This window comes from Ruminococcus sp. J1101004sp1_RTP21198st1_B9_RTP21198_201120, from assembly GCF_040924245.1.
Taxonomy (GTDB): domain Bacteria; phylum Bacillota; class Clostridia; order Lachnospirales; family Lachnospiraceae; genus Blautia_A; species Blautia_A faecis.
This window is the reverse complement of sequence record NZ_JBCOMI010000002.1, coordinates 173015-228162: the sequence shown is the minus strand read 5'-3', so window position 1 is coordinate 228162 and position 55148 is coordinate 173015. Positions and strand designations below refer to the sequence as shown.

General features: G+C 43.9%; 69 protein-coding genes (1 of these 69 cut by a window edge). 34 read left to right on the top strand and 35 right to left on the bottom strand.

What is annotated here, in order from left to right; genetic code table 11:
- The 3 genes in view from AB5618_RS02400 to AB5618_RS02390 are tightly spaced (at most 32 nt apart) and all read left to right on the top strand, a layout consistent with a single transcriptional unit that may run on beyond the window.
- Window positions 1-149, top strand: partial view of a CHC2 zinc finger domain-containing protein gene (locus AB5618_RS02400; protein ID WP_005333381.1) — the end only. The gene continues 1072 nt to the left of window position 1, outside the view; the window shows 149 of its 1221 coding nt (coding positions 1073-1221); its start codon lies off the left edge, out of view; the stop codon is at window positions 147-149.
- The gene (gene srtB, locus AB5618_RS02395) at window positions 146-928 is read left to right on the top strand and encodes a class B sortase (RefSeq protein WP_005333383.1); all 783 of its coding nucleotides are present in this window, start codon (window positions 146-148) and stop codon (window positions 926-928) included. Before AB5618_RS02400 ends, srtB begins: the two co-directional genes overlap by 4 nt.
- Window positions 929-960: 32 nt before the next feature.
- A complete protein-coding gene (locus AB5618_RS02390) occupies window positions 961-1407 on the top strand; it encodes a hypothetical protein (protein ID WP_005333384.1) in 447 nt (148 codons plus the stop codon).
- A 577-nt stretch (window positions 1408-1984) separates the two neighbouring features.
- Here AB5618_RS02390 and AB5618_RS02385 read toward each other — a convergent pair.
- From AB5618_RS02385 to AB5618_RS02375, 3 genes are all read right to left on the bottom strand, one after another.
- Window positions 1985-2791 carry a hypothetical protein gene (locus AB5618_RS02385; RefSeq protein ID WP_005333388.1) on the bottom strand — a complete coding sequence of 269 codons (807 nt, stop codon included), beginning with the start codon at window positions 2789-2791 and terminating at the stop codon, window positions 1985-1987.
- On the bottom strand, window positions 2763-3356 hold the full coding sequence (locus AB5618_RS02380) for an RNA polymerase sigma factor (protein ID WP_173769169.1): 594 nt from the start codon (window positions 3354-3356) through the stop codon (window positions 2763-2765). The genes AB5618_RS02385 and AB5618_RS02380 overlap by 29 nt, the downstream gene beginning before the upstream one ends.
- A 149-nt stretch (window positions 3357-3505) precedes the next feature.
- Window positions 3506-4006 carry a hypothetical protein gene (locus AB5618_RS02375; protein WP_021650057.1) on the bottom strand — a complete coding sequence of 167 codons (501 nt, stop codon included), beginning with the start codon at window positions 4004-4006 and terminating at the stop codon, window positions 3506-3508.
- A 217-nt stretch (window positions 4007-4223) separates the two neighbouring features.
- On the opposite strand from AB5618_RS02375, the gene AB5618_RS02370 reads away from it, so the two are divergent.
- Window positions 4224-5162: a ParM/StbA family protein gene (locus tag AB5618_RS02370; protein ID WP_020436706.1), complete on the top strand. Its 939-nt coding sequence runs from the start codon at window positions 4224-4226 to the stop codon at window positions 5160-5162.
- Between the two features lie 4 nt (window positions 5163-5166).
- A complete protein-coding gene (locus AB5618_RS02365) occupies window positions 5167-5538 on the top strand; it encodes a hypothetical protein (RefSeq protein WP_005333400.1) in 372 nt (123 codons plus the stop codon).
- 150 nt (window positions 5539-5688) lie between these two features.
- Here AB5618_RS02365 and AB5618_RS02360 read toward each other — a convergent pair whose 3' ends face one another.
- Entirely contained in the window at window positions 5689-6018 is a 330-nt protein-coding gene (locus AB5618_RS02360) for a helix-turn-helix transcriptional regulator (protein ID WP_005333402.1), read from the bottom strand.
- Between the two features lie 413 nt (window positions 6019-6431).
- Between AB5618_RS02360 and AB5618_RS02355 the strand changes: the two genes are divergently transcribed.
- Window positions 6432-6872, top strand: coding sequence for a sigma factor-like helix-turn-helix DNA-binding protein (locus AB5618_RS02355; RefSeq protein ID WP_023921559.1), 441 nt, complete (start codon window positions 6432-6434; stop codon window positions 6870-6872).
- Window positions 6872-7060: a helix-turn-helix domain-containing protein gene (locus AB5618_RS02350; RefSeq protein ID WP_005333406.1), complete on the top strand. Its 189-nt coding sequence runs from the start codon at window positions 6872-6874 to the stop codon at window positions 7058-7060. Before AB5618_RS02355 ends, AB5618_RS02350 begins: the two co-directional genes overlap by 1 nt.
- 130 nt (window positions 7061-7190) lie before the next feature.
- On the opposite strand, the gene AB5618_RS02345 is transcribed toward AB5618_RS02350, so the two are convergent.
- Window positions 7191-8546 (bottom strand): MATE family efflux transporter, encoded by a 1356-nt coding sequence (locus AB5618_RS02345; RefSeq protein ID WP_148462115.1) that lies wholly within the window; start codon window positions 8544-8546, stop codon window positions 7191-7193.
- Window positions 8547-8756: 210 nt separating this feature from the next.
- Here AB5618_RS02345 and AB5618_RS02340 point away from each other — a divergent pair, with 210 nt between their 5' ends.
- A complete protein-coding gene (locus AB5618_RS02340) occupies window positions 8757-9281 on the top strand; it encodes a PadR family transcriptional regulator (RefSeq protein WP_005333410.1) in 525 nt (174 codons plus the stop codon).
- A gap of 153 nt (window positions 9282-9434) precedes the next feature.
- On the opposite strand, the gene AB5618_RS02335 is transcribed toward AB5618_RS02340, so the two are convergent.
- Window positions 9435-9737, bottom strand: coding sequence for a helix-turn-helix domain-containing protein (locus tag AB5618_RS02335; protein ID WP_226861513.1), 303 nt, complete (start codon window positions 9735-9737; stop codon window positions 9435-9437).
- Between the two features lie 292 nt (window positions 9738-10029).
- On the opposite strand from AB5618_RS02335, the gene AB5618_RS02330 reads away from it, so the two are divergent.
- From AB5618_RS02330 to AB5618_RS02305, 6 genes are all read left to right on the top strand, one after another.
- Window positions 10030-10341, top strand: coding sequence for a winged helix-turn-helix domain-containing protein (locus AB5618_RS02330; protein WP_023921561.1), 312 nt, complete (start codon window positions 10030-10032; stop codon window positions 10339-10341).
- Between the two features lie 205 nt (window positions 10342-10546).
- Window positions 10547-11206, top strand: coding sequence for a recombinase family protein (locus tag AB5618_RS02325; RefSeq protein WP_040015506.1), 660 nt, complete (start codon window positions 10547-10549; stop codon window positions 11204-11206).
- A 46-nt stretch (window positions 11207-11252) separates the two neighbouring features.
- Window positions 11253-11474, top strand: coding sequence for a DUF5348 domain-containing protein (locus AB5618_RS02320; RefSeq protein ID WP_005333419.1), 222 nt, complete (start codon window positions 11253-11255; stop codon window positions 11472-11474).
- 9 nt (window positions 11475-11483) lie between these two features.
- The gene (locus AB5618_RS02315) at window positions 11484-11840 is read left to right on the top strand and encodes a hypothetical protein (protein WP_005333420.1); all 357 of its coding nucleotides are present in this window, start codon (window positions 11484-11486) and stop codon (window positions 11838-11840) included.
- A gap of 2 nt (window positions 11841-11842) precedes the next feature.
- Complete coding sequence (locus AB5618_RS02310) at window positions 11843-12100, top strand: type II toxin-antitoxin system HicA family toxin (RefSeq protein WP_005333422.1); 258 nt, start codon at window positions 11843-11845, stop codon at window positions 12098-12100.
- Complete coding sequence (locus tag AB5618_RS02305; protein ID WP_005333424.1) at window positions 12084-12446, top strand: type II toxin-antitoxin system HicB family antitoxin; 363 nt, start codon at window positions 12084-12086, stop codon at window positions 12444-12446. The genes AB5618_RS02310 and AB5618_RS02305 overlap by 17 nt, the downstream gene beginning before the upstream one ends.
- Window positions 12447-12509: 63 nt before the next feature.
- On the opposite strand, the gene AB5618_RS02300 is transcribed toward AB5618_RS02305, so the two are convergent.
- The 4 genes from AB5618_RS02300 to ligA all read right to left on the bottom strand — a co-directional run bounded on the left by AB5618_RS02300 (window position 12510) and on the right by ligA (window position 17034).
- Window positions 12510-13874: an ATP-binding protein gene (locus AB5618_RS02300; protein WP_005333425.1), complete on the bottom strand. Its 1365-nt coding sequence runs from the start codon at window positions 13872-13874 to the stop codon at window positions 12510-12512.
- Window positions 13875-13963: 89 nt separating this feature from the next.
- Entirely contained in the window at window positions 13964-14437 is a 474-nt protein-coding gene (locus AB5618_RS02295; protein WP_005333427.1) for an LPD11 domain-containing protein, read from the bottom strand.
- 21 nt (window positions 14438-14458) lie between these two features.
- Window positions 14459-14962: an NADAR family protein gene (locus tag AB5618_RS02290; RefSeq protein WP_023921566.1), complete on the bottom strand. Its 504-nt coding sequence runs from the start codon at window positions 14960-14962 to the stop codon at window positions 14459-14461.
- A gap of 77 nt (window positions 14963-15039) precedes the next feature.
- Entirely contained in the window at window positions 15040-17034 is a 1995-nt protein-coding gene (gene ligA / locus AB5618_RS02285; protein ID WP_040015507.1) for an NAD-dependent DNA ligase LigA, read from the bottom strand.
- A 277-nt stretch (window positions 17035-17311) separates the two neighbouring features.
- Between ligA and AB5618_RS02280 the strand changes: the two genes are divergently transcribed.
- The 8 genes from AB5618_RS02280 (at window position 17312) to AB5618_RS02245 (ending at window position 22976) form a co-directional block, all read left to right on the top strand.
- Window positions 17312-17566, top strand: a complete 255-nt coding sequence (locus AB5618_RS02280; protein WP_005333435.1) for a hypothetical protein — start codon at window positions 17312-17314, stop codon at window positions 17564-17566.
- Window positions 17567-17639: 73 nt separating this feature from the next.
- Window positions 17640-17888 (top strand): winged helix-turn-helix domain-containing protein, encoded by a 249-nt coding sequence (locus AB5618_RS02275; protein ID WP_005333437.1) that lies wholly within the window; start codon window positions 17640-17642, stop codon window positions 17886-17888.
- A gap of 94 nt (window positions 17889-17982) precedes the next feature.
- Window positions 17983-18657, top strand: a complete 675-nt coding sequence (locus tag AB5618_RS02270) for a response regulator transcription factor (protein ID WP_023921570.1) — start codon at window positions 17983-17985, stop codon at window positions 18655-18657.
- Window positions 18645-19847: a HAMP domain-containing sensor histidine kinase gene (locus AB5618_RS02265; RefSeq protein WP_173736255.1), complete on the top strand. Its 1203-nt coding sequence runs from the start codon at window positions 18645-18647 to the stop codon at window positions 19845-19847. Before AB5618_RS02270 ends, AB5618_RS02265 begins: the two co-directional genes overlap by 13 nt.
- A gap of 70 nt (window positions 19848-19917) precedes the next feature.
- Complete coding sequence (locus AB5618_RS02260; RefSeq protein WP_005333443.1) at window positions 19918-20982, top strand: ABC transporter permease; 1065 nt, start codon at window positions 19918-19920, stop codon at window positions 20980-20982.
- On the top strand, window positions 20979-21635 hold the full coding sequence (locus AB5618_RS02255; RefSeq protein ID WP_022415113.1) for a hypothetical protein: 657 nt from the start codon (window positions 20979-20981) through the stop codon (window positions 21633-21635). The genes AB5618_RS02260 and AB5618_RS02255 overlap by 4 nt, the downstream gene beginning before the upstream one ends.
- Window positions 21636-21639: 4 nt before the next feature.
- On the top strand, window positions 21640-22512 hold the full coding sequence (locus AB5618_RS02250; protein ID WP_005333452.1) for an ABC transporter ATP-binding protein: 873 nt from the start codon (window positions 21640-21642) through the stop codon (window positions 22510-22512).
- A gap of 62 nt (window positions 22513-22574) precedes the next feature.
- Window positions 22575-22976: a response regulator transcription factor gene (locus AB5618_RS02245; RefSeq protein ID WP_005333454.1), complete on the top strand. Its 402-nt coding sequence runs from the start codon at window positions 22575-22577 to the stop codon at window positions 22974-22976.
- A gap of 32 nt (window positions 22977-23008) precedes the next feature.
- Here the strand turns inward: AB5618_RS02245 and AB5618_RS02240 are convergent, their stop codons facing one another.
- The 12 genes from AB5618_RS02240 to AB5618_RS02185 all read right to left on the bottom strand — a co-directional run bounded on the left by AB5618_RS02240 (window position 23009) and on the right by AB5618_RS02185 (window position 32288).
- Window positions 23009-23293, bottom strand: a complete 285-nt coding sequence (locus AB5618_RS02240; RefSeq protein WP_005333456.1) for a hypothetical protein — start codon at window positions 23291-23293, stop codon at window positions 23009-23011.
- A gap of 55 nt (window positions 23294-23348) precedes the next feature.
- Window positions 23349-23957 carry a hypothetical protein gene (locus AB5618_RS02235; protein ID WP_005333458.1) on the bottom strand — a complete coding sequence of 203 codons (609 nt, stop codon included), beginning with the start codon at window positions 23955-23957 and terminating at the stop codon, window positions 23349-23351.
- Window positions 23957-24334, bottom strand: a complete 378-nt coding sequence (locus AB5618_RS02230) for a hypothetical protein (RefSeq protein WP_005333460.1) — start codon at window positions 24332-24334, stop codon at window positions 23957-23959. Before AB5618_RS02230 ends, AB5618_RS02235 begins: the two co-directional genes overlap by 1 nt.
- Window positions 24315-24893 carry a hypothetical protein gene (locus AB5618_RS02225; RefSeq protein ID WP_005333462.1) on the bottom strand — a complete coding sequence of 193 codons (579 nt, stop codon included), beginning with the start codon at window positions 24891-24893 and terminating at the stop codon, window positions 24315-24317. Before AB5618_RS02225 ends, AB5618_RS02230 begins: the two co-directional genes overlap by 20 nt.
- 5 nt (window positions 24894-24898) lie before the next feature.
- Window positions 24899-25147: a hypothetical protein gene (locus tag AB5618_RS02220; protein ID WP_005333464.1), complete on the bottom strand. Its 249-nt coding sequence runs from the start codon at window positions 25145-25147 to the stop codon at window positions 24899-24901.
- Window positions 25148-25166: 19 nt separating this feature from the next.
- Entirely contained in the window at window positions 25167-25685 is a 519-nt protein-coding gene (locus AB5618_RS02215) for an AbrB/MazE/SpoVT family DNA-binding domain-containing protein (RefSeq protein WP_005333466.1), read from the bottom strand.
- Between the two features lie 62 nt (window positions 25686-25747).
- On the bottom strand, window positions 25748-26434 hold the full coding sequence (locus AB5618_RS02210; RefSeq protein ID WP_005333468.1) for a hypothetical protein: 687 nt from the start codon (window positions 26432-26434) through the stop codon (window positions 25748-25750).
- Window positions 26435-26450: 16 nt separating this feature from the next.
- Entirely contained in the window at window positions 26451-28568 is a 2118-nt protein-coding gene (locus AB5618_RS02205) for a nitric oxide reductase activation protein NorD (RefSeq protein WP_005333469.1), read from the bottom strand.
- Window positions 28565-28831 carry a helix-turn-helix domain-containing protein gene (locus AB5618_RS02200; RefSeq protein WP_005333471.1) on the bottom strand — a complete coding sequence of 89 codons (267 nt, stop codon included), beginning with the start codon at window positions 28829-28831 and terminating at the stop codon, window positions 28565-28567. Before AB5618_RS02200 ends, AB5618_RS02205 begins: the two co-directional genes overlap by 4 nt.
- 9 nt (window positions 28832-28840) lie before the next feature.
- Entirely contained in the window at window positions 28841-30652 is a 1812-nt protein-coding gene (locus tag AB5618_RS02195; RefSeq protein WP_005333473.1) for an AAA family ATPase, read from the bottom strand.
- 16 nt (window positions 30653-30668) lie between these two features.
- On the bottom strand, window positions 30669-31445 hold the full coding sequence (locus AB5618_RS02190; RefSeq protein WP_022415111.1) for a hypothetical protein: 777 nt from the start codon (window positions 31443-31445) through the stop codon (window positions 30669-30671).
- A gap of 141 nt (window positions 31446-31586) precedes the next feature.
- The gene (locus tag AB5618_RS02185; protein WP_005333477.1) at window positions 31587-32288 is read right to left on the bottom strand and encodes a single-stranded DNA-binding protein; all 702 of its coding nucleotides are present in this window, start codon (window positions 32286-32288) and stop codon (window positions 31587-31589) included.
- Between the two features lie 334 nt (window positions 32289-32622).
- Here AB5618_RS02185 and AB5618_RS02180 point away from each other — a divergent pair, with 334 nt between their 5' ends.
- The 10 genes from AB5618_RS02180 to AB5618_RS02135 all read left to right on the top strand — a co-directional run bounded on the left by AB5618_RS02180 (window position 32623) and on the right by AB5618_RS02135 (window position 38959).
- Complete coding sequence (locus AB5618_RS02180) at window positions 32623-33312, top strand: response regulator transcription factor (protein WP_022415110.1); 690 nt, start codon at window positions 32623-32625, stop codon at window positions 33310-33312.
- Window positions 33313-33389: 77 nt separating this feature from the next.
- Window positions 33390-34316, top strand: coding sequence for an ABC transporter ATP-binding protein (locus AB5618_RS02175; RefSeq protein WP_008373911.1), 927 nt, complete (start codon window positions 33390-33392; stop codon window positions 34314-34316).
- Entirely contained in the window at window positions 34309-35160 is an 852-nt protein-coding gene (locus AB5618_RS02170) for an ABC transporter permease (protein ID WP_005333484.1), read from the top strand. The genes AB5618_RS02175 and AB5618_RS02170 overlap by 8 nt, the downstream gene beginning before the upstream one ends.
- Window positions 35161-36057 carry a sensor histidine kinase KdpD gene (locus tag AB5618_RS02165; RefSeq protein WP_005333486.1) on the top strand — a complete coding sequence of 299 codons (897 nt, stop codon included), beginning with the start codon at window positions 35161-35163 and terminating at the stop codon, window positions 36055-36057.
- Between the two features lie 121 nt (window positions 36058-36178).
- The gene (locus AB5618_RS02160; RefSeq protein WP_022415108.1) at window positions 36179-36469 is read left to right on the top strand and encodes a hypothetical protein; all 291 of its coding nucleotides are present in this window, start codon (window positions 36179-36181) and stop codon (window positions 36467-36469) included.
- A 3-nt stretch (window positions 36470-36472) separates the two neighbouring features.
- The gene (locus AB5618_RS02155) at window positions 36473-36805 is read left to right on the top strand and encodes a hypothetical protein (protein WP_005333489.1); all 333 of its coding nucleotides are present in this window, start codon (window positions 36473-36475) and stop codon (window positions 36803-36805) included.
- 229 nt (window positions 36806-37034) lie between these two features.
- Complete coding sequence (locus AB5618_RS02150; RefSeq protein WP_005333491.1) at window positions 37035-37469, top strand: hypothetical protein; 435 nt, start codon at window positions 37035-37037, stop codon at window positions 37467-37469.
- 3 nt (window positions 37470-37472) lie between these two features.
- The gene (locus AB5618_RS02145) at window positions 37473-37832 is read left to right on the top strand and encodes a YccF domain-containing protein (RefSeq protein ID WP_173736254.1); all 360 of its coding nucleotides are present in this window, start codon (window positions 37473-37475) and stop codon (window positions 37830-37832) included.
- Between the two features lies 1 nt (window position 37833).
- Window positions 37834-38670: an EcsC family protein gene (locus AB5618_RS02140; protein ID WP_005333496.1), complete on the top strand. Its 837-nt coding sequence runs from the start codon at window positions 37834-37836 to the stop codon at window positions 38668-38670.
- Complete coding sequence (locus AB5618_RS02135; protein ID WP_005333498.1) at window positions 38627-38959, top strand: DUF5301 domain-containing protein; 333 nt, start codon at window positions 38627-38629, stop codon at window positions 38957-38959. The genes AB5618_RS02140 and AB5618_RS02135 overlap by 44 nt, the downstream gene beginning before the upstream one ends.
- Before the next feature lie 188 nt (window positions 38960-39147).
- Here AB5618_RS02135 and AB5618_RS02130 read toward each other — a convergent pair whose 3' ends face one another.
- The 13 genes from AB5618_RS02130 to AB5618_RS02070 all read right to left on the bottom strand — a co-directional run bounded on the left by AB5618_RS02130 (window position 39148) and on the right by AB5618_RS02070 (window position 53501).
- On the bottom strand, window positions 39148-39594 hold the full coding sequence (locus tag AB5618_RS02130; RefSeq protein ID WP_005333500.1) for a hypothetical protein: 447 nt from the start codon (window positions 39592-39594) through the stop codon (window positions 39148-39150).
- A gap of 13 nt (window positions 39595-39607) precedes the next feature.
- Complete coding sequence (locus tag AB5618_RS02125; protein ID WP_005333502.1) at window positions 39608-40294, bottom strand: hypothetical protein; 687 nt, start codon at window positions 40292-40294, stop codon at window positions 39608-39610.
- A gap of 20 nt (window positions 40295-40314) precedes the next feature.
- Complete coding sequence (locus AB5618_RS02120; RefSeq protein WP_005333504.1) at window positions 40315-40902, bottom strand: sigma-70 family RNA polymerase sigma factor; 588 nt, start codon at window positions 40900-40902, stop codon at window positions 40315-40317.
- A gap of 13 nt (window positions 40903-40915) precedes the next feature.
- On the bottom strand, window positions 40916-41335 hold the full coding sequence (locus AB5618_RS02115; protein ID WP_368366449.1) for a DUF3268 family zinc-finger domain-containing protein: 420 nt from the start codon (window positions 41333-41335) through the stop codon (window positions 40916-40918).
- 251 nt (window positions 41336-41586) lie between these two features.
- Entirely contained in the window at window positions 41587-41844 is a 258-nt protein-coding gene (locus AB5618_RS02110) for a hypothetical protein (protein WP_005333506.1), read from the bottom strand.
- A complete protein-coding gene (locus AB5618_RS02105) occupies window positions 41834-42196 on the bottom strand; it encodes a hypothetical protein (protein WP_040015509.1) in 363 nt (120 codons plus the stop codon). Before AB5618_RS02105 ends, AB5618_RS02110 begins: the two co-directional genes overlap by 11 nt.
- Before the next feature lie 67 nt (window positions 42197-42263).
- Window positions 42264-45896 carry a VaFE repeat-containing surface-anchored protein gene (locus tag AB5618_RS02100; RefSeq protein WP_244095615.1) on the bottom strand — a complete coding sequence of 1211 codons (3633 nt, stop codon included), beginning with the start codon at window positions 45894-45896 and terminating at the stop codon, window positions 42264-42266.
- 56 nt (window positions 45897-45952) lie between these two features.
- Window positions 45953-49150 (bottom strand): ATP-binding protein, encoded by a 3198-nt coding sequence (locus tag AB5618_RS02095; RefSeq protein ID WP_023921581.1) that lies wholly within the window; start codon window positions 49148-49150, stop codon window positions 45953-45955.
- Window positions 49147-49767, bottom strand: coding sequence for a DUF5038 domain-containing protein (locus tag AB5618_RS02090; protein WP_368366448.1), 621 nt, complete (start codon window positions 49765-49767; stop codon window positions 49147-49149). The genes AB5618_RS02095 and AB5618_RS02090 overlap by 4 nt, the downstream gene beginning before the upstream one ends.
- Window positions 49768-49777: 10 nt before the next feature.
- The gene (locus AB5618_RS02085) at window positions 49778-51469 is read right to left on the bottom strand and encodes a lysozyme family protein (RefSeq protein WP_368366447.1); all 1692 of its coding nucleotides are present in this window, start codon (window positions 51467-51469) and stop codon (window positions 49778-49780) included.
- A gap of 1 nt (window position 51470) precedes the next feature.
- On the bottom strand, window positions 51471-52379 hold the full coding sequence (locus tag AB5618_RS02080; RefSeq protein ID WP_005333520.1) for a hypothetical protein: 909 nt from the start codon (window positions 52377-52379) through the stop codon (window positions 51471-51473).
- Between the two features lie 15 nt (window positions 52380-52394).
- Window positions 52395-53105: a hypothetical protein gene (locus AB5618_RS02075; RefSeq protein ID WP_005333522.1), complete on the bottom strand. Its 711-nt coding sequence runs from the start codon at window positions 53103-53105 to the stop codon at window positions 52395-52397.
- Between the two features lie 18 nt (window positions 53106-53123).
- Window positions 53124-53501, bottom strand: coding sequence for a hypothetical protein (locus tag AB5618_RS02070; protein ID WP_005333524.1), 378 nt, complete (start codon window positions 53499-53501; stop codon window positions 53124-53126).
- A 448-nt stretch (window positions 53502-53949) separates the two neighbouring features.
- On the opposite strand from AB5618_RS02070, the gene AB5618_RS02065 reads away from it, so the two are divergent.
- A complete protein-coding gene (locus tag AB5618_RS02065) occupies window positions 53950-54261 on the top strand; it encodes a helix-turn-helix domain-containing protein (RefSeq protein ID WP_179960461.1) in 312 nt (103 codons plus the stop codon).
- Between the two features lie 155 nt (window positions 54262-54416).
- Entirely contained in the window at window positions 54417-55130 is a 714-nt protein-coding gene (locus tag AB5618_RS02060; protein ID WP_005333529.1) for a hypothetical protein, read from the top strand.
- The last annotated feature ends 18 nt before the right edge of the window (window positions 55131-55148 follow it).

Below are 55148 nucleotides of genomic sequence, written 5' to 3'. Positions count from 1 at the left end.
TGCCGATGAACCGGATGGTCTGGGATATGGACGAGAGCGGGGAGTGGAACGGGAAACACAAGGGGATTGATGACTATTTAGCCGCCATCAAACAGAAGGAAGGAACCGGGGCACAGACTTCGGCTCTTCCGAAAGGAGAACAATCATGAGAAAAAAAGGAAATACGGTTCTTGCAGGACTCATTATCTGCCTGTTGCTTGTTTTTCTCGCAGCGGCAGGAAAACTCTTTGGTGCTTATCTGAAGTATCAGAAAGGGGACGTAAGTTACGAGAAACTGCAGGAATATGTTCAGGAACCAGAGGAAGAAGAATCACCGGAGTCTGAGAAAGAAAAGGAGGAACCTAAGAATAGGTATCTAGAAATTGATTTTGCAGGTTTAAAAGCGGTTAATCCGGATGTCATAGCGTGGATTCAGATTCCGGCACTGGATATTAGTTATCCGGTGGTACAGGGGAAAGATAATGCATATTATCTTCATCACCTTTTTTCGGGAGAATCCAATATCAACGGGAGCATCTTTGTGGACTGCCATAATCAGCCGGACTTTACGGATCAGAATACGATCGTGTACGGGCATAATATGAAAAACGGGAGCATGTTCGGAACTCTGGATAAGTACCAAGACAAAGAGCTATTTGAACAACATCCGGAGTTTTATCTCTATTTGCCGGACAAGATCCTCAAGTATCGTATCTTTTCCTGCTATGCGGGAAGAACCGGAAGTGAGGGATATAGGTATCATTTCCCGGAAGCGGAAGATTTTCAGACGTTTCTGGATACGGTGTCTTCTTATAGGGATTATGATACCGGCACCGAGCTGTCGGCAACGGATCGGATAGTTACGCTGTCTACCTGTGTCAATTCCAGACGGAATTATCGCTATCTGGTACATGGAAAATTAAGCAGTGAGATCATCACAGAGGAATAAAAGAATCGTGCTGGTGTGAGAAGAAATTTCTTATGCCAGCTTTTATTATGGGAGGAAATGTAATGGGAACAGCATTGGTTATGGAACATGCAAACGCACTGGCACAGATGATAGTCAGTGAAAAGGACAAGTTATTTGATGAAAGAGTGGAGGCTCTTGTAAAACTTTATAGAAGGGCGGAATTTTATCTGAAGCAGGGATTTCTGGAGAGCATCGTCTGCGAGTTCCATCGGAAGAAAGTGGAAATGATTATGCAGGCGGAAACAAAAGGAGAGATTACGGAAATACTGAAGTTATCAAAACCGCATTTTGACGGGAAAAAATTTGTCTATACCTCTCCGTATGCTGTGGAAGAGGAAGAGCTTCTCCTTTGGTCTCTGACATCACTGCAAGGTCCACTCCGGGATGAAGGGTATCGAAGATATCGGGAATTATTTGAGAAGTGCCTGCCGGAGATGGCAGAAAAGATTCCGGCGTAGAACAATGGCATAACAAAGGAACGAAAAAACTATCTTTTATTTTACTGTAATTTCACTCTTTATTGAATCTGCAATACTTTACAAAGTTTTTTACGGAAAAATGCTTCGGATTAATATACTTAACACCAGTATCTATCAGCTTAAATTTTGAATAACCAAACACCAGTGTTTCATTATTCACAAAAATCGTCATCTATCCAGAAAGCAGGTAAAATATGTTCACAATAATCAGAGTATTTTCTGCATTCAATACATTCTTCATCTAAAGAATCTACGCCGACATAATGAATATGATAATCTACAGTATCGTTTACAAATCTTTCAAGGAAGATGTTCAAAACAAAGGCTACTCTATCATCACAATAAACATAACCAATTAAATTCTTATGAATGATACAGTAAACGAGATAAACACAGCGTGTATCAACGATGCAGTTGAAATTGTATCCAGATTAAAGCCTATTTATACTTTAAAGCATGCACGGAGACAGCAAGAAGACCTATTCCTGTACGGAAGAGGTCTTCCTGTCCTTATACTAAAGTTAATTGGTATGCTGAAGTCCCGCAAAAGCAACATTTAATTTACCTCCAGATTACCGCTTTTAAGAGATAGATAATCGGAACTTCCGCTAAGCAGATAGAAAAAATATTCCCCTTTTTCATCTGGTGAGAAACTATATTTTCCACTCAGTTCATCGAACACTTCTCCTTCATACATTATCCCGTCTTTTACATAACCGATAATCAAATCTTGGGATACTGTAATGTCTGATTTATATTTATCAAACGAAATGACTATATTATCTTTATCAGTTAGTTCCCATCCCTTTCCATTGTCTTGTGTAAGTACACAAAGTGAATTGTTGATTAGAATTATTTCTGGAATGATATACATTTCATCTGATTTATCAGTAGGAATCTCTACTATTGATGATGGTATGAAATTAGGCATCAGACTGCTTTTAACAATTCTGCTTTCAGGAAATTCTGATGAAGATTTGGCTAATTCCTCAATATCAACAACTTTCCCCTTTTCATTGGTATATACACCGTCTTTTAATATGATGTAGCTTCTATCATTGGTTTCTGTCCCGATTAAATGTCGATTGCTGTCATCAATTAAAGCCGATGTTAACAGATGACTGATTGCAGCATATACAGGCATACACAAAAACACTGAAACCACAGTTACAATAATTGCAGTTCTATAAGTGAACTTTAAAGGCTTATGTTTTGAAGCTGTTTTACAAAATACATTTTGACGTATCTTTTGTTTGGAATATTTTTTCAGTATTTTATTGCAATCATGAAAATACACTTCCTCAATAAAAGATTCATCAATTTCACTCATTAACTCATTCAAAGAAAATTTTACAGTCTTCATATCTAAATCCCTTCTTTTCCATTTTTAGTTTTAATTTTTTACGTCCGCGTAACAGTTTGGATTTTACTGTAGATTCTTTTAATCCGGTTTCTTCTGCTATTACAGCGATTGTCTTAGTGTAATAGTAGTACGAGATAAAACATTTTCTTTCGTCAACTGATAGTTCATATATGCTTTCTTTTAAGCATTTGATTACTTCTTCTTTTAACGGCCCGTATTCAATATGTTCGTTCGTTCCAACCTGAAACGCATCTTCGTAATTTTCAAAATGCATCTTAGAGGTTTTTCGTAATGCGTTTTTTGCCATGTTTCTTGCGATTGTTCCTAAATAGGGTTTGAATGTGCTGTAGTTATCTGTATCTAAATCTGTACTGTAATTCCATAGAGCTACAAAAACATTAGACACGACCGCCTCCTTGTCTTCATATGGCAAAGCACTTCCAATAATATTCTCGACTATGTATACAACATATCTGTAGTATTTGTTCATACATATTTTTAAAGCGCGCTCATCTTTATTTTTTAGTTCGAGCATCAGTTGTTTCTCATCTATGTTAAATAACATGCTTCTACCTCATAAATTCAGTGAATACTATAGCAGTGGTTTAATAATGGGAATGTGTATTTTCAAAAAAGGGAACCGAGAAACCAAGTTAAAAAGCTTCAATTAAAATCAGGATAAGTACTCACCAGCACTTGAAATATTTTCCACTATTAAAATGTAATAGAAAATGATTTGATTGTAAAGGCATCAGAGGACAGATTAGTTACCATGCCGTAATAGTAATCTGTTGCCTGTGTCGTAAATCCTGAACGCAAACCACTTGCTGTAATCTCACGCACAAATTCTGATGAAGGTCCAGCTACGTATGCGCGTACTCTTGAACGATGAAAAGCAGAACGGCTCAAAGTGTAATTTATAGTTATGTATCTGCCGCTATTACAATAAAGTCCCATACTGTTATTTGATGGTGTTAATATGGCGACTTCGCCATTTTTCAATGTGATTCCGCGCCAAGTATATCGGGCATATGCATTTGGAATAACACCTTCTTCAACAACTTTCTGCAGGCTTTCGTTAGCAAACACAGTGTACTTCCATTCAATCATATTAGGGTCATCTGTAAGCGGCTCTGCTGCAAAAACATTAACACTTAGCGACAGCATCATAACGAGTGTTAGGATAAAACTGATTATTTTTTTATAAGCCTTCATATATGTACACGACTCCTTTCCAAGGTTCCCTTTGTAATAAGATACACAGTAAATATTGTAACGGTTGCATTTATTTAAAAAATTAAAAAAGATAATTTTTAATTTTTGTTTTTTGAATTTTTTGATTGGTAAAATAAGAAAATGGATTATAAAGAGTTGCACTCTAGGTACCTCCTACGTACAGAATAAGTATCAAATACAAAGGAGTGAAATCATTATGATTAAAAAATTAAGAGTAGCCGTGGATCACGGGAACCGGAACATGAAAACCTGTCATTTTATCTTTACCACAGGACTGACGGAACAGGATAAAAAGCCTGCCAGGGGAGAGAAGTATCTGAAATATCAGGGAAAGTATTATACCCTTAGTGAGAAGCGGATTCCGTACCAGAGGGACAAGACGCAGGACAGCCGGAACCGATTCTGGATTCTGACTTTATTTGCCATTGCAATGGAGCTGGAGCAGAAAAGCCAGATCCAGCCGGAGGATGTCATTCAGGTGGAACTTCCGATTGGGCTTCCGCCGAAGCATTTTGCAGAGCTTTGTGAGAGATATGAACGCTATTTCAAAGGGGACGGGAAGGTGCAGGAACTGTGCTTCAACGATAAAGTCTATCACCTCTGTATACAGAATGTAATGGCGTTTCCGCAGGATTATGCAGCCATGATGACGAGGATGATGGAAATCCGTGAGATTCCGAAAGTCGTAGGGATTGATATTGGCGGATTTACTTCTGATTATCTTCTGATGAGAAGTGGCAGACCGGATATGGATTATTGTGATTCTCTGGAAAAAGGTGTGATTACCATGTATAACGATATCATTTCCAGTATTAACAGTGAATATGACATGCTTCTGGAGGAGGCAGATATCGACAGTATCATCAAGGGAAAAACGCAGTATTATGAGGAAGCTGTTGTACAGGCAGTAGAAACCATGGTTCAGAATTTTGTTACCGATCTTCTGAACAGCATCCGAGAGCGGGGCATTGATACAAAATCTACTTATACGGTGTTTATCGGCGGCGGAGCAGTGCTTCTGGAACGATTTCTGGAGCAGGCAGACCGGTTGGGAAAACATACCTTTATCCGGGATATGAAAGCAAATGCCGATGGATATGATCTTTTGTATCGCATGACACAGGCTGGAGTGTGATTTTATGGGAAAGAAAAATCCGTTTGTATTCACTATTGGTTTTGATAAGTCGGATCCAGATCACGTGTATGTGACAGAACTTCTGAATACGACAGAGAAAAAAGCAAAACTGATCGTTGCGGCAATTCTGGCATATACGGGAAGAACGGATGAGACAGGTAATGGCAGTATAAGCATGGAACCGGATATGCTCCGGCCAATGATGCAGCAAATCATCCGGGAAGAAGTAAGAAAGGTATTGGAAGGGCAGGACGTTTCTAAGATAAATAGAGAAATGCCCACAGAAGTTGATTTGATGGAAGAAGAACCGCTGCGGATGGATCAGACTATGAGACAGAATGTAGTGGATGCTATCAGTGCATTTCGCAGGGCATAAAAAAGCAGGAGAGATACACATGCTTATGGCAGTGTACTCTCCTGTTCTTTGTATCAGAATGGGAATAGACAGAAAACTCACAGACTATTCACAGATTACTCACAGATTGTCTTTGTATAATGTGTAGATGATGAAGGATACGGGAGAGCCTTAACTTAGGTTCTTGAATCCATCCAGAAGTCCACGCAGTGTAGAAAGGGCAAGCTGTTTCTGCTCCTCCGGGCAGGAATTTAGTTCTGCCATGATTTGCTGCATGGTAGAATCCGGGTTCGTTTTCTGGTTAGAAAATATAGCATCTATGGAAATATGTAAGTAAGTTGCCAAGGCATAAAGTGTTTCCAACTGTGGATTGCCAATATAGTTTTCAATATCAGAGACAGTCCGTAAAGAAATCTTTGCCTGTTCCGCAAGGCTGTTTTGCGAAAGATTGCGGCGGAGACGTTCTTCCCTGACTGCATCTCCCAATAATTTTTTCACCATCTATATCACCTCACTTAATGCATATATTTTATCGTAGATTAACACTATACGAAATGCGTTAAAGTGCGTTATGATAAGCAGGATAACACATGCACAAATAGAGAAACATGGAAGTAAGTACGACAGACATGAATGGACAGCATAAGATAAAAGCCAAAGAGGAACTGAATCTGTTAAAAAAATCTTATCCATACAATGTGTCGGAGAGAAGTTAGAATATGCAGTATATGAGATACTATCATCGCATATCCTACACAATTACATAGAAAGAGAAGTATCGGCTGGACTACGAATAGAGTGGTCCAGCCTTTCTTTTTTTCGAAAAAATGAAGGCAGTGTCACGTTTTGTTGCCGCTCACCGCCATCCTCGGAATTTTTTGGAACGTGATAAAAAATTTCGGAGGATAAAACAAATGAACAAAAAAACATATACAGGATCAAAGATACAAAATCACTTTACAGCATATCTGATACAGTTTGTCCGTGGAAAACGACATGATTATCTGGAGAAGAAAATCCAGATGGCTGATGCAGAAGAACTGTTGGAGGATATTGGACAGATGGAGGCAAGAATTGTAATCGAAGAATTGCTGGAGAACCAAACGAGGGAGCAGCTTTTATTGCAGGAGGCACAGGGGAAATATCCAGAATGGAATAAGATGTCAGATGAAAGACTGATGAAAGCGCTTCATACGCTGCGGGATGAAGAACGGAAGCTGATTTACCAGCATGTGTTTGAAGAACGTACTTTTGAGGAAATGAGCAGGCTAAACGGGTTATCAGAGGAGCGATGCAAGGGTATTTATTATTATGCAATCCGGAAGATCCGCAAGGTGATGGGAGGTGAAAACTAATGAATTTTGAACGATTACTTTTAAAGGCAAAAGAAGGAAATGCAGATGCGGTACTGAAGATTTTAGAGATATATAAGCCGCTTTTAATTAAGAATGCGATTGTGAATGGCAGATTTGATGAAGATCTGTATCAGGAACTGGTAAGTACATTGCTTCAGTGTATCCAGAGATTCCAGATAATTGAGTAAGTTATCTTAAACAAAGGCTGCAATCACTCTCAGGGGAGTAACATCCTCTGGGAGTGATTGTTTTTTGAAGGGTGATATTGCCTCAGTTCGAAGCGGCAGACGGTGTTGATCTATTATGTTGCCTGATGCTTTAATGCTCTTTTGTTGTTGCCAGTTCTTTATGAAGATATAGAGCCATAAACACAGTAACAATAGCAGAAATTACATCGGCAATCGGTTGTGCATATAGTATTCCATTTATGCCCCAGAATGATGGGAGCAACAGAATGATCGGAACAAAGCAAATACCTTGTCGGCAAGCCCCAAGAACGAATCCGGCGGTGCCTTTTCCAAGTGCAAGAAACAGAGAAGAATACACTGTGTAAAATCCAAATACGAAGAAGGAAAATCCATTTGCCATTAGCGATTTTTGACCTACAGAAATCATCTCTGTATTGCCTTCTGTAAATTGCGAAATAATCTGTGTGGAAAATAGGGCTATTGTCAATCCCACAACTACACAAAATATTGTTGACCATAAGATAGAAGTTTTAATTGCTTCCCTGAGCCGATCAAACTTTTTGGCACCATAGCTAAAGCCGGCAATTGGTTGGAAACCTTTTAAGAAGCCGAACACAACCAGAGTTCCCATTGAAGTGATTCTTGTAACAGCGCCCATTCCGGCGATAACAGCATCTCCATAGATATTAGCTTCCCGGTTTATGAATGCGATAGAAAGGCTTGTAAGAAGCTGGAAAGTCAATGTGGGTATACCGATTTTCAGAATTTCAGTTATGATCTGCTTAGAAGGACAAAATTCCTTAATGGAAAATGTAAAAGCGCTTTTTTTCTGTAATGCATAAATTAAATATACAAGAGTAGAAGCCATTTGAGAAATTGCTGTAGCGATTGCCGCACCAGCAACCCCCATGTCGAGAGTATAGATGAAAATAGGATCTAAACCAATATTCAATACAGCTCCTAATAATAATGCACACATAGTTGTTTTTGCGGCGCCTTCACTTGCAACGATATTGTTCATCGTTACATTAAATACATTGAAAATACATGAAATAACATAGATTCTTCCATAAGAAAGGGCGTATGGCATAATCGTGTCTGTTGCACCTAACATGGTTAAAATAGGTTTCAAAAAAATTGCAGTTCCGATAATAATAACTGCGCCAATACAAACACTGCTGTATAATGCAGTACTGGCGACTTTACTTGCAGCTTCCCTATCTCCTCGCCCTAAAAGTCTTGATAAGTAGGAGGCGGCACCATTGCCAAACATCAGACCTAAACCAACAACTACTTGTCCTAAAGGAAACGCAATGGAAATTGCACCCATTTGACTCTCGCCAAGTCCTCCTATGAAATAAGCATCCACCAAATTGTAGAGAGCGTTAATAAGCATACCAATCATTATCGGTATACCAAGAGCCATTAGTGCTTGGGGAACAGGTGCATTTCCTAATAAATCCATTTTGTTGTTATTCTTGTTCATTTCAAATACTCCTTTCAATTAAGAATATAAATTATAGTAGTATAAATTATAGTATACTACGTGAGAGAATACTACTATAATTTATAGTAGTTGTCAAGCGTGTATCCTGCAATTTCCTTGACAAGAGGTATAAAATCAAATACTATAAATTACAGTATATATAACCGTAAGTATTTTATAGCTTTCGTGGATATAGAAAGTGGGTGAACTATGGCTACAATAGATTTAATTGTGTTAGGAATATTGAAAAAGGAACCGATGGGAGCCTATGATATTCAAAAATTAGTGGAATATCGTAATATATCAAAATGGGTAAAAATCAGTACACCATCCATTTACAAAAAAGCAATTCAGTTGGAGGAAAAAGGCTTCATTAAAGGAGAAATTGTGAAAGAAGGTAAGATGCCTGAAAAAGCAGTTTATTCATTAACAGATGAAGGCGAAAAAGAATTTGTAAAGCTTATGATGGAAACAGCCTCTAAACCCATTCACTTTTTTTTAGATTTTAATGCAGTAATTGTAAATTTGGATAAGTTACCGCCTGAAAGTCAACAATCATGTATTGCCAGTATTGAGGAAAATATTGAAATATTAAAAACTTATCTGGAGGAAAATCTTCGAGAGAAAGAGAATGATCCGGAAATCCCTAAGACTGGTATGGCAGTATTGCAACAGCAGATAGTTTTGGCGGATGCTATTGAAAAATGGATTATTTCTCTAAAAAAAGACTTTTGATGAAGAAGTCACTAGCTGATTTCTTATTAGGTCTGCAGGATTGGGAAGAAACAGGGATGGATGCCGACCTATGTTCCGGCTTTGTAGCCAGAACATAGAAATTTTCTTAGTGGGGAATCTCCCTCAAACCCGGTGCTCCTTATATCCTGCAGATTAAACTTCAAATTTATACCCATATCCAACTACTGTTTTTATGTAATTCTTGTCGCTGGAATACTTTTTTATCTTCTTGCGTATTTGAAAAATAGTGTTTTCCACGGCGTGGAAATAACCATTTGCTTTTTCATGCCAAACTGCTTCATAAATCTGTTGTTTAGTAAAAGCCATCCCTGGATTAGAATATAGCATATAAAGTACATCAAATTCTTTTACAGAAAAGTTAATGTCTTTTCGTACTATTAAGCCGTAGGTCGTAAAGGTCTGCGACTTTAACTTTACCCGGAAAGGAGCTGCCACATATATAGGCAGTGCTGTAATTTTAACAGTAACGGTCACCAATCTATGGGGATGGCTTGTATATCCGGCTGAAATGCTAAAAAATCAGTGGTTCTTATTTATCACTTCACTCTGCCCCGGTAATTATGTGTTTGCCGTTTCTGGCTCTTGCAGCTATTGCGATTCTACTGGTCTATTACCAGACTATTTGCAGGTAAAGCATTGCTCTGGTTTTGAATTTGAGTTTTGGCAGTCTAATAATAGCATTTTAGATTAGCTGTGATAAGGTGAAACAGATTAGGAGGAAAGTAAATTGCATTACAAAGACAAAAACCTACAGATAGATATTCGCTGTCATACTGTTTTTATGAATGATCAAAAGATTGAATTGAGTCTGAAAGAATTTACGGTACTAAAATATCTAACAGAACATCCTGGCTGGGTATTCTCTCACGAGGAGATTTATCGTAATGTCTGGAAGGAAGAACCGATTGACTGTGCTAATGCGGTTATGTGCTGCATTAGCCAGCTTCGTAAAAAGTTAAAAGTAGATTCACGGAACTGGAATTACATCCGCACCGTCCGAGGTGTGGGCTATAAGTTTCAACCACTCTCAGGGGAGTAACATCCTCTGGGAGTTTTTTGTCATATTTGTTGCACTTTTCGGCTCTGGTACGTACAGAAATAGAAAAGAAACATATCCCAAAATGTATACATTTTAGAAGTACGTTCCGGAAAGAGGGATTATATTTCAAAAAGGTTACACACACAGTTTTGAAATATACCAATAAAAGTGTGGATATTTTGGGACATGGAAAGGAGAAATGTGGATGCAGATATATGGATATCACCGTACCAGTACAAAGGAGCAGCATCTTGACCGTGGCATACAGGAAATTGAGCGGTACTGTAACGAGCATGAGATGGCACTTACGAATATTTTTACGGATCAGGAGACAGGGAAGAATTTTAATCGTCCGAGATATACCGTTTTAGTGGAGGATGTCCTGCGGCCGGGAGATATTTTGATTGTTACAGAATTGGACAGACTGGGAAGAAACAAGTATGACACCATGCAACAGATCCAGCGGATTAAGAACATGGGAGTGCGGCTTATGGTTCTGGAACTGCCGACTACGCTTATGGATTTATCTGTGATGGATAATGCGATGGCAAGGATGATGCTGGAAACAATCAATAACATGATGCTGGAGCTTTATGCTTCTATGGCGCAGGCAGAGCTGGAGAAAAAGGAGAAGCGACAGCGGGAAGGGATAGAAGCGAAGAAATTGCGGGGCGAATGGGATGATTATGGAAGACCAAGTGTGATGAAGCAGGAAACTTTTGATGAGAACTTTCAAAGCGTAGTTTCTGGAGAAACGACACCTACACAGCTTCGTAAAAATTTGGGAATGACGCACTCAACTTTTTATCGCTATCGAAAAACTTTTTATGAAAAATACCCGGAACTTTCAAATTCTGCAAATTAAAGTCCTATTACTTATATAGACCAAAGAATTTCAGGAGGAAAGAAATATGAGTGAAAAGAGAATAGGTACTTTAATTTATGATCCATCAATGGGAAGATTTGATATCCGGTTTGGGATTGAATCTTATTATGGAGGTCTTCATTGCGGAGAATGTTTTGATGTGAAGGTAAAGGATGCATGGATTCCGGTTCGGATTGAAATGGATGAAGACTGGTATCTGGTAGGGCTTCCTAAGACGAGTCTCAGTGGACTGACGGTTCGAATGTAGGAGGAGCATATGATGGAAGCTAAAAAGAAATATGAAAAGCCGGCATTCCGATTGGTGACAGATTTGGGGAGTATTTTGGAATGTCTGTATGAGGTATATGGAACGGATGGAACGATGTTGATTGCTGGGAACAAGTTATCGGATACGGTAATCTATCCGTTTATCCGCATGATTAAAAAGAAATGCAAAGCAGTGGATGCGGAAAAGCTGAATCTGATGCTCTGGAAGATTTATATGGTAAGTTCGAGAAAAGAAGAATTTGTGACGGCTGCTAAGAAAGAGCTGCAGCCTTATTTGACCAAGAAAGATGAAAAACAGATTGACACCACATATGACACCACATATACTATAGATAGGAGGCATTAAAGATGTCGAAATGGGATAAACTATTGACAAGAATTTGCTCATTATCGAAAGACCTTCGTTTTGATGAATTAAGAAAAGTATTAGAAAGTTATGGATATGAGATAAATGCTCCGAGAAGTGGGAGCAGCCATTATACATTCCGTAAAGCGGGATGCCAGCCGATAACAATACCGAAACACGAACCAATCAAGAAAATTTATGTTGAAATGGTAAAGCAGATTGTAGAAAGTGAGGCGAAAAACGATGAAGACACTGAATGATTATTTGGCAATGTCCTATCGCATGGAAATTGTGGAAGATAAGGATGAAGGTGGATTTGTGGTTTCTTATCCGGAACTGCCGGGATGCATCACCTGTGGAGAGACGATAGAAAGGGCAGTTGAAAATGCAGCGGATGCAAAAAAAGCATGGTTAGAAGCTGCACTGGAAGAAGGGATTGAGATTCACGAACCGGGAAGCCTGGAAGAGTATTCGGGACAGTTTAAAATAAGGATGCCACGCAGCTTACACCGGGATCTGGCGGAACACTCAAAAAAAGAAGGCATCAGTATGAATCAATACTGTATATATCTTCTTTCAAAGAATGATGCGCTGTTAGTAAAATAAATATACAAGAATATAGATGAAAAGAGCCGTCCGGATGGGCGGCTCGAAGTATTCTTTCTTTGATTAAAAATGATATTGTTCTAGCAGATAGATAGGAAGTGTTTGTACGTTTCCAACGGTTCCGCCTTTGGTATCACCTTTCAGATATAGTAGTTTATTGGCCTTCCCCTGTTCCAATGCCTTCAAGGCAGTAGATGCAGTTCCCTTACCGGCTTTAACTTCAATCAGATAGCGGATGTGAGTTTTCAATGTCTGAGCTACAAAATCAATTTCACCACCTTTATAAGTAGCAAAAGCCGGTGTCTCAAAGATAATTTCTTCCGGGAATTCCTGGCGTTTGGACAAGTTAATGTAAACATAGTTTTCGTTCAATGAGCCATCCATAGTTGATACAGTAGCACCAGTTCTGGAGAGATAATAATATGCAACTCCAAGATCCATGAAGAAGCAGCGGCTTCCCGGTTTGAAATTCAAGATGTCCAGTTCTGTGATTTTGCCACAGAAACCGATGATTCCAGAATGGTAAAGCCAGTTGATAGCACGATAGCAGGTTGCTTTAGAAAGATTACTGGAGTAATTCTTTGTAACGAGCTTTTGCAGTTCTTCACTTATACTGTCCTCATCTAATCCTTTCTTTTCACGAAGCAGAATACGGCAGATGCTTAAAAAGATGTTGGTAAAAACACTAATATCTGTGATGTCATCAAAGTACCGCATAGATTCGTTTAAGAAAATGCGGATGATTCTAACAAGCTCTTTTTGAGCTGCTTCCACGTCTTTTGTGTTAAGGTATGTTTCCACAACCTTTGGATAGCCGCCAATCTGTCTATAGATGTCGTAAACATTCTTTAATTCGTCATATAGTTCCGGTACGGTGTCATCTGCATGATCCAGTGGAAGTGATAGATACTTCTGAAAAAGCTGGTCATCCAATGCTTCCAAAAACTCTTTAAAGGAAAGGGTATAAATACGGATACTGGTAATATCTCCACTGGAGAATTTGAATTCCGGTTCCAGTACACGTCCCAGATAACTTCCAGTTACAATGAAATGCGCTTGAAAATAGCGGGTAAATTCTCGGATACGGTTGAATATCTCTGAGGATTCCTGAATTTCATCAATAATGATGACTGTATCGTTGGTATCTTCAAAATCCGGATCGAAGAGTTTAAAAGCATCGTGAAGCGGCTGCTCCGGTCGTTTTGTACCGGGAGTCCAGTCTGTGGCTTTTTTGTAACATTCCATAAATTGTTTGCCGGACAAATCAAACAGGTTAATGTAGATCTTGTGCCTGAAGTTCTCATCCGCAAATTTATTGATAATATATGTTTTTCCGACCTGTCTGGCACCATTCACTTCCAAGGTGCTGTGGACGGTATCGTTTTTCCAATCCAGAAGCTGATCGTAAACTTTTCTTTTCAGATACATGGGAAATGCTCCTTTCTTTCAACTGTTCCTATTATATCAAAATATGAATGGATAATATAGAGGGTAATTTCTGATAAATGATGAATTGTCTAGTCTGAGCAGTTCTTCACGGGTATTCCGGTTTCTGTCATTACTTTTTCGTACTGAAGAAGCTGTTCCCAGGTCAGCCATTCCGGTTTCTGATCTGTGGGAAAACCATTCCATAATTCTTTCATACGGGCAATATGGTTTTGAACGCTATGATTGCATAGGATAGACGGACTGCGATTTCCGTAGCCCAGATAGTATTCACAGTCAGACTGTAATTTACTTAACATCCGGTACTCGAATTCATAGGAACTTCTTTGATACGGAGCCGGATGAAATGTGTACTCCTGCTGTATGGGATGGGAAGGTTCTCCATCAATATGGTTAAAAGATAAAGAATAAAGATTCGGTTCAGGCTCTTTGCCAAGGTCAATATCCTTCCACAACTTTCCGAATTGGTCCTTATATACCGGACAGGAAAAATCATCCATGCCAGTATACTCAAGCACTAATTTTGTTTTTGCATTTTCATTCATTCTATTAGACCATCCTTTCCTTTATTGCAGACATTGAGGTATATTATTGGGCGCTGTTTCTGCATTCCACTGCAGCTTCGCACGTACATCCATCAGGATGATTCCTAACTGGTTTTCTCCGCAGTTATTGACTTTGCCCCAGAAATAGTCACCCCAGTTGTTTCCTTCAATAAGTGTGGACTCTCCGGTTGCAAGAAGTTTATCCCGGAGTTCCGGGTTCTGCATGAATTTGCACATGCAGATTTCATACATGAGCCGGACTTTCACTTTTTCCCAGTCCGGGCGTAATGTAAGATCTCTGCCGAGTTTCTTTGCATCAGAAGGATTATGCATCCGAAAAATACAGAATTTGCGTTGCTCTCTCGCAGAGAGTGTTTTCTGCGCTTGAAAAGCAGCTTCATTATTTGCATAGGTTTGTCCCATGTAAGAGACCGGTGCCGGATAGAAATTGCTTAGAAAAGCATAATCTCCCCGAAATTCATTGATCTGTGTAGGTATGCGCTTGCTTGTATTTGTTTGATTCATTATAAATTCCTCCTTTGTAAAAGAGGTGCGGCCTTTCAGCCACACCTCAAAATAATTCTCATCTATTGCAGAGATGGTTATGCAATCATCTCCAAAAATTCAGCTTCTGTAAGAATTGGAATACCAAGGCTCTGGGCTTTTGCCAGTTTGCTGCCGGCTTTTTCCCCGCAGATCAGGTAATCGGTTTTCTTTGTTACAGAGCTGCCAGGTTTGGCACCAAGCTCCAGAATCTTATCGTTGATACCGTCTCTGGTAAAATGCTCCAGTTTCCCTGTTGCTACGATGGTACATCCTGTAAATTTGTTTTCTTTTGTCATAATGGTCTCTTCCTTTCTTTGTTCAAATGTGAATTCGTTCTGTAAGTTTTTCCATAAATCAAGATTTGCTTCATCTGCAAACCAGGAATGGATGTTGTGATTTAAGATTTCGCCAAAATCCTCTAACTGAGTGAAGTCGTAATCTCCGACAGCCGCCTGTTCAAATGCAGTTAAATTTCCGGAAAATACGGTGTCCAGAATCCGGCTTTTGGTTCTGCCGATCATAGGAATATCCATGGAAACCAGATAGCGGACAAAGCTGGTCCTCCGGCTGGCGTTGATGGATTCCCACAAGCGGTCGAAAGATTTCTCACCATATCCGTCCAGTGCCACAATATCTTCCCGGTGTTCCTCCAGATGATAGATGTCCTGAAAAGAGTGCAGATAGCCCAGATTCAGGAATTTTTCTAAAGTGGCTTCTGACAGTCCTTCGATGTTCATTGCCTTCTTGCTGGCAAAATGGACAAACCTTCTTGTGATCTGGCTGTCGCACTGCGGATTATCACAATGCAGAGTTTCTACGGTGCGACCGTCGCTGGTCTTACGGCTGTAGGTTCTGGTTTTGGAACCACAGCAAGGGCAGACCGGAGGCGTGATGTCGGTATACCTTCCACGATCCAGATTATCCTCTATATGTGGGATGATCATGTTTCGTTTGGAAACAAGAATCCGGCATCCGGGTACAAGCTCCAGATTTTTGATAAAGGTCAGATTATGAAGGGAAGCTCTGGAAACATCACAGCCGTCAATCTCCACGGTATCGAAGATGCCGACCGGAGCAATCTCTCCGAATCTGGTCGGTGTCCATTCAATTTCACGCAAGAAAGTTTCGTAGGTATCATCCTCAAACTTATAGGCGAGGCCGTCCTTATAGTGGTGTCCGGTTTTTCCGCAGCTTTTGGAGTAGCTGAGACTGTCAAAAATCATGACAATGCCATCGATAGGAAGATGTAAATTTGCTGCTGTGGATACCAATTCCTGAATGAATTTCTCCGCATATTCTTTTGAAAGTCCGGTTCCTGAAATTGAGAAAAACGGGCAGTAACCAAAGCCCAGGTGTGTTAAACCTTCTAATTTGCAGGCTCTGCTGTCCGGGAAGGGAACATCCTCCATTCCTTCTAATACATTGAACGGAAGAAAGCGAACACAACGTCCGATACAGTTCTTCGGATCAAGACTTCGTACTGATCCGGAAGCAAAATTACGTCCGTTTTTATAAGGTTTTCCATTTCCATCACGCAGAGTATCTTTCAGACGTTCAAAATCATTGGTTGGTATAAAAGACTCACCGGTAATGACCAGACGTTCTTTGTGTGGAATGGTAAGCGGTACATTTAAAAATGCCGGGATATTGTGTGTAATATCTTCCCCCACTTCACCATCTCCACGGGTAGAAGCCTGAATCAGTCTGCCATCTTCGTAAATGAGTTTGGTAGTCAAACCGTCCAGTTTCAGCATAAAGAGAACTTCCTGTCCTTTCATGAAATCTAAAAGCTCTGAAATCAGTTTTGTTTTCTCAAGCGAGAGCAGTGGAATCGGATGGGTGACTTTGGCAAGTTCACTGACCGGATAATATCCAACCGTCTGTGTCGGAGAATTTGACAGGATGAAACCAGTCTGTTCCTCCAGTTCCTTCAGTTCGTCAAAGAGTCGGTCATACTCGGCATCAGATACCAGAGGGGCATCCTGATTGTAGTAGGCATGACGGTATTCATTGAGTTGTTTTACAAGATTCTTAATTCTTTTGACTGACATAGAGTCTCCTTTCTTTTGTGGCGTGCCAGTTCCGGAATCATTTGTTTCCGTAATCCTCCTTTCCCTGCGTTCAGGCATAAAAAAAGAGAATGACGCTTATGTTCATTCTCAAAATAGATGCAGTTTCCTGCAAAATAAAAAAAGCCAGAAGTCCCTGCTGCTTGTTGGGCATAGGAAAACTCCTGACTACGTTTCAAACCTAAACTGCGTGTGATAAATCCTTTCCGGATTGACACAAATAATTGATATAAGAACAGTATAACACTAGATGTAGTATATGTCAAATGAAATAGATTCCTCAATGAAGCTTTTGCCTTATGTTGATGACAAATTTGTCGGCTACAGGAATAAAAGCGTTCAGGATTTCAGATTTGCCCTAAGCGAAGGAATTCGTAGCCAGGTATTTTTTGCCACTTTCGTGGAGAAAGTCGAAAACCAGATAAAATCAATCTCTGTCATAAATGCCTCTAAACTGTTTTTACATCGTAGTGGTTATGCAAGTTCTAAATTTAAAAATAATTTTCACGAATAACTAACTTTTCTATATGCTGAATTGTCATAAAATATAGATTATTAAATTTGAAAGCAGATTGAAGGTGATAAACATGAGAAGTTATAAACGGTATACCAGGCGAAAGAGACTTTTGAAGCAAATCGCTGTGGTTGCTTTATCTCCTAATCGGGTATTCACGAAAGAACAGATCTATCAGCATATCTATGAGGAAGCGGAGTCAGAAGTGAATAACCGAATTTACGGTCTGATTAAGAACTTGAGAAAGAAAATAGAAGAAAATCCGGAAACACCGCACTACATAGAAACGATACGTGGTGTTGGTTATCGCTTTCGGGCATAAAAGGAGCCGTCCGGCAATGGGCGGCTCGAAGTGTTTCTCTTGTTGTTTATTTATTGTTTTTTTCGTTGTATACTGATAAAACGAGGTGATAAAAGTGGCATATAGAATTTTGATCGTGGATGATGACATCGAATTATTAAAGATGTTAAAGAACTATTTTGAAATCAAACGATATGATGTAATGATGGCAGAAGATGGCACAGATGCTTTGGAAAAAATCCATAAGAAACCGGATATTATCTTGCTGGACATCAATATGCCTAAAATAGACGGATTAGAAGTATGCAGACGTATCCGGGGCAAAGTAACTTGTCCCATTATCTTCCTGACGGCAAAAGTGGAGGAGCAGGACAGGGTAAACGGGCTTTTATCCGGTGGGGATGACTATATACTGAAGCCGTTTAGTCTGAAAGAACTGGATGCTCGTATTATTGCACATTTGAAGCGTGAGGAGCGTCATAAAGGGAAGTCTGAATACAGATTCCACGGAGACCTCAGTATTGATTATGGAGCAAAGAGGGTTCAGATCGGTGAAAATGATTTGGAGCTTACGAAGCTGGAATATGCAATCATTGAGTTTTTGTCCATGAATCCAGGACAGGTTTTTGACAGGGAGCGGATATACGAAAAGGTGTGTGGTTATGATGCGGAAGGTGACAGCCGTGTTGTTACGGAACTGATCCGGAGAGTGAGAAAGAAACTGGCGGAATATACGCAGACAGAATACATTGAGACAGTATGGGGGATGGGGTATCGATGGAAAAGATAAGAAATTTATCCTTGAAAAAGACAATGGTTTTATATACGATACTCAGCTTGATTGTCACTTTTTTTCTTTCTGTGTCAATTATTGAGATTGCCGGGCAGATACAGGAGGAGGTCTGGTGGAAGTACGAGGATCAGGACGAGTATTATCAGGCAATGAATGACCGCAATGAAAATTTTGAGGTAGTGGTACCGAGACCGAATCAGAGTAAAATGAGCAGAATGGACTGGCATATTTCAGAAACCTGTGATTTCCTTCAGACGTACGGAGTATTGCTTTTTTCTTTTGCCGGATGTGGAATTGCGGTCAGCCTGTTTTACAAAAATAAATTAAAGAGACCGATTCAGGAACTGAAGATGGCATCACAGATGATTGCGGAGGAAGATCTGGATTTTCATATGGCTTATGAGAACGAGGACGAGATGGGGATGCTGTGCAGGGAATTTGAAAGGATGCGTGGGCAGTTGGAAGAAAATAACCGTAGACTTTGGCAGATGATCGAAGATGAGCGGGTACTGCGTGCAGCGATTGCCCATGATATCCGCTCGCCGCTTGCAATCATGCGGGGATATCAGGAAATGCTTTTGGAATTTGTTCCGGAAGATATGCTTGATCAAGAGAAAATGATGGAGATGTTAAGGGGCGGTATGCTTCAGATTGAACGGATGAACCATTTTATTGATAGTATGAGGAAGATGACGAAATTGGAAGAACGGGAATTAAACTGTTCCGTGGTAGATATCCGGCAGTTGATAAACCAGATAGAAGCTCTGGCAGAAGTCGTGGTGGAAAAATCAGAAAAGAATTTTACAGTGACGACAGTGAGAGAATCTGAAATACTGACTGCGGATGAGGAAATCATCATGGAAGTAGCGGATAATCTGTTGGCTAACGCATTCCGCTATGCCAATCAGGAAGTTAGGCTGAAGCTGACAGTGACACCCCAATATCTGAAAATGAGTATCAGGGATGACGGAATTGGATTTCAGGAAAATATCGACAGGGTGACACAGGCGTTTTATCATGAGAATCCACAGGATGACTTAAAGCATTTTGGAATGGGTATGTATATCAGCCGTATCTACTGCGAACGGCATGGTGGGAAACTGCTGATAAAAAATGTAGCAGATGGCGGTGCGGAAGTTGAGGCAGTGTTTAAAAATTATGTATTAGAAGAACAACAGCAGAAATAAATGGCTGTTGTTTTTTTGTTGTGATTTGTAGGCTATGCTGTTTGTAGAAAAAAGAAAGGCGGGATGACTTATGAAAGCAATCATAAAAAGGAATCTGAAAAATTATCTTAAAAATCCGATATTCTGGATCGGTTTGATTGTTGTTTTAATCAGTATGTACCAGACACTTGCACCCTATCTGTCCATTCATTACGTGAAGTCGGATGAAACCTTCAGGAAGGTAAAAATGGCCTCCGATGGGGATGTTATGGAGGGATGTATTCCGGCAACACCGGATAAGGAGAGAGAACTGTGGGAGAAAGAGATTGTAAAGATACTTCAGGACACAGAGAATGGGTTTGGCATGTCGGAAGTAGAGGCGGAGGCAGTGATATCTGAGATGAAACAGATGAAGATTACGGAGGCGTGTCAGTATCTGAAAACGGAATACCACTTTAATGGTGCCAATTATGTGTATGAGGACGTTTCATGGTATCAGGGAAGCCCGGAGGAAGTCAACCGGTATATCAGAGAAAATCTTGAGAAACATCCATTCTCCTATTATTTCGGAAGAAAATTTACAGATTTTGCAAGCCTGCATATGGCATTCTTTGCAACGGTTCTGCTGGCGTTTTTATTTTTCCAGGATATGAGGAAAAATACTTATGAATTGCTGCACACCAAACCGATGACGGCTTTTCAATATATTGCCGGGAAAATAAGCAGTGGATTTCTCATTATGACGGCGGCACTGGTCATTATGAATATCGTATTTATCATTTTGTGTTACGCCACGGCAGTAAAATCAGGATTTGCTATGAACATACTGGATTTTGTTCAGAATTCGATCCTGTATGTCCTGCCGAACATCCTGATGATCTGCTGTGTGTATGCGGTTACAGCGCTGCTGTTTAAGAATCCGCTTCCAGCGGTTCCGGCGCTGGTTCTTTATATCATTTATTCTAATATGCTGACATGGGATAGCAAAGGACAGTGTCATGCAAGACCATTCTCTATTATGGTTCGATTTCCGGGGAATTTTTTTGAAACGGAATTGCCACATCAGGTATATCTCAATCAACTGCTTCTTGTGGCAGCATCCATACTGCTCATGTTTATAGCGGTGTGGATGTGGAAAAGGAGGAGAGTATATTGAAGAAAGAAGTAAAAATATGTATGCCATATTATAAAATTGCATATTCAATCGCTTTTGTTGTGATATTGAGTGCAATCCAGCCTGTTGTATATGCGAATGAAATCGGGCAGGCAGTAGAAAGAGCTGTTTCGCTTCTGGCAGTCGTTTTCTGTGCAGATACTTATCTGGTGGAAGTGCAGAGCAAACGCTCGGAAGTATTCTGCCTTTATAATCTAAAAAAGCAGGCAGGGGTAGTTTATAAAAGACTATTTGTGCAGGTAGCTTATCTGATTGGAATCAGTTTGTTGGCATATGGACTCTTTTATTGGCAGAAACCGGTGAATCTGACAGAAGAATTAGATGGCGGTGCCTTGTTTGGAATTTATTGTATTGCGATTCCCGGAACTGTTTTGTTTTGGAGTGTGCTTTCCGTAACTGTCAGCAATCTGGTTCGAAACAGATGGATTGGTATGGGTGTCGTGCTGCTTTTCTGGTTTTTCTCTATTTCCGGAAAGGCAACTCAGTTTTTGAAAAACTGGGGACCATTTTCCTACGGAACTTGTGATTTCGGTAAGCTGACAGAGTGGAGATGGCTTGGCGGGAAGGTGCTGTGCGTGGTATTTGCGGGGATGATGCTTGCATTTGTTCCTAAGATATTAAAGAAGAGAGGGTAAGATTATGAGTATAAGAATAGACGATTTAACAGTAACATTTAAAAATGGAGTGACAGCGGTAGATCATGTGGATCTGGAAATCCCACATGGGATATTTGGTCTGTTAGGTGAAAATGGTGCAGGAAAAACAACGTTGATGCGGGTGCTTACAACGGTGCTTGCACCCACAAGTGGAAAAGTTCTGTTAGATGGTACGCTATATTGCGAAGCAAATTACGAAAAGATACAGAAAAAGATTGGGTATCTGCCACAGGAAATTGATCTGTATCCGTCTTTGACTGTTCGAGAATGTCTGGAGTATATGGGAGATCTGGCTGGAATTGAGAAAAGAGAAAGCAAGAAAAGGATTGATTACTATCTGGAGAAGACCAGTCTTGCAGACCATCAGAAAAAGAAAATGCGGCAGCTTTCAGGTGGAATGAAGCGAAGAGTTGGATTAGTGCAGGCATTACTCCATGAGCCGGATTTTTTAATTGTGGATGAACCAACAACAGGGCTCGATCCGGAGGAACGCATCCGTATCCGTAATTTACTGGTAGATTTTGCAGAAGAACGCACCGTATTATTTTCAACGCATGTGGTGGAGGATCTGATGGCAACCTGTAATCAGCTTGCGGTTATGAAAAAAGGTAGATTCCTTTATACAGGAACAATGAGGGAATTATTGAATAAGGCAAGAGGGCATGTATGGGAATGCTGTACAGAGGACGAAAGCCTTGCAAGAGAATTAGAAAGAAAATATCATATTTCCAGTAAGCAGTATACGGAGGAAGGAATTAGATTAAGACTGTTAGGGGAGAATATGCCGTCAGAAAGTGGATGTATAGCTTGTGACGTAACTTTGGAAGATGCATATATCTATGTAACCAATCGATAAACATTGTTAATGAGGAGTGAAAGCTAAATGCTAAGAAAAGCAGGTGATGTTATGGGAAAGTGATGATTCTTACCATTTCTGATTCCGAAGAGGGAATCCTGAATAAAATTAAATCAGTTCTAGCCTGCGAAAGTACGTTAGAAGTTATGGAGATTACAAATTCTGAAAAGTTGACATTCCAAGGTTTGGAAATAGACCAGCTTCAGCGGAGCGTAATCAAAGATGGTAAGGTTGTGGAACTTACCAGACATGAATATGACCTGCTTTTTTATCTGGCCTTATCCCCCAATCGGGTATTTACAAAAGAACAGATTTACCAGCATATTTATGAGGATGTGGAGTCAGAAGTGGATAACCGTGTCTATGGGTTAGTCAAGAATCTGAGAAAGAAAATAGAAGAAAATCCGGAAGAACCGCACTACATAGAAACGATACGTGGTGTAGGCTACCGTTTTCGGGCATAAAAAGAGCCGTCCGATTGGGCGGCTCGAAGTATTTAAACAGCAGTTTTCTTCACTGCCTGTTTATAGTTACCGGTAGCATCGTAATCTCCAGAGAGGAGCAGATTCTGGCGAAATTGCTCCAGTTTGATCTTGAAGCGTTTCCCATCCTCAACAGTCGTAAGCATGGTAAGAGCTTCTAGCATTCCCTGAATATATCCGGTTAGCAGGTAATATCTGCAGGGTTCTTCCGATGGTGAGATATTGGACAGGGTTTCTTCCAGATGTTCCTGACGTTCCCTGAGCCATGCATCCCAGACATCCAGTTCCAAATCAGTCATGGTGTTCCTCCTTTAAATCTGATGATAATCGTCTTTGGTGTGGAGGGGAGAAGTTTCATGCACAAGCATTTTTCTGCTCCAGATCCAAATATGGATTTGTAAATTCAAAAATAATAAGTTCATCCGCATCGAACATGAGCTCCAACTCTTTTAGTGTAGCTGCTGGATATCCGCAATCTCTGAATCGTTCTAATACGTCTGTTTCCGTTTCAAATGGTTCACCGTCTTCCAGCTTTTCTCCGATTATTAAGCCACATGGAGTCAATAGGCTTTCTTCATATAAGCGGACACAATATCGGTCAGGGAAAAATAGGTGTGCTTCATCCGTGTTATAATAAATTCGTTCTCCAGGTTCTATGCTTTGCATCACAAAGGGAACATGATATGCAGCGGCTATCGCCTGATATGCTTCATAAAGTGGAGTCCATGCTGTCTCTAAAGAAAGTAGAATATACGTATCATTCCATTCCATGTAGCTGACATTTCCACGAAGAGATATTCCGGTGGAATCTATTTTCTTGTGGGAAAATAAATTGCCAATCCAGCATAAATCAGGATTCTGGTTCAGAATGATGTAGGTTTCCAGGTCCTCCCACAAGTCATATAGTCCTTCCGGATTTCCTTCTGTATAAAAGATCACATCATCACAGCAGATATTTGCCATTACACATCCACCTCCGTTCCAAAAGTTTCACCCATATTCTGGTTGGAAACCGTAAGGTTTACAGGGGATAAGGTGCCAGAGGCAAGCCATTGTTCGATTGCATCAATTACCTGCTCCAGCGTGTCGTTATAAGCCACATTGCAGTCTTCCAGTCGGAGAAACTGCAGGTATGCTTCATGAAGAAGGCTTGGATCATCACGCAGCGTTTCATATGGAAGGTTGCAGAGTCCGATTCTTTCCTCCAGACGTTCCATGGAGCGGCGGATGAAGTCGCAGGAAATAAATTGTTCCCGGTAGATGTTATAAGCAGCTTCAAGCTGGTCATAGGTCAAAATAAATGAGACTTTCTCGCAAGGATTAGATGGTTGTTCTTTCATGGTAAATTCCTCCATTCATACTATGATTGGCTGGTGGTACGGATTCTCTTTGTTCGGGAGTAAGATGTACCAGTAGTTTCCAGCGCAGGTCGATTTCTCGGTGAATCCAGGTATCATTTTCATAAACTTCATGTGTCAAAAAATTGTAAATTGTCGGTTCTTTTTCTATATCATCCAGATCTGCGACCAGACAAGTTGCCTGATTCACATAGGGCCAGAGTGCCTGTTCGACCATATGGCGTAGTTCCAGTATCAGAGGATATATCTGTCCTACATCATAGGTTTTGGACATGCAGGAGCTGATTTTCTTCAGCATCCCGGAAGTTTGTATCATCTGGTTGATGACGGTACATTGTTCCTCCACATCTGCATCCGGATTCAGGACCAGCCGGTGGAGCAGCACAGATTTTGCATAGGCAGAAGCGGTCAGGTTGATGTTTCTGACCAGTTCTTCATACGGCTGCTTATACTGTGTCTTCAGCACTTCCAGAGGCACATGTTCCCGGTTCTTCTTTAAGGTGGAGAGGAGCCCCGAAAGGCAGCTCTCCAGTTCTTCCATTCTTGTCAAGCACACATCGCCTCCAGCTCCATCGGAACACGGGTGTAGCTGAGACGGTAAATACTGTTGCAGGTCTCAAATACCACACCGTTTTCGGATACTTCCAGAATACTCTGCACCGGACTGGTAGCAAAGGTCTGGTTATAACTATAGATCCACGCCCGTTCTCCCAGATGGAGGGGCAGGGACAGGATTCCGGTGAGGACATATTCTTTCTTTTGGGTGGTGTGTAAGGTTATATTTGTATTCTTCATTGATTTCACGCTCCTTTCCTTACTTAATTTTGTTTGCAATTACGGCAGCGACCAGTTTAGCGCATCCCAATTCCATCTCGGATAAATGCTGTCCGGTTCTGGAACAGAGAAGAAGTGCCAGCGGCTCTCTGTCTTCCCTTAAAATCGGGAAAAAAGCACAAACCGGTTGACGGGTGTTGGATACCGGGTAGACAGGGCAGTTCTCAGCAGAGATCAGTTCCTGGCCGTCCGCAACCAATTCGGCGAGTTCTTCTGTAACGGGAGTGCCTTCCGGAAGATAGATGCCCGCAGATACGAGTATGTGAGCCTCACTGCAAATTGCGATACCACAGTGGATGACACTGTAGAGGACGGAAAGATAGGAAGCCATTTCCTCTTTTCCGTTTAAGTGGGTAGGGCATTTGCGTAAAAGCAGCTCCATTCCCACATTTTCCAGTTCCAGTGCATCTCCGTCTGAGAGCTTCATTTGTTTCCGGATTTCTGCAGGGATGACGATACGCCCCTGAGAGTCCATGGTCCGGATGAGTGCAATATTCATAACTAAAGTCTCCTTTCTTAAAAAGAGGAGAAGCAGTAAAGTACCGCTTCTCTTCTGAAAATTTAGGCAGCGTAAGGCGGAGCCTGTGCTGTCTGTTGCATTTGACTGTTCTGCTGGTCTGCCAGCATCCGTTTTCCGTTATTGATCAGTGATGCAGCAATCACCGTTTCCCAGTTGGAAATATAGGAATCCGTCCGCTTCAGAAGCGTGAACAGATCCATGTCGGTAAGCTGGATGGCTGTCGTCTTTTCGGACTGGAAGCTGCGTGGCTGCATGTAGGAACCACCGTTCTTATTCTGTGCTTTGATGCCTTTCCCATTTACAATCTGGATTTTCCATGGGCTTTTCATAGGCTGCCCTTTGGAATCATAGGGATGTCTGGAGATATAAAACATCTGGGCTGTGGAATAACCGTTCTGATCGGGATTGCCGTAGATCTTGCTCTGGCTCCATTCAAATTCCTGAAAACCGGAAGTGATCCGGGTTAAGAGGAACTGGATCTGTTCCGGTGCCAGGTTGAAACGGGTGATGATATTCCGGTCTCCGGTACCGTTGGAATAATCCTGAATGGTGATGCAGATTAAAGAATGTACTTTATGCCCGTTTTCCTGATATTCCCCTTTGGCATGTAGCTGTGCATAGTTGCCGAGTGGTGCGTAGCGGAGCCGGTCATAAAAGGCAATGAGTGCCCGGTCATTCTGGATCTTGCAGATCTGGTCGGTAATCCGGTTTTGATAAGTTTCATTCATGAGTATTCACCTTCCTTTATTTGAGATGCTGTTTGACAAGCTGTGCCATATTCTTTGGAAGCTCTTCCAGTTTCGTGATATCCAGGAATCCGTCCTTGTAAATCCTGCGGATATTTTCCTTATCGTCACCAATGGCAGCCGCAAACAGGATGACATCCCGTTTTTCGTATTCTTTCTTGATGCCCCGCAGATCTGCCTCTGCTTCCGTTCCGCTGTAGCCGTAATCGGCTGGCTGACCGTCAGAAATCAGGATCAGCAGCTTCTGAAGCTCCGGGCGTGTGCACAAATGCTCTGCTACGAAGCGGAGAGCTGCGCCGTCCCGGTTCCCGTTGCGGTCGCACATATCCATCAGCCGGTAACAGTCCTCATTGTCCACAGAATCAAATTCTGCATAGGAGTAAAGAGCAACGCCGCCTGCATCCGTGGAATGCCCGTAAATGGTGATAGGGATACCGAGGCTTTTACAGAAATCATAAAGGACAATGGCAGTCTTTCTTGCATGTGTCATCCGGTCACCCCAACCCATCGAACCACTCTCGTCAATCAGGAGGGCAACAGCCAGACGTTTTTCCTCTCCTGGAAGTCTGGTTCTGGTAAAGATGGTTCCGTCTGTCTTATAGAGAGCATGGGAGTCCAGACGTTTTCCAAACAGGAGATTCTTCTGCTTTCCGCCTTGCTGTTCTTCTTTCAAAAGCGGCAGGATGGTGCTTTGCAGCTTTTTGGAAGCCCGCAGGAGCGGGGGAGCAACTGTCTGGTATTCATTCTTCAGGTAATCGGAAACACTGGTCAGGCGATGGATGGTAACATGGATGCCTGCATGGGCATTGCCGTAATGAATATCATTGGCTGTTTTCTGCAGTTCCTCGGTCAGTTCCGTCTGACAGTCTTCCTGCACCTTTTCTGCAGCCACATCGTTCAAGATCCGGAACAGATCCTCTGCAGCATGCTCATAGCCGCTGCCCTGATACTGACTGACATAAGTGACGCCGGGGTTGTTTTCATCCAGAATGGTATTGGTCTTTGTAAGAGCGATGCGCCCGCCTTCTTCCGAAAGCACCTGTTTGGCTTCCTCTATAGCATCCTCTTTGGTACGTGGACCGGAAGGAGCATTGCCCTCATCATTCCCGCTTCCTTTTGGGGAAGCTGGTTTGATATTCTTTGGAATGGCACCGCTTTTTCCGGTCGGAAGAGGAGCGCCGCTGCTGACTTCATCCCCTAGAAGATCTTCCAGAGCATCGGCAGCGGAATCCTCGCCATGCATTTCCAATTCCTCCCGTGTTTTTTCGATGAGCGGCTGGATATAGTTCCAGGTCAGGGCTAAGAGCGCATTGGAAACCAGCATCCGGTCAGTGCCTTTTTCCGATTCCATTGCCGTATCCAGAAGATCGGTACAATCGGAAATGGTATCCAGATAATCCCCCTGATAGCCGGTGGGATTGTTGATGTTTCCGGTCCGGCAATAGGAAAGGATCAGGTTGGCAATGATGGAAAATGGCTGGTATTCTTTGTCAATTTGTTCCTGTATGGAAGGAATCTGTTCGGACATACGCAGGTTATTGAGTTCAATCCCCTGTCGGAAGGTGCCGTGGAATTCCTCACACATACGGTCTTCAATATGGATGTCTTCCAGAATGTTTTGAAAAGTTGCGGCGCATCGTGCCAGTGTCAGGCATCCGGCTTTGTCCTTTTCTTCTAACACTTCTTTGATCTCCTCCAGTGCTGTCTGATAAGCTGGAAGGGATAGCTCCGGCTCCTTCGGATAGAAGGAACCGTTTTCCAGACTCCTCAGATGAACAGCGTGGGCTGTGAAATCAGAATAGAGTAAGTGCCCCACTTCATGCCCGGTGAGCCCTGTCAGGCTCTGGGAACGTAAGAAACGGGTGGGGAAAGACTGGGTGATCGGGTTCGCTGCGTTGAGATGTACCTTATAATTGTCGGTATATGCAACGCCTGCCTGTTCGGAAATGTCCCAGTCCAGCAGTACCTGCAGTCCATACCGGTAACGTCCGGTAACGGCTCTGGCAAGGGAGGTCTGGTACTTCTGATAGGCAGCGGAGAGGAATAACTCCTCATCCGCAATGGAATCCTCTTTTGCCCGGATTAGTTTCTTTAAATTTCTTTGGCTGTGATTCACGTGATATTCTTCCTTTCTTTTCTTAGATTTTTTGTCAGCAGTTCCTCCATCGTGCAGCCGTAATACACAGCAAGGCGAAGGACGGCATAAGCCATCGGGGAGGAGTTTGCATTTTCATAATTCATAATGGTTTTCGGGGGAAGATTTAAGATTCTGGCAACTGCCTTTTGTGATAACTTCGGTGTTTTGGCTTGCCGGAGATAAGACAGATTATCTGCCAGATGCTTTCGGATCTGGGCTTCTGTGAGTGCTGCTTTTCTCATAGGCGTGTCCTACGCAGCAAGCACAGTATCCAGACAGCTTTCTTCCACTTCCGTACGGTTCTCAGCATCGGCAGAGGCAGAGGCAAGCACCGTGTAACGGGCCGCTTCCCGGATATCCCCGCAGACCATGTAGGACTGCACCCAGGAAATCAGCTCCCTCATGCCACAGCAGCCATCTGTAATGAGATTTTCCCGGCAGTAGACAGCCATGGATTTGACAATGCGTGTCATCAGACGTACCGTTTTTGCATCCTTGCATCCGGTAACAGCCATGGCACGTTCTACCTGTGTATCCTCATCCGGTTCATCCAGATCAATCACAAGGTTCATTCGGGAAATGACAGACTGGTTCATCTGTTTACAGCCTGCATAGTCATTGTTTGTGGTGATTACGATGGTCGTATCCGGATGACGGTGGATGGTTTCTCCGTTTGGAAGATATACGCTGTTACAGCGGTCTAAAAGGGAGTTAAGTCCAACCAGTACACCGGGATTAGCAATGACCGTAGGCTCCTGTATCTCAAGAATATACCCATAGCGGATGGCTTCGACTAGAGGCGTATCCACATACTGGAAGTTCTGTCCGGAGGTGTGTTCCTTATAATAGCTGTGCATTTCATCAAAAATCGTATCGATCAGCTTCTGGTAGGTGTCCTCGGCAGAAATTTCTTCATCATAGTTTCCGGTCAGCTTCTGATAGGCACCGGAGGGATCTAACTGGATTTCCTGAAAAGACGGGTACTGCCGCTGAAGCCGGGTGCGTTTTCCGTCCACATCCGGAAGAATCTGACCTAAAAGGTCGAATACCTCTGTATTTGCGGAACAGGTAATGCAGCGGTAAGGAAGGTGAAGTGCGGAAGCAATGGCTTTGGCTCCTTCGGTCTTTCCGGTACCTGCCGGTCCCCGTAAAAGAAAATTCCGCATCGGCTGTGTGGTATCCGTTGTCAGTTTTGCGTGTTCGCAGATCCGTTTGATTTCCGGAGGGATGATGTACCACTCTGCCAATGTCGGAACAGATACCTCCTCTTCCGGAGACAGCCTTCGGGATGCGGTCAGGATAAATTTCCCAACAAAATCATCTCTGGAAATGGCTGCCTGTGCTTTCTTAAATCCACTTCCTGGACGTAACACCTGAAAGTCTCCATGGAGCACTTCGGTTGGTGCATAGACCCCCTTCTGGATATTTAACGGTTTGATCAGCGACAATACGCCGTTTGCCGGAAGGTCAATCTTAACACCACCGGTCGGGAGACCTGATGCATAGCGGGTTCTCCGGTAAATGTTGTCGCAGAGAACGGCTGCTGTTTCCGCAGCGGCGTCCAGATCGGGATAACCGTTGTCCCGGTGCGCTTTTAATTCCTGATACTTTTCATTACACTCTTCATCTGCCAGAAAAACCGGCATCAGTGCGAACAGCAGAGCCGCACCGGACTGTTTGGAGTCTTTAAATTCGTATTTTTCCGGTGTGCTTTCCACATCCGGCGGAGGAGTATAGCAGCCTCCGTAAAACTTTCCGTTTAGCTGGTTGTAGACAACCACCTGAAGATCACCGGTTTTGCTCGGATATTCCGCCACAACAAAATTGTTGGATTGGGTACCGACCGCCCCAAGCTTTTCCGGCGGGGTACTGCCAACCGGGTTTTCCAGCTCCAGATAAGCAAGGACTGCCCGCAGGGTAGCTGCATGAAGCGTGGATTTTTTCCGTGGCTGAGTACAGTATTTGGATGCAATGTCATCAAAGATTGCATGGTCCGTATAATCCTCAAATGGTTCCGGGAGTTTGCGTTTGAACCCCCAGGTTGCTACGATGTTATTTGCCATGATTCGTTCCTCCTTCTTATGAGATCCAGGACAGTTCCAGTGCCTGCTCGGTCTCTTCTGTGGTCAATTCATCTTCAGTAAAAATCTCCGTCAATTCGCCCCAGTAATCTTTGGGCGGGAAATGTTCCAGCTTTCCCCGGACTTCCGGTTCAGTGCCGTTCAGAATATAGACATCTCCCTGCTCGTTGATAAACAGCTTTTCATAGCCCCTTGCCTGTAAGTCACCGACCAATTCCATCAGTAGCGGTTTCCCAATCAGGGAATACCATGATTTGGGATTAACGGCTGGTCTGGAATCCGGATTTCCTTCTGACGGTTCCTTTTTATGTAAGGATTCAATGGTCATCATCTGAAGCGTCAGACTGCCACGGGCATCCATGAGAATTTCCGCAAAATTATAACTTCCGGTATTCCGTGTGCGAATCCGTAATGGTTCCCCATCCAGTATCTGGGAGAGCGGTGGTTCTTTCACAAAATCCCATGTGGCATCCGGGAAGGCTTCCTTGAGCTTTCCGGTAATCTGGAATTTGATCTGTCTCCAGAGAATGGTTTCCAGATCAGGTGTTCCTTCCAGATGACGAGTTCTTTCTGGGCGTTTTCGTAGCTTATGCTCCCTGTTTTTCAGGCGTTCCGTGAAAAGCGGGAGAAGATAACTGAACAGCGTGACTCCGATACCGATCAGGGCAATGCCTGCAATCAGAAGCCGGTTGGCATCCTGTGGTACGAAAAGTGCTGCAAGAAACAGTACAAGCACGACAAACTGTAAGAATTTTTTTCGATTTGATTTTTTCATGAGCTGATTCCTTTCTGATTCATGATTCTTAGACAAGCCCGGAAGCTGGATGGGAAATCGCCGCTTCCGGACATGAAAAAGAGGAACTGCATCATCACAAAGATGATAAATGCAATTCCTCAACATAGGGTTCCTTGAGAGTTAATAGGGCAACTGGGATGCCATCTGTTCCGGCACATTTTGAAAGCCGTCAGTTGGCTGACTGCCCGGCATACCTCCGTAATTTGGCATTCCGGTATAACTGCCCTGCGGCGGGTAGCTGCTCTGTGGCTGACCGGTTCCGTTTGGCGGAGCCTGATACTGTCCGCCATTTGCAGGAGGCGTGTAGGCACCGTTAGCAGGAGCCATTCCCTGCTGTGGATAGCCGCCAGGCATTGCCTGATTCTGGTAGCTGCCATTGGGATTTCCCTGCATTGGGTAGCTGCCATTGCCGGCTGCACCGGGCGTTGCCGCACCACCATTCGGCTGGCTGTTCTGGTTTGCACCCGGATGTCCGGTATTGCTGTCAGAACGGTTGGATGGTACAAAGTGCCAGTCCTTGACATTGATCCTCGGACCGGCATTTGCCTGCCCCGCATTCTTTCCTTTCTGATAAATGAACGGATGAAGCTCCAGATCACCATAGATCATCAGCCCGGTTCCTTTCTTTACGCCTGCTTTTGCTAAGCGTTCTGCAAGGAACTTGTTAAAATAGCACTGATAGTAAATGGTTTCTTCCTTTCCATCCTGGCCTCGCTGTGAAACTGCAATGTCCAGAGAAACATATTCCGTACCGGAATTTTTTCCTTGCTGCATCTCAGGATCTCTTGTGGCCCTCCCTAAAATTGTTAAAATTGCTGACATAAAAATTCTCCTTTCTGCCTCTTTGGGCGTTAAAATAGATTAAAATAAAAAAAGTGCCATTATAGCACCGTATAAAACGGCAGTATAATGACACGATTTTCCAAACTTAAACTGCATATGCTTCTGGATGAATGGTCCAGACTCCCATGACGGGACAGCACAAAAACTTAAATACAAGATTATATTAACACAAGATATAGCATATGTCAAAAGAATTAGAACTATATATAGCATATGTAGACGAGGTGGAAGGATAATATCAAAAGAATTTTGGACATAGTTATAAAAGTGCAATATAATATTGTTTAAATCGGAAAATGGAAGGATGAGAAAAATGGAGCAGAAAAACAGAATTCTGATTGTAGAAGACGATACGGATATCAATAATCTTTTATATACGGCATTACAGAAAGCAGGGTATGAGACGGTACAGGCTTTTTCCGGGACGGAAGCGAGGATGCTGTTCCAGATGGATAAGGCGGGCTTTTCTTTGATTCTATTGGATCTGATGCTTCCGGGAATTTCAGGAGAAGAGGTGCTTGCCCAGATTCGGAAACAGGGCAATACGCCGGTTATTGTCCTGACAGCCAAAGACGGATTGGATGAAAAAATCGGGCTTCTTACCAGTGGGGCAGATGATTACATTACAAAACCGTTTGAGATACAGGAGGTGCTTGCCCGGATTCAGGTTCAGCTCCGCCATATGCAGCAGGAGCCGGAACATAAAAGCGTGTCATATAAAAACCTGGAACTGGACCGTGAGCGCTTTGAAGTCCGAATTGCCGGAGTGCTGCTTCCCAAAATTACAAAGCAGGAATTTGCAATTCTGGAGCTTTTACTGGAGCATCCGAAACAGGTCTTCAGCAAAGAAGAGATTTTTGAATATGCGTGGGATGAACACTATATGGGAGAGACAAAGACACTGGATGTACATATCAGCAATATCCGGAAAAAGATAAAAGCAGTAACGCAGGAGGAATATATTGATACCGTATGGGGAATCGGCTACCGTCTGCATTCTTAATCTTTACTCTTTTTTTACTATTTATTTGCGTTTGATTAGGATTTATCCGATATGATAACAGCAGATAAGAAAAGGAGATGAAAGCATTGAGTGAATTGTTATTAAGTACAAATGGATTGACGAAGCAGTATGGTCATCATAAGGCAGTGGATAAAGTAAACCTTCACATAAAAAAGGGTGCTATCTATGGATTTATCGGACGGAACGGTGCGGGAAAGACGACTTGCCTGAAGATGATCAGTGGACTTGCAAGACCGACAGCCGGAGAGATTGAGATGTTCGGGTGTAAAGGAAAAGAACTGGAGAGGATTCGTTCTCGTGTGGGGTGTCTGATTGAAGCACCGGGGCTGTATGGCAACATGAATGCATATACAAACCTGAAAATAAAATGTGAATTGTTTGGTATTCGGAAAAAGGGATACATCGAAGATATCTTAGAGACGGTCGGACTGGAAGGTGTCGGAAAGAAAAAAACGAAACATTTTTCCCTTGGAATGAAGCAGCGTCTCGGAATCGGGCTGGCACTGGTCGGGGAGCCGGATCTCCTGGTCCTTGATGAACCGATCAATGGGCTTGATCCCCAGGGAATTGCAGAGGTGCGTGATACCATACAGAGACTGCGAGATGAACGGAATATGACGATTTTGATATCCAGTCATATTTTAGAGGAATTATCTAAGATTGCAACGGATTATGGAATTATCCATAATGGAAGTCTTCTGCAGGAGCTGACAAGCGAAGAACTGATGAAACGCTGCAGTGAACGGATTGAAATAGAGTTAATCCATCCGGAGCAGGCAGTCCCGATTCTGGACAGAATGGGATTTACCAACTATCAGGTTACAGATAAGAGCCATATCCATATATTTGAACGATTGAATGAAAGCGCCAATGTCAATATGGAACTGGCAAAAGCAGGAATTTTGGTCAATGGAATTTCCATTACCAGTGAAGAACTGGAAACCTATTTCTTGAATCTGACAGGAGGGAATCAAAATGCTTAATATGATAAAAATGGATCTGTACCGGATGGTCCGGACAAAAAGTATGTATGTGGTATGGATTGTGATGGCGGCAGCTATATTCTTCTCCACATCCATGTCGAAATTGGATATTGATACGATGAACAAGGAAGCGGAACAACAGCAGACAGAAAACATTGCAGAAACAGTGAAACCAGAAACCATCAATATGGGAATGTCCGTATTCCTGCCGACACAGCCGGGAGAAAAAGTAACGGTCTTTGATCAGGTATATGCAAACCTGCAGGCGAAGTTTGTGGCGTTGTTTCTGGTGATTTTTACAGTGCTGTTTTCCAGTGCAGATATAGGAAGCGGTTATATTAAAAATATCGGCGGGCAGGTAAGGAGCCGGAGAAACCTGATCTTTTCCAAAGCTTCCGTGTTGTTTGTGTATACGACTGTTACCATGCTGCTTTATTTCATCATTCAGATTATTGCACAGCAGATGTACTTCGGATATCTGGAGTGGGGGAATGGAAGCGAGTTGCTGAGATACTTTGGTATTCAGATTTTGCTTCATTATGCACTGGTACTAATCAGTATGGCGATTGCGGTGGTTTTGAACAGCAACGTGTTCAGCATGACGATTGTTATCTGCCTGTGCATGAATACCATGATTGTCTTATACGGAGTGATCAATCATTTGATCCAGAAGGCAGGTGTGGAGAATTTCCAGATTTTGAAATATACAGTGACAGGAAAGATTGCACTTTTATCCATGTCACCGACCAATAAGGAATGCCTGACGGCAGTTGTGATTGCGGCGGCGTTCGGAATCGTGGTTACATTACTGACAGCATGGGTATTCAGAAAGAGAGATATCTAAATGATAAAACTAGGGTTCGTGCTATTGATAGCAGTGATACTGGTACAAGGAATGTTATTTTGGAAATACCAGCGGCAGGTGAAAGACATCTGCCGCCAGTTGTCGTTTCTGATGAAGCACGACAGCAACATGCTGATTACCAGAGAAATGGATTTTGGAGGCATTGGTGAGTTGGCAGATGTTTTAAACGAATGGCTGGAACTGAAGCGAAGGGAAAAGAAGGAATACTTGAAGAAAGAGGAGATGATTTCGGATACATATACAAATCTCTCACATGATATCCGTACTCCTTTGACATCCCTTGACGGATATTTTCAGTTAATGGAAACCTGTGAAGACCAGGAAGAGCAGAGACGGTATATGAAGATCATACAGGAGAGAATCGGCAGCCTGAAAGAAATGCTGGAAGAATTATTTACTTTTACAAAACTTAAAAACGATTCTTTTCATCTGGAAATGTCATCCTGCTGTATCAACAAGATTTTGAAAGATACCATATTTTCCTACTACGATGAATGGACGGGCAGAGGAATTGAACCGGAGATACAGATTACAGATAAACTGCTGTTTATGAACGGAAATGAACAGGGAATCCAGAGAATTTTTCAGAATATCATAAAAAACGGACTGGATCACGGGGAGAAGAAAATCAGTATTTCACTGGAAGAAGTTGAAAACAACATCCGGATACAGATAAAAAATCAAGTATGTCATGTGGAAAAAATAAATGTAGATCAGGTGTTTGAACGGTTTTATAAAGCGGATGAAGCACGCAGTAAGACTTCCAGCGGTCTCGGCTTATCAATTGCGAAAGAGCTGGTACTTCGTATGGATGGGAAAATCAGCGCCCGGATAGAAGGGAATGAGTTCTGTGTGGAGATTGTGTTTCCAAAATAAAAGGAAAAATTTATATTAAAGCAAGTGAAAATGGGGAATGACTTTATATAGGTTTCATGGTAGAATTACAGTAGAAAGAGAAGAGTCACTCAGTCATTTGTTGTATGAAAGGATGAGTATAATGTATAAAGTAGAACTTAAATTTGATACAAGCAAGCTCGCTCCGGAAACGGTAAATCAGATGTGTGAACAGGCAGATCAGATTTTTGAGCAGGAGGATTTAAGCTGTGCAGTCAAAGCCCTTGGAAGCAGGATTTATCTTGACCGGGGACGCAAGCAGGACTATGGAAGATTCTGGGCAGCAATCTTTCAGTTGAAAAACTCCGTAGGAATTGCAGAGAATTTGTTAGAGTGTTTCTGGTATAACGGAACAGAAAAGGAGAACCTGATTACAGACTTTATAAGGAACTAACAGATGGACAGCTTACAGAGGAAAGGCATCAATTTTGACCTGAATACACAAGCACTAAAGGAATATTATCCGAAAGGTGACTGGCATAATGCATATGCGGATGTAAGGGACTTTTTTGAAGCAAACGGATTTGAGCATATTCAGGGATCGGGATATCATTCGGTGGAAGCAATGTCAGAAGCAAAAGCCATGGCAGTTATTTATCAGATGACAAAAGAATTTCCATGGCTCAATTATTGTGTGAATGTGTGTACCATATCAGATGTACCGGAACTGTTTGATATCTCGCATGTATTTGCCAGAGAAGCGGAACGGTTGGAAAAGAAAAATGCATGATTTGACAAATTATTTCCAATATGTTATATTCATCTCAAGCAAAAAAGGGAGTAGCTGAACGCCTTGAAAGAGGTGGTTTTGTAACCGACAACCGGTATCGAGAGATACCCGTAGCAAATGAGATAGCAAGACTTTTATTGTGGCAGAGGTCATGATAGGAGTCTTTTTTTATTATGAAATATAGAAAATCTGCCGCAATAGTCTGCTAAAAAGAAAGAGAGGATAAACGATGAGTAACGAAATGATGAAACGGGAAATGCAGGAAGCAGTACAGGCAGGGGAGCGGGCGCTTCAGAGCCTTTACGCAGCAAGGGATAAGTTGGGAAGTGCGAGAAACTGGGGCATTTTTGATATGCTTGGAGGAGGCTTTATCAGTGACTTTGTGAAGCATTCTAAAATGAATGACGCAGCTGCGTTGATGGAACAGGCGAAAAGCGATATTCAGCGTTTTCAGAGAGAATTAAGAGATGTGCAGGTTTCCTTGGATCTGCGCATGGAAATCGGCAGCTTCCTTTCCTTTGCGGATTTCTTTCTGGACGGGCTGGTGGCAGATTATATGGTGCAGAGCAAGATTGCAGATGCAAGAGAACAGGTGGATGATGCCATCAACCGGATAGAAAAGATACTTGCTGATGTGAAAAATCGGATGAATGGGGAGGTGTAGCATATGGGATGCCTGGGAAATGTGTTGTGGTTTGTGTTTGGCGGCGCAGTCAGTGGGCTGAGCTGGTGTCTGGCAGGTTGTCTCTGGTGTATTACCGTTGTGGGGATTCCGGTGGGGATGCAGTGTTTTAAATTTGCGGCGCTTAGTTTTTTCCCCTTTGGAAAAGAGGTGCAGTATGGTGGCGGAGCTAGTTCGTTCCTTTTGAATATCATCTGGCTGATTGTATCCGGTCTGCCTCTTGCACTGGAGCATCTGGCGTTGGGTACAGCTTTATGTGTGACGATTATCGGAATCCCGTTTGGTTTACAGCAGTTTAAACTGGCGAAACTGGCATTGATGCCGTTTGGTGCGGAGGTGTATTAAGATGCGATTATTTGATAAAAGGACACCGCTTCAGAAGGAGTGGGAAAAGCTGGAAGTACAGGAGCAGAGATTCCTTCAGAAGCGTTCAGAGAAAAGGGAGAGCATTCTGAATCAGAAACTGGAGGAAAAGATACCGCCGAAACTTCAGAAAACATTGGATACCGCTTTTGCGAAGGCATTTGCTCTGATTTTCGAGAAAGGAACCGGGGTTATTGAAAAGACGTATCAGCGGACAAAACTGGAGCAGGATTATCAGGTGCGGCAGTATATGGCGGATGTAAAGCAGAATTCCAAATCCCTCCGCTCTTTTTCTAAAAAGGCAAGAGATACGGGAACAAAGAATTTACTGCTATCCGGTGTGTCTGGAATCGGGATGGGCGTATTGGGAATCGGTCTGCCGGATATTCCGGTATTTACAGGGATGATTTTAAAGAATATTTATGAGACTGCTCTGCAGTATGGATACAGCTATGAAAGCAGGGAAGAAAAATATTTTATCTTATTATTGATCCGGGGAGCAGTATCCTATGGGGATACACTTTGTGAGATTGACGGGAAAGTAAATGAATTTATCAGAAACGGAATACTGCCGGAAGAGTATCAGGATAAGGAGCAGATCGAACAAACGGCGGGAGCTTTGTCAAAAGAGCTTCTGTATATGAAGTTCTTACAGGGAATTCCGGTGGTTGGTGCTGTAGGCGGAGCTTATGATGCAGTCTACATGAAACGGATCACAGAGTATGCAGAGCTGAAATACCGGCACAGGTATCTGGCGGGGCGGAAAAAGGCAGAGAATGGACAATTATGTAAAAGGTGTAAAAGTTATAGAGATATATGATGCCGCAAATAAGGAATTGCTGGTAAAGTATGATGATAAGCATAATATAGACAAGGTTATTTCTGCTTTAAATATAAAATCATGGAAAGAGACAGAAAAAAGCATAGGTATGAACCCTAAATATACCATAAAATTTTATTGCGATACTACGAACCAAGATGAAGAAAAAGATATAAAAGAAATTACCCTTTATGAAAATGGGGAATATGCTACGATTTTTATTACTTCTCCTGGCGGAGTAAAACAAAACTATAAAACGAGCATTGATATTTCTGAATTGGTTATCTAATAATATTTGTGTAATGAGAATGAAAATCTAATTCTTTCAAGTTTAACTAAGACATTCCCGGAGCAAATGCTCATGGCATTGAAGCGGATACAAACACTATTGTTTGATAGAAATAAGAGAGGTTATTTATAATAAAATGAGCCGCCAGAACTGTAGGGGTGATGCAGTACGGGCGGCTCATTTTCTATCTAAACGGATGTATCCGGAAGTTCCGGCAGTTGATCGGTGAGTTCTTCATATCCGAGAATATCTCCGGCACATGGCATCGATTGCCCTGTTCCCTGCTGTGGTTTCCGGAAGTACAGCCGATACCGATGTCCCTCTAGGAGTTTGATATTCTTTTCCAGTGAGAAGGCGTATTCCTTTCCGTTATCACTGGCAAACCAATATTGCTGGTTTTTCCCGAAGAGTGTCTGTTCCCGTTTCGTGCAGCTTACGTCCAGTGACAGATAAGCATGTGTATGGATCAGGTGGTAGAAACTGAGTGCACGCAAGATGCTGCAGATTCCGATGAGGAGGCTCATGAGGATAAAGAGCCGGTCATGGGTGGCGATCCCGAAGATGCACCCAAAAAGTACACAGAAAAAGCCGATTGCACTGATGGCAACCAGCTTTGTGAAAAATGGTTTTGGCATAAGGTTCCTTCCTTTAACATGTATGAAATGTGATTTGTTTATTCAGGTACAAATTAGCAATAGCCTGCAGCACTGGATACTGGGTATGGTGAATCTGGACATCATCCACAAGTGTTTGGTAAGTTGTCTCCGGTTCTGTGTATAACTCATCCATAATATCCGATTCGTTGTGGATTACTTTTTCCTGCTCCATACTTGTGACAAGCTCAGCGGTCGTGAGGGATACCTTATCAGCCAGCTTCAGAATGGTATCTTCCATCGGTGAAGAGGGTTTCTTCTTTAAATATCTGCCAAACTCTTTTGCACCAATAGTTCCTTCCAGATAAAGCTGAACGCAGCCAAAGAGCCGGATGGGAAAGGTATCCTTCAAGGGAATAATGGTCAGACTGCCGAGAAGGCGATATAAGGCATCCACCCCTGTCAGTCCAATTCCGCTTACAACCAGACCGCGTAAGGAAAGTCGGTTCAGATAGTGTTGGAAGGATAAGCCTTTCGGACCTTCTTTCTGTATCTGGCGCAGGGTATAGGCATCCTGGAGTTCATGGAGCGTCAGAATCTGGAAGGCAAGACAGCTCCAGAGCAGCAGCTCGTCATCCGATAGTCCATATTCTTGTCCATCGTTGATTACAAGAGGAATGGATTTTCCGCCTGTCGTTTTTTGAAATTTTAAGGTTCCGACAGCAGTATAAAGTGTCAGCATAAAAGTTCCCTCCTTCAAGGTTAAGTCAGAAGTGCATAGAGTGCATCATCCTGCTGTAATAGTTTCCGTGCTTTGCTCTGCCATGCCCGTACACGATTGGCTGGTACTTGGTAGTGTTTTGCCAAGTCAAAGCTGGTATATCCCTGCTGTTGCAGATAGAGGGCTACAATTCCCTTCTGAATAGTTGAGGACTGTCCGGTGCCAAGCTGGGTTAAATGCTCAAGAAGCAAGGTCTGGTTTGTGTCCTTTTCCGGGTGAGTTGTTTGTGTATCCTCGTAGGAAAACAAATCACGATAATGGAGATGTTCATCTTCAGATGATGCTTCGTCCAGAGAACAGAGCATGGAGCGGTCACGGGCAATTTTCCGCCAGTAGTCAAAGATGGCATGACGGATGATAGTTTTGGCATAAGGCTGGAATGATCTTCCTTCCTCAAATCCGACAGCCGACCGGCACAAAGCCAGATATCCAATCTGACATAATTCCTGTTGTTCTTCCTCAGTTACATAGGCAGCGGTGCGGGTCATGGAACGAATCATGATCGGAACCAGATCCATGGATTTTTCCACCAGTTGTTTTTGCTTTTTATTTAGTGGTAAGGTCATCATCAATCACCGCCTTTCAGCTGGCTGCCCGGAGGCGGAAGGGAATATGGTTGTTCTTTAAAACATCTGCGGATTCCCGAATGAGCTGGTCGCACATATAGTTGCTGAACTGTCCGATGTGAGCCTGCTTATCTGTCAGACAGAACTTATCTGCCACCCAGCGATATGCTTCCGGTTTGGAAAGGATGCCCTGTTGCCAGATCTGATCGAAAATTCGATGTGCCTGAATCCGCTTTTGACGAAGCTCCCGGTTGGCGAGCGTTCCTTTTGGTATCTTGGTTCCCGAATGTACCCCGACATAGGAATTGCAGGATGGATAGTGGGAGCAGACATAAACCTGTCCGCCATGAGAATGCGTTCCATATACAAAGGATGCATCTCTTAATATTGCTGTTCCGCCGCAGTAAGGGCAGCGGATGATTTTTGGTTTCTTCATCTGTTTTCACCTCGCTTGTACATACACGATACGTAACGTGTACGTGAATAACCAGTACGTACTGTATACTTATATTGTAAGTAAGCAGGTGATGAATTCCCATAGGACGCAAGCGGATACTGATCCCAGATTCGGACTAAATGGCACGAATCCCCATTTTTCAGATGCCGGGATAGAAAATTGCTCGGATGAGCGGGAATAAGCCGCTGTCTGTGAAACGTGGATAATTAACCGGTGTAAAGATGAACTTCTCACAGAAAATCCGTAGCAGGAATAAGCTGATCAGTACCAGACAGAGCAGGTAAGTGTTCCTGCGCCTTCTGGTCCATGGCTTTTTCGGACGGAATTTCACATACAGGACAAAAATCATGGGAATAAATATCAGGTTCGTAAAGACCTGATCGATACATTGGATGATTGAAATTACGTTTAACATAGGCAGTGCCTCCTTTCTTTACATATCCTGTACGTATAAGAGCCTGAAAGTGCAACTTTTTGTTACCAGTCATATTGCTGGTTCTCCTGAAGCCGGAGCAGTGCCGGAATGGGACATGGCTTTAAAGGCAGCTTCTGAGCGGCCAGATAGGGCAGATAAAGCTCTGTAAAAGCAGCAATGCTCATGCTTCCGGTACATTCGGTTGGCTCCGGTATCCGGGGAAACAAAAGCGCTGCATCTGAAAGAGGGAGGATGCAGGGGCTTCCCGTTTCATCCGGATGGAATAAAAAGCCAGAGTTCTCACAGCTTTCCTGTGCGTTACAAGTGCGGCACCAGACGTAGATACAGGAGTGCCAGTTCCCTTCACAGAGGTTCAGAAAATGACGGATGTGCTTGGCATCTGTCTTGCAGTGGGGGTGTTTCATATTCATCACCTACTAAAGAAGCAGGCAGTTCCATGTGGGAGCTGCCTGCAGGAGTCTTCGTTATGAGTTACTGATGTTTCTTTTTGCGTTTGAAGTAAACGATGCCCAGGACACTTGCACCTGCAAGTGCAGCTATGGCGATTCCGGCATACAGGAGAAGCGGCGTCTCATCGCCGGTCTTTACAGGCGGAGCTACCGGAGGCGTCTCCGGTTCTTTCGAAAGCTCCGTCATGTGTACGGTCTGACCTTCATCCTTCAGATCCTCATGGGAAGCAATCTCATGCTCGGTTTTTCCGTCTGTATAGTAGAGCTTTTCAAAGACAACCACATCCTGTCCGGCAAGAGCAGAAGCGTCGAAGGTAAAGGTAACTTCCACAGAGCCGCCAGCTTTTTCTGCTTTAAATTCTGCCTGAGCGGTAACTGGTTTTCCGTCTTTTAACAAAGCCTCTCCGGTTTCCTTATTCATCAGGGTTCCGATGACTTTGTACTCAGATCCAGGCATCAGACCATGATAAGTGACCGTATCTACGATAGTCGCTTCCTTGGAAGCAGAGACATCCTGATCCCCGTCACTGCCGTCTTTGGCTGTGGTTTTGATTTCCGGGAAGTAGATGGTCTGGTTGGCATCTTTGATGTCCGCATGTACCGCTACTTCGTGATCTTCAAAAGTCATTGTTTCAAATGCCACGAGCGTTTTTCCGGAAAGTGCAGAGGCATCAAAGGTAAAGGAAAGCTCTACGCTGCCGTTAGCTTCTTCCGGAGTGAAACTTGTTTCTGCAGTCACAGCTTTGCCATCCACATCGAAAGGTTTTTCGGTTTCCGAATCCATGAGTGTTCCTGTCAGCTTGTACTCTTTGCCTGGGATCAGGTTTTTGTATTCCACAAGGTCTGTAAGCGTCAGTTCTTTTTCCGGTTTTGCATAGTGTGTGCCGGAAGCAGCATCTGTTGCAGTGGTTTTGATTTCCGGGAAGTAAATAGTCTGTCCTTCATCCGCAATGTCTGTGTGTACGGCAACTTCCTTGTCTTTGTAAGCCAGGGATTCAAAGACAACTACTGTTTTCCCTTTTAAGGAGCTGGCATCAAAGGTAAAGGTAACATCTACCGTACCAGCGGATTCTTTTGGCTTGAAGGATGCTTTTGCTGTCACCGGTTTTCCGTCTGCTTCGACTGGTTTCTTTGTTTCTTTATCTATCAGAGTTCCAGTCACTTCATATTTCTGGTTAGGAACCAGCCCCTTAAAGGAAACCGTATCCACCAGCGTGATTTCTTCCTTTGCACAGGAAATATTGGAGTTCGTGTCCGCATCTTTCGCAGTAGTCTTGATTTCCGGGAAATAGATGGTCTGGTCTTCATCGTTGATGTCGGTATGGACTGCAAGCTGCATCTCATCCTGATATAATTCCTCGAAGACAACGGTTGTTTTTCCCTTTAAGGAAGTTGCATCAAAGGTAAAGGTTACTTTGACGGAGCCGGAGGATTTCTTTGCAGTAAATTCAGTTTCAGAAATCACCGGTTTTTCATCCACAAGGATTGGTTCCCCGGTTTTTTTATCCATTAAGGTTCCAGTCAGTTTGTATTTCTGGCCCTTTTTCAGTCCTTCGTATTCCACAACGTCTTCAATGGTCACTTCTTTTGCCGGCTGGCTCATGTGTGTACCGGTCTCGGCATCCAGAGCAGTCGTGCCGATCTCAATGGCATCATCGGTCAGAGTTCCAACCTGTATCAGAACAGAATCCTTATAAACCTTGACTTCAAAGGTTAAAAGATCCATGCCTTTGTTGGAATCACAACGCTGTTCCGCCAGAGTGTAAGTATCGTAAATGAGAGCGCCTTTGGAATCATCCGGTTTGGAGGTGCCGAACCAGATGCCGTCTTCCGAAGACTCACCCCGGTTGGTATTTGCGGTATGTTTGTTCCATTTGGAGGAAGTGCTGGCATAACCGTTGGCATCTGTCACAATCACATGGCTTTCGCCTGTTGTTTTGGAAGTGATCTTAAATGGCACATTTGCCAGACGGTTCTGGCTGCCGTCAGCAATCTTGACAAATTCCAGATCCCCGCGGATGACCTGATTGGAGATGGAATTGTCTTTTGCAGTCAGTTCCACGATTTTTCCCTGTTCTGTGATGTCAAATTCTACAGAGATCTTTCCGCTGTTCAGATAACCGGAAGGTGCAGTTGTTTCATCCACACGGTAATGTCCGAATGGGAGAGCATCTTTTGCAGTTGCAGCAGAACCGGATTTATCGGCAGTAAGTGTAAGGACAACCTGATCTTTCGTGTAGGATGTTCCGTCTACTAATACCGGATTTTCATTTAACGTAGTGATCGCAAAGACAGTACCTTCCAAAGTGGCAGAACCCTGCGGTTTTGCTTCTCCGGTCTCGCTGTCACGTTTCTGGATCTTCACTCCGCCACGGATGACAGATTCTTCTATGGTAGAAGACTGGTATACCGAAACCATTTCCTGCTTACCGTCACCTGTAATTTTCTGTACGAAGACAGTTGGATTGAGCTGGTATCCGGCAGGGGCTTTGCTTTCCTGTACCGTTATGGTACCGAGCGGAAGACAGACGGTCTTGCCATCACTGGTATAGTAAAAGGCATCGCCGCTTACAAAGGAATCTTTGGTAAAATGCATCTTTCCGGAAACATCTGTTTTTAATACCCAGGTACGTGCCGGTTTCTTTCCAGCTTCCGCAGGATCACTGTCAGACTGCTCGGTATAGAACTTGACTGTAAATTCTGCGTTTGCAAGGGAAGCTGCTCCCTGTGGGGAGGCTTTCTTTGTTTCGGCATCCAGCTTTTCAAGCACCAGATTCATGGGATTATTCTGCGGAATATCTGTTACGTTTGCAGCAGAAGTCTGTTCTGCTTTTACGGTGACTTTGTGAGCTTTGGTGTCTACAATGTAGCCTTTGGAAGCAGAGAGCTCTTTTATGGTATAATCGCCTTCCTCCAGTTCGCCGGATCTGGCATACCCGTTTTCATCAGTGGTCAGTTTCTGGATGAGCTTCTCACCCTGATAGATCCCATACACAGCACCCTTTAAGCTGTAATTCGGATTCCCGTCCGATACGCTTCCGTTGGCAGAAGATTTTTTCAGTTCGATCCAGCCGTTTGGAACCTGATACCAGCTTCCGGCAATGGTCTGGCTGCCCTGTCCCGGAACGATGAATGCCCGGAAGCCTTCCGGCGGGTTCGGAAGTCCCTGAATGGCACTGGCTACTTCCAGTGCTTTATCAATATAGGACTGCGGGGCGCCATGGAAAGCTCCGGTGTCAGCGGAATTACCGGCATAGATGTAAGCGACAACCAGATGTCCGATGACATAGCTGTTATCATCACTCCAGCCACTGAAATATTTATCCTTGACGACTTTATCGTAGCCGTAACCGCCGTTTAAGTAGTAGAGCGCTTTTCTGAGCGGGGAGTTCTGGCTTAAAAGGTCATAGGAATAGGAACCAGAGGAAGGTGTTTTCTTCAGTGGTTCCACGCAGTAGGCAGTATTGCTCCCGTCAAAGCTCATGCGGGAGGTAAAATAGCTGCCGTAAGGGATATTGGCACCTGCCTTATAGCTGATGGTGCCGTCGGCTGCATGAACCGGAAAACTGCCGGAAAACAATGCGCCGACTGCGACAAGGACTGCCAGCAGCATAGCCAGCGTCCGTCTGGTATAGGATTTGTATGTCTGTAACATAAGTCTCCTCCTTCTTGAAGTTCAAATGAAAAGGGCAGCGTCAGTGCTGCCAAAAGTTACACAGCCTGTTTCTTCTGTTTCGCAAGGATTTCCAGAAGCTCCTGCCGATCTGTGGTAATCAGCTCCTTTTCCAGATTGGAAGCCTTAAATTCCACAGTGATGTTATTGTTGTTGGTTGAGATCAGACCGTTGCCCCGCTGGAAATGGGTGATGTTCATTACTTCTGTTTCCGATAGATGCAGGATAGTCTTCACCCGCTGTGCCTCTTCATCCTCCATGTTCAGGATAATCTTGGTCTTGCAGTTATTGATGATACCCTTGCCGTACTTCCCGTCATCCAGAGCAAAGAAGTCGTTTAAATCCTGTGTGGCAAAGATGCCGGCTCCGGAGTAAGCACGGATGATCTTGGCAATCTCCAGTACGAATTCCGCTGCAAGCCGGTTGCTGGATGCACCGATGAGCTGCCAGACCTCATCGACAAAGATGGCTTTCTCTTCGGTACGGTTTTCCTTCGCTTTATCCCAGACATAATCCAGGGCAACGAACATGCCGACCGTTAAAAGATCGCTGGAACCGGTCAGTTCGGAGATATCCAGTACCGTATATTTATTGGTCAGGTCCACATTGGTCTGCTGGTTAAAGGAAGAAGCAGAACCGTGAACCAGGCGGTTCAGGATATGAGCCAGACGTTTGGTATCCTCGCTTTCCAGCAGGACATTGTAGACATCCTCCAGAATGGGCATCTTTTTGTACTGCTCCGGATGCTGCGGATCTGTCAGGGATTCATTTTTATGTGTAATCCCTTTTCTGGCATAGGTTTTGATTAGGGCTTCATCCAGAAGCTGCTTCTCCTCATGGGACATATCCGGGATCAGCAGACTGAAGAAGATGTGAAGCCTTTGGATCTTGCCTGCCAGTGCGGAGGCATCCAGTGTCGGTCCGTCAAGCAGTTCATTTACAGAATTGTCTACCTTCCGGATTTCCATGATGTTGATACAGTTCTTACTGGCAGGAGAGATCTGGATAAATTCTCCGCCGACATTCCTTGCAGCCCGGTAAAATTCGTGTCCCTTTAGCGGAGCGATGATGAACACCTGGATGCCTTTTCTTCGCATCCTTAGTGCCATGGTCTGCATGGTGAAGGTCTTTCCTGCTCCCGAACAGCCTAAGATACAGATGTTGCTGTTCTTGTACTGCCTGGAATCAAAGATATCCGCAATGACCAGGGAATTGTTATGCTTGTTTACCCCAAAGAGGATTCCGTTATCATCGCAGATACTGTAGCTGACGAAGGGATAGCAGCTTGCCGCCCCGGAAGTCAGTACGTTCCGCTTGGACAGCTTAAAAAGCTTCTTGTCCAGATTTGCCAGCGGCAGAGAGGATAAAAATCCCTGCTCCTGTAAAAAGTAGCAGGAGTGTAAGTTCATATCCTGCGAGATCAGGAGCTTTTTCATTTCCTGAATCCGCCACTGCAGTTCTTCCAACGTGGAAGCAGTAATGGTGATGAGAAGATTCATGTAATAGAAATCTTCGTTGTTGGCAAGTCCCTGCTTCAGAAAATATCCGGAGCGGATGGCAGAATCCAGATCGTCATAATCAGTGTTGGTATCGGACGCATCCTTTAATTTGGAACGGTTGATACGGATCTGCTGACCGAGACGCTGCTGAATCTTGTCCTTTGGCTGTTTCTGGAGAAAGAAATCAATATCAATCCCTTCCCCGGCATTGACAAGGAGTGACAGCCATCCGGGAGTTACCCGGTTTTTGTAGCCGTCAGACGGCACAAGCAGGTAGGAATGGTAAAGCCCATTGATCTGCACATAATGGGAGTGCTTGAAATCCACACTTTCCGGTGCGAGAAACTCGTTGATCCGGATGTGATCCAGTTCCTCCATGCGATTTTCCTTTGTATAGGCGGACAGTACAGTGCTGATCCGGTTCGAAAGCGGAACCTCCGTACAAAGGGTACGGTTTAAAAGGGTGTAGAGAACATCCGTAGTAAATTCATCCTCATTGTCATGGGAGACCACTTCATTCCCGCACTGGTATAGAAAGGTTTTGGCGGTCTGGGAGGCTGTCTCAAGAGCAGCAAGGATTTCCCGTTCCTCTTCCTTTCGGTTTGCGTTGAATGGTTCATATTCAAAGATCAGAAAGAACCGTCTGGATACTGCTTCTCTGGAACTTAAGTTCTGGACAAACTGGATGTAGTCACGCTGCAGTTCCTGACAGTGGGGATCGGTTTCCCGCTCCAGCTCCAGCTGGGACTGCTCCAGATGCTTATTGATGTCTGCTTTTTTGGAGATCATCTTGATCTGGAGTTTGACAGGGCTGATCTTTAAGTAACTGATAAAGCTGTAGATAATGCCCTGCTGTTCCCTGGCACTTCGAAGCAGAAAGTTGATTGGTTCAATCTCCAGGATCTTCACGTACCGTCCGTCTGTGGTATAGACGATTCCGTTTGCGATTTTTTCCACCGGAAGATAATCCTCCAAGGTCTGGTCTTTCTTTCGCTTTTTCCGGGAAACGGGTTTTGACGTGGCAGATGAGGTGTCCTCCTTGGAAACCACCTTTTTTTTCTGCTCTTTTTTTGCAGCCCGCTTTTCGGAAACTGCCCGTTTTTCTTCCTCCTTTCGTCTCCGGGCTTCCGTTTTTTTCTGTATTTTTATCTGTTTCGCCGCCTCTTTTTTCTGTCGGCTGGCTTCTTTCTGCTCCCACTTCAGATAACGGATATCTTCCTTTGCCTGTTTTTTGATGCCCCGCTTGGTGGAGGTATCAAACTGCCGGTGTTCTTTTTTTTTACTTTTTGGCGGAGCTGGTGCGTCCGGTTCAGACTGTGGGGGAGCCGATGCCATTACTTTGGAAGGCTCTGCCATTTTTTCTGCTTTCCGGTGTTTCTTTGTCTTTGGCTCTTTGAAACGTGGTTTCCTGCGTGGCTTTCCTTCCGGAAGACTGTCGGACCTCCAGATTACCCTGCGGTTCACTACAAAACGCAGGGCATTCATCAAAAAGGCAGTGATGCTCTCCCCGCCGATTCCAATCAGGGCTACCATTGCCGCTGGAAGTGCGGTCATGCAGAGAATGATGATGCGGGCAGTCAGGGACAGCGGCAGGTGGAAAACAGGGATACCGATTGCCAGGGAAAGAACAATGCTTTCTATGGCATTGCGGATGTCAAAAGTTCCGTTTAGGATCTTGCCTTTCTCAATGAAGTTGGAAGGGATAAAGGAAACCGGTGTTTCTTCTGGCTGTGTCATGGCTGCACCTCCTTTTTCGTATCTTTCGCATCTTCGGAAGGCACAGAGGCACTGCCGGATTCTGTGTCCGGAGCTTCCGGGCTGTCAGAAGTATCCGGATACCCGCCTTCCTGCAGGTGTTCAATGTCCTGCGAAGTCAGGGACGGCAGGGAATCATCGGTTTGCTTTTCGTAAACAGTCGTATCTGCAGAGACCTGTACCCCGTCTTCTCCAAATAAAAACACACCCGTCGGGGTGTGATAGGTAACCGGAAGCGTATCCTGATCGGAAAGTGAAAACATCAGGCAGACGGTTGTTTCGGTAGGGTAGCTGGTTTTTTCCGGCAGGAAGGTGATGCTTGTCTGTTCTTTTTTGACATACTCTTTTAGGTAGACAGGAAACTGCCCTTTGAGAGAAGCAATCTGGCTGTCGGAGAAAAATGCTTTTAAAGCATCAAAATCCAGATATTCCGGCATGGGGGTATCAGAATTTGTTTCTGTTGTTTCCTTTGCCGGTTCCTTGCCTTTGTTTCCGGAAGCTTCTTTTTTCTGGCTTTTCCAGAAACTGGGGAGAACCAGTCCGGCAAGCAGCAGAAACAGCATCAGAAAAATGGAAAGAATCACTTTTGTTCTGTTCATAATGGCTCCTTTATTTTTTGTCGAAGATCCAGTAGGCATTTGCCGTAGCATGGATTTCCGACATCATATCAAATTCACGGTTAATATAGTTCTTTGCGTCACTGTCATTGGGATCATTGACCAGTACCTTGCCGTTTGCCGTAACACCTCGGAGTACGATGAAGTGTCCGCCGCTGGTGAAAAGTCCTGCCCGCTGAGAGGAGATGACCGGACAGCCTTCGGAGAGTGCCTGAAGTACCGTATTGGCATTGCTGGTCTGTGTGACGCTGCCACAGCCGAAATGACTGGCTGCAGCCTGAAAGTAGCTCCAGTAGGTTCCAACTCCCGGCTTGTAATAGGAATTCCCGCACCATGCCACCGCATCCGGAGGGGTAATGGTATTCCCGGTCAGGTAGCTGGCGATCATGGCAAAGCTGGTAGGCCCGCAGCCGGAAGATGCGATGGAGCCGCCGCCATAAGGAATGTTCCCGTAATCGGTCTGGAGATAGTGCGGAATCTGCATTCCGTTTGCCGGATAGCTTCCGCCGGTATTGGTAATCTGATAATACCGGAGAACATGCTCCACATATTCCTTGTCCCCATACCGGTCATAATGCCAGTTCGGACGGGCACACATCATATCCGAATAAGCAATGGCGTTTTCTTTGGTATAACCGCCGTCACGTTCCATTGCCCAGTCGATATAGCCGGAGCCGTAATTGTAACCCTGAAGCGCCAGCTTGATGCGGTCCAGGTCGGTAGGTCCGGTACATCCTGCTTTATCCAGTGCATACTTTAATTCCTGAATCCCACATTCGATGGAATAAGCAGGATCGGTGATGCCGTTGGGGACATGGGGGTATTTCTTATTAAAGCCGCCTTCTGCCGCCTGCATGGGATCGCTTCCACGCCCGCCGCTTTCCTGCATCATGACTGCCATGAGGAGTTCCACATAAGCTTTCATGCCGTATTTCTGTGCGACCTGCTGGATGGTAGCCCGGTAAGCCAGCACCTCATCGCTGACACCTACCGCCATGGCAAGACCGGAAGCGGAGCCGCCAAAGAACATGGTCAGGTTTTCCACATAACTGTCTGCCGTTTTTTTCTGCTTATCGGTCAGATGAAAGACGTGATCTGCAAAGTAGGCATCTCCGGCATAGCTGACCGTGTAGGTATGGCGGGTAAAAGTAACCTTTCTGGGTGGTGCATTTTCCTCTTCCGCCGGAACTTCCACCGTGGCCGTTTCTGAAGTAACGTCATAAGAAAAAAGCCCGTCCTCGTTTTCCCGGATCAGGCTTTTGAGTTTGCTGATATTTATATTTTTATAGTCATCCTGGCTGGCACAAAACTGTGCGATGAGCTGGTTCGCATTTACGATGATACTGGAAGCGTAAGGATCGCTGATAGAGGCAGTATCTCCTTCCGGGAGTCTGGCAATTTCCGCATTGATCTTAGCAAGCAGTGCATCATGGCTTTCCTGAAGCACCTCCACGATTGCCTGATTGGAAGCCCGGATATTTTCACTGATTACCGTGTTGCTGGTCAGTGCTCCGGTATTTTCAGAGAGGTCTCCGAAGACGAGTCCCGGAAGCATGACAAGGAACAGAATGGGAAGCATCAGTACACCGCCGACGGCTGCTCCAGTTTTCGCAAGGGTGCGCCTGTGCCGGAATACTGTACCGATGACAGCAAGAGGACTGCCCATCAAGGCTGTTTTTGGCATGTTACATACGCTCCTTTCGCTGTGGGGCTGGCGGCAGTTTCTGGACAATGGATTCATTGTAGGCTACTTTGCCGCTGCCGGAAGTATATGGTGTTTTTTCGACCGTATCCTGTGCATACTGCTTGTACCAGGTGGAACCATCCACGGACTGTACCGTAGAGTAGGAGCCCTGAGTAGGAGCTGCATACTGGTCGGCATGGTACAGGGCAAAATCCCGGTTTCCGGAGCTTCCGGTTTCGGTACCGGTGATCCTTCCGCCACCGATTTCTACATTATCATAGGAAGAACCGCCGCCCGGATTGATGCCCATATAGGAAGTAAAGGCTTTCTGTGCGTCTGCTCCCTTGATGGAACCTACCTGACCGTAATTTCCCTGTGCAATGTTGCTGATGACCTGATTGGCAAAGTCTCCGCCTTTGTTCAGGGATGACTGGTAGAGCATGTTTCCGATACTGCTGTGTTCGGTATAACCGGTTGCGGAATTGACCGCTTCTCTTTGTACCTGTCTTCCCACTGCCCCGGCAAGCCCGCCGGATAGGAAGCTTCCTGCGACAGCCGCACTTCCGGGAGAAGAGGCTTTGTGGTAGCCGCCACCACCATGGGAACGCATGGAACCGGTCAGGCTCCGTCCTGCAATCAGAAGTTCAGCCATCATGTTTCCTCCGGTATTGCCGACATTGATGCCAAGCGATGCCAGAAAAGAATCAATTTTCTGGGATACCTTTAAAAAGGCAATGGCACACAGGAACCAGACGAAGACATTTCCGGTTACCGCTTCCTTTCCCTGACTGGCAACTGCCGCTTCCACGTCTGCTTCCGTAAGCTCCGCTGCAAAGACCGGCATGGAGCAAAACAGTACCAGACAGGCAGTTAGTACCAGGAATGGTATGAGTTTCTTTCTAAGTTTCATTTTGGTCCTCCTTTCTTATAGGGATAACGGATTGGCAAGGAAGGTGCCGACCATAGAAGTAAACAGCCGCAGGCACCACGCATTCATCAGAAGCAAAAAGAACTGGCCGCCAAGCATCCGGCACCAGCTTTTGAAGATATTTCCGGTTGACTGGCTGGCACCCATGGAAAAAGCTGCCGGGGCTGTGTAGACCAGTACCCCCAGAAGAATATAGCGTTCTGCCGCTTCAAAGAGCAGTTTGATGTAGTTCCACGCCAGAATCAGTACCAGAATCAGTGCAATGATGGCTACCGCCCCATTTGCACAGACTCCCAGGATGACTGTGACTACGGAGTTAAAATCCGCAAATTTTAAAGGCGGCAGGTCTTCCGTCAGAATCCAGTTGTACGGTGTTCCTGAAATCTTCAGGAGCAGATCCACAATATCTTTCGCATAGAAGGTGAGAAAGATAAAGAGGAAGGAACGGATGGACAGCTTAATGGGATCTTCCGCTTCGATACCGGCTCCCATAAAGTAATTTTTAAAGAGCTGCCATACCCAGTTTAAGAGGATCAGCCCGATGCCCAGTGCCAGAAAGACCTGATACATGGTCTCGGCAGCAGGAAAGTAGCGAAGAAACGTATCCATGGAACAGCCCAGAGCACCGAGGACTGAAGTGGTGATCAGATCCAGAATGTTCATGACCTGTTCGGCAATCCATTCCACGATTCCGTCAAGTATTCCCATAGTGGCATCTCCTTTCGTCTATCCGTTCCATTTTCCGCCTGCAAAGAACGGGGTGATGTAAGCCATGATAAAGCCAAGCCCGTTTAAGATCGCCCAGGTAATGACGATACGCTTGAGCCATGCACGTGATTCGTCCACGGTTTTTCCGCTTTTGGAAAAATTCATCATCAGAAGGGCAACCGATGCCGTTACGACTGCAGCAATGGTGGAAATGAGGATAATCTGGTTATAGACATCCTTCATGATCTCATTGGCTTTGGTCCAGATGGTAGCGGCAAAAACCGGCTGTGTGTATCCGCAGAGGACTGTGACAGCCAGAAATGCAGCATACAGGCATCTGCCATAATTGACATGCCGTTTTGTGTCCGGCGGAGCGTTTTTCAGTTTGTGTTTCACGTAAAAGTACCTCCTTTTTATAAGAGCGGCAGGAGAATTACCTCCCCTGCCTTTGCTTATGGTTTTCCTGCCTCAAGAAAGGACGCAGCCCGGTCAATGCAGGCTGCGTCCTAAATCAAAGTATGAAATTGTAAAGATCCTCCTATCTTACAGAAAAAACGCAGCTTATTTGCCGCAGGAGAGGCTTCCCATACGGCAGTGCTGCGTTTCGTTCTGCATATAATTTTGACAATATCAATTTTAACATGGGTAAATTACCGCTACAATCGCAGGACTGTGCCAGTTACAGACGATGGAGTGCCAAAAATGTGACCAACGCTAAAAGCGTTATAAATGCAATCCTTATGGATACTGTAAGCGTGATTTGCAACCAATTATACTGGATTTACATGACTAATGCTTTAAGCGTTAGTGAATACTGGAAGGAGGAGGTGTGCGTGTGAAAGGAATGGGAAAGGCAATCCGCAGGTACAGGGAAGAGGCAGGAATTACGCAGGAGAGACTGGCTGAACTGGTGGATATCAGTACCAACCATCTGGGTGCGATTGAGCGGGAAGTGAAAACACCTACGATGGAAACATTTGTAAAGCTGTTGAATGTATTAGGTGCGGAACCGAATGAAGTGCTGAAGGAAGTGATTCCTCTTACCAGAATGGAACATACTTCTGTAGTGGAAGGAAAGCTGGAAAGGCTCACACCGAAGAAGCAGGAAAGCGTGCTTCGGATGCTGGATGTGATAATTGAAGAGATGATGAAATAGAAGCTGTCTGCGAAATTGCCGCAGGCAGTTTTTTTGAAAGCTGTATATGCAATAAAACACATAAAAATATGCGATTTATGATGAAAGTGATTGCAAGATTTGATATAGTAATCCTAAAAGCATTATAAAACTAATTCTTAAAGGATGACTATAATATGAAAAAGGGATATGTGGGATTATTGGCATGTGCGTCAGGAATTCTGATCGGACTGGGAATCAGCCGGCTGGATCTGACAGGTTATCTTGAAAAAACACAGGAGCAGGAATATCACCCGGTAGAAAGAAAGGTGCCTGAATCAGTAGAAAGCAAGCTGAAAGATCCAAAACAGTGCTGGCTGTGTGGAAGCGATGAACGGAGTATGATGGATTATTTCCGGAAGTTTGACGATCTGGGAGTGATCTGTACCAATCACTGGTATGTGATGGATATGCATATCCGGAATCATGATGAGGACGGGAATCTTACCGGCCCGCAGGGAAACGGGCATATGGGTTATACCGGGACAGGAGAAGGCGGCTGCTTTTTCCATACGGAGCAGATGTCGGATTACGGGATTTCCGAAGTATCGGTGGATTACGGGGAAGATAGTATCTTCGATGTGAAAAAAGTACAGAACCATCTGTGTCAGGAATGCCTGGATAAGCTGGTGGAAAGCATGGAGGTATTCTGTGAGGAAACGCAAAAACCCAAGCCCCGTGATCTGGTACTGGTGGATTTTCAGACATTGGAGCTGTACGCCATTCAGGAGCATAATGCGGGATACTTTATCCGGGATTATTATGTGGAAATTGAGTCGGAGGAAGATGGGGTGGAAGTAAAGGCATTTTACTGCCCGAAGCTTAATAACGGGAAAAAGGATGGAGAATAAATTGAGGTTTGCATTGGT

Excerpts from the sequence above, each read along its gene's own strand:
- AB5618_RS02245 (WP_005333454.1), top strand. The coding sequence starts at position 22,575 with ATGATTCTTACCATTTCTGATTCCGAAGAGGGAATCCTGAATAAAATT.
- AB5618_RS02145 (WP_173736254.1), top strand. The coding sequence starts at position 37,473 with ATGGGATGCCTGGGAAATGTGTTGTGGTTTGTGTTTGGCGGCGCAGTC.
- AB5618_RS02265 (WP_173736255.1), top strand. The coding sequence starts at position 18,645 with ATGGAAAAGATAAGAAATTTATCCTTGAAAAAGACAATGGTTTTATAT.
- AB5618_RS02235 (WP_005333458.1), bottom strand. The coding sequence starts at position 23,957 with ATGGCAAATATCTGCTGTGATGATGTGATCTTTTATACAGAAGGAAAT.
- AB5618_RS02200 (WP_005333471.1), bottom strand. The coding sequence starts at position 28,831 with ATGAGAAAAGCAGCACTCACAGAAGCCCAGATCCGAAAGCATCTGGCA.
- AB5618_RS02230 (WP_005333460.1), bottom strand. The coding sequence starts at position 24,334 with ATGAAAGAACAACCATCTAATCCTTGCGAGAAAGTCTCATTTATTTTG.
- AB5618_RS02275 (WP_005333437.1), top strand. The coding sequence starts at position 17,640 with ATGAGAAGTTATAAACGGTATACCAGGCGAAAGAGACTTTTGAAGCAA.
- AB5618_RS02310 (WP_005333422.1), top strand. The coding sequence starts at position 11,843 with ATGTCGAAATGGGATAAACTATTGACAAGAATTTGCTCATTATCGAAA.
- AB5618_RS02105 (WP_040015509.1), bottom strand. The coding sequence starts at position 42,196 with ATGAAACACCCCCACTGCAAGACAGATGCCAAGCACATCCGTCATTTT.
- AB5618_RS02155 (WP_005333489.1), top strand. The coding sequence starts at position 36,473 with ATGGACAGCTTACAGAGGAAAGGCATCAATTTTGACCTGAATACACAA.
- AB5618_RS02180 (WP_022415110.1), top strand. The coding sequence starts at position 32,623 with ATGGAGCAGAAAAACAGAATTCTGATTGTAGAAGACGATACGGATATC.
- AB5618_RS02190 (WP_022415111.1), bottom strand. The coding sequence starts at position 31,445 with ATGAAAAAATCAAATCGAAAAAAATTCTTACAGTTTGTCGTGCTTGTA.
- AB5618_RS02260 (WP_005333443.1), top strand. The coding sequence starts at position 19,918 with ATGAAAGCAATCATAAAAAGGAATCTGAAAAATTATCTTAAAAATCCG.
- AB5618_RS02215 (WP_005333466.1), bottom strand. The coding sequence starts at position 25,685 with ATGAATATTGCACTCATCCGGACCATGGACTCTCAGGGGCGTATCGTC.
- AB5618_RS02325 (WP_040015506.1), top strand. The coding sequence starts at position 10,547 with ATGCAGATATATGGATATCACCGTACCAGTACAAAGGAGCAGCATCTT.
- AB5618_RS02210 (WP_005333468.1), bottom strand. The coding sequence starts at position 26,434 with ATGAATGAAACTTATCAAAACCGGATTACCGACCAGATCTGCAAGATC.
- AB5618_RS02090 (WP_368366448.1), bottom strand. The coding sequence starts at position 49,767 with ATGAACAGAACAAAAGTGATTCTTTCCATTTTTCTGATGCTGTTTCTG.
- AB5618_RS02165 (WP_005333486.1), top strand. The coding sequence starts at position 35,161 with ATGATAAAACTAGGGTTCGTGCTATTGATAGCAGTGATACTGGTACAA.
- AB5618_RS02175 (WP_008373911.1), top strand. The coding sequence starts at position 33,390 with ATGAAAGCATTGAGTGAATTGTTATTAAGTACAAATGGATTGACGAAG.
- AB5618_RS02130 (WP_005333500.1), bottom strand. The coding sequence starts at position 39,594 with ATGCCAAAACCATTTTTCACAAAGCTGGTTGCCATCAGTGCAATCGGC.
- AB5618_RS02095 (WP_023921581.1), bottom strand. The coding sequence starts at position 49,150 with ATGACACAGCCAGAAGAAACACCGGTTTCCTTTATCCCTTCCAACTTC.
- AB5618_RS02365 (WP_005333400.1), top strand. The coding sequence starts at position 5,167 with ATGGGAAAGAAAAATCCGTTTGTATTCACTATTGGTTTTGATAAGTCG.
- AB5618_RS02080 (WP_005333520.1), bottom strand. The coding sequence starts at position 52,379 with ATGAAACTTAGAAAGAAACTCATACCATTCCTGGTACTAACTGCCTGT.
- AB5618_RS02220 (WP_005333464.1), bottom strand. The coding sequence starts at position 25,147 with ATGAAGAATACAAATATAACCTTACACACCACCCAAAAGAAAGAATAT.
- AB5618_RS02120 (WP_005333504.1), bottom strand. The coding sequence starts at position 40,902 with ATGATGACCTTACCACTAAATAAAAAGCAAAAACAACTGGTGGAAAAA.
- AB5618_RS02345 (WP_148462115.1), bottom strand. The coding sequence starts at position 8,546 with ATGAACAAGAATAACAACAAAATGGATTTATTAGGAAATGCACCTGTT.
- AB5618_RS02085 (WP_368366447.1), bottom strand. The coding sequence starts at position 51,469 with ATGCCAAAAACAGCCTTGATGGGCAGTCCTCTTGCTGTCATCGGTACA.
- AB5618_RS02355 (WP_023921559.1), top strand. The coding sequence starts at position 6,432 with ATGAACAAAAAAACATATACAGGATCAAAGATACAAAATCACTTTACA.
- AB5618_RS02060 (WP_005333529.1), top strand. The coding sequence starts at position 54,417 with ATGAAAAAGGGATATGTGGGATTATTGGCATGTGCGTCAGGAATTCTG.
- AB5618_RS02110 (WP_005333506.1), bottom strand. The coding sequence starts at position 41,844 with ATGACTGGTAACAAAAAGTTGCACTTTCAGGCTCTTATACGTACAGGA.
- AB5618_RS02240 (WP_005333456.1), bottom strand. The coding sequence starts at position 23,293 with ATGACTGATTTGGAACTGGATGTCTGGGATGCATGGCTCAGGGAACGT.
- AB5618_RS02170 (WP_005333484.1), top strand. The coding sequence starts at position 34,309 with ATGCTTAATATGATAAAAATGGATCTGTACCGGATGGTCCGGACAAAA.
- AB5618_RS02195 (WP_005333473.1), bottom strand. The coding sequence starts at position 30,652 with ATGGCAAATAACATCGTAGCAACCTGGGGGTTCAAACGCAAACTCCCG.
- AB5618_RS02150 (WP_005333491.1), top strand. The coding sequence starts at position 37,035 with ATGAGTAACGAAATGATGAAACGGGAAATGCAGGAAGCAGTACAGGCA.
- srtB (WP_005333383.1), top strand. The coding sequence starts at position 146 with ATGAGAAAAAAAGGAAATACGGTTCTTGCAGGACTCATTATCTGCCTG.
- AB5618_RS02350 (WP_005333406.1), top strand. The coding sequence starts at position 6,872 with ATGAATTTTGAACGATTACTTTTAAAGGCAAAAGAAGGAAATGCAGAT.
- AB5618_RS02250 (WP_005333452.1), top strand. The coding sequence starts at position 21,640 with ATGAGTATAAGAATAGACGATTTAACAGTAACATTTAAAAATGGAGTG.
- AB5618_RS02305 (WP_005333424.1), top strand. The coding sequence starts at position 12,084 with ATGAAGACACTGAATGATTATTTGGCAATGTCCTATCGCATGGAAATT.
- AB5618_RS02135 (WP_005333498.1), top strand. The coding sequence starts at position 38,627 with ATGGACAATTATGTAAAAGGTGTAAAAGTTATAGAGATATATGATGCC.
- AB5618_RS02340 (WP_005333410.1), top strand. The coding sequence starts at position 8,757 with ATGGCTACAATAGATTTAATTGTGTTAGGAATATTGAAAAAGGAACCG.
- AB5618_RS02160 (WP_022415108.1), top strand. The coding sequence starts at position 36,179 with ATGTATAAAGTAGAACTTAAATTTGATACAAGCAAGCTCGCTCCGGAA.
- AB5618_RS02380 (WP_173769169.1), bottom strand. The coding sequence starts at position 3,356 with ATGTTATTTAACATAGATGAGAAACAACTGATGCTCGAACTAAAAAAT.
- AB5618_RS02290 (WP_023921566.1), bottom strand. The coding sequence starts at position 14,962 with ATGAATCAAACAAATACAAGCAAGCGCATACCTACACAGATCAATGAA.
- AB5618_RS02225 (WP_005333462.1), bottom strand. The coding sequence starts at position 24,893 with ATGGAAGAACTGGAGAGCTGCCTTTCGGGGCTCCTCTCCACCTTAAAG.
- AB5618_RS02125 (WP_005333502.1), bottom strand. The coding sequence starts at position 40,294 with ATGCTGACACTTTATACTGCTGTCGGAACCTTAAAATTTCAAAAAACG.
- AB5618_RS02280 (WP_005333435.1), top strand. The coding sequence starts at position 17,312 with ATGTCAAATGAAATAGATTCCTCAATGAAGCTTTTGCCTTATGTTGAT.
- AB5618_RS02295 (WP_005333427.1), bottom strand. The coding sequence starts at position 14,437 with ATGAATGAAAATGCAAAAACAAAATTAGTGCTTGAGTATACTGGCATG.
- AB5618_RS02075 (WP_005333522.1), bottom strand. The coding sequence starts at position 53,105 with ATGGGAATACTTGACGGAATCGTGGAATGGATTGCCGAACAGGTCATG.
- AB5618_RS02370 (WP_020436706.1), top strand. The coding sequence starts at position 4,224 with ATGATTAAAAAATTAAGAGTAGCCGTGGATCACGGGAACCGGAACATG.
- AB5618_RS02320 (WP_005333419.1), top strand. The coding sequence starts at position 11,253 with ATGAGTGAAAAGAGAATAGGTACTTTAATTTATGATCCATCAATGGGA.
- AB5618_RS02360 (WP_005333402.1), bottom strand. The coding sequence starts at position 6,018 with ATGGTGAAAAAATTATTGGGAGATGCAGTCAGGGAAGAACGTCTCCGC.
- AB5618_RS02115 (WP_368366449.1), bottom strand. The coding sequence starts at position 41,335 with ATGAAGAAACCAAAAATCATCCGCTGCCCTTACTGCGGCGGAACAGCA.
- AB5618_RS02300 (WP_005333425.1), bottom strand. The coding sequence starts at position 13,874 with ATGTATCTGAAAAGAAAAGTTTACGATCAGCTTCTGGATTGGAAAAAC.
- AB5618_RS02100 (WP_244095615.1), bottom strand. The coding sequence starts at position 45,896 with ATGTTACAGACATACAAATCCTATACCAGACGGACGCTGGCTATGCTG.
- AB5618_RS02140 (WP_005333496.1), top strand. The coding sequence starts at position 37,834 with ATGCGATTATTTGATAAAAGGACACCGCTTCAGAAGGAGTGGGAAAAG.
- ligA (WP_040015507.1), bottom strand. The coding sequence starts at position 17,034 with ATGTCAGTCAAAAGAATTAAGAATCTTGTAAAACAACTCAATGAATAC.
- AB5618_RS02385 (WP_005333388.1), bottom strand. The coding sequence starts at position 2,791 with ATGAAGACTGTAAAATTTTCTTTGAATGAGTTAATGAGTGAAATTGAT.
- AB5618_RS02315 (WP_005333420.1), top strand. The coding sequence starts at position 11,484 with ATGATGGAAGCTAAAAAGAAATATGAAAAGCCGGCATTCCGATTGGTG.
- AB5618_RS02375 (WP_021650057.1), bottom strand. The coding sequence starts at position 4,006 with ATGAAGGCTTATAAAAAAATAATCAGTTTTATCCTAACACTCGTTATG.
- AB5618_RS02390 (WP_005333384.1), top strand. The coding sequence starts at position 961 with ATGCCAGCTTTTATTATGGGAGGAAATGTAATGGGAACAGCATTGGTT.
- AB5618_RS02065 (WP_179960461.1), top strand. The coding sequence starts at position 53,950 with ATGGGAAAGGCAATCCGCAGGTACAGGGAAGAGGCAGGAATTACGCAG.
- AB5618_RS02185 (WP_005333477.1), bottom strand. The coding sequence starts at position 32,288 with ATGTCAGCAATTTTAACAATTTTAGGGAGGGCCACAAGAGATCCTGAG.